This is a genomic window from Actinomyces slackii (assembly GCF_900637295.1).
Taxonomy (GTDB): Bacteria; Actinomycetota; Actinomycetes; order Actinomycetales; family Actinomycetaceae; genus Actinomyces; species Actinomyces slackii.
This window is the reverse complement of the sequence record NZ_LR134363.1, coordinates 1,668,683-1,726,353: the sequence shown is the minus strand read 5'-3', so window position 1 is coordinate 1,726,353 and position 57,671 is coordinate 1,668,683. Positions and strand designations below refer to the sequence as shown.

Below are 57,671 nucleotides of genomic sequence, written 5' to 3'. Positions count from 1 at the left end.
CGCCACCGGCCAGGGTGGTGGTGAAGGTGGCGGACTCGTCGGTCTTCAGGCCGCGCAGGGCGGTGTCCAGGCCCTTGAGCATGTTGCCCTTGCCGATCTCGTAGGAGACCCCGGAGACCGAGTCCACCTCCTCGCCGTCGATGACGGCGGTCAGGTCGATGGTCACGAAGTCACCGGTCTTGGCCTTGCGGCCCACGGACTTCAGCGAGCCGAAGCGGGCGCGCAGGCTGTCCAGCTCCTCGGTCAGCTCCTCGTCGGTGACCTCCACCGCGTCCACGGTGATCTCCGAGCCCTCCAGGTCCGGCAGCTCGATGGCCGGGCGGACGGTGACCTCGGCGGTGAAGCCGAGCTGACCGCCCTGGGGGCCCGTGACGTTGGGCAGCTCGGTGATCTCAACCTCGGGCTGGAGCATGGGGGCGCGGTCCGCCTCGACCAGGGCCTCGCGGTAGAGCTCGGGCAGACGGTCGTTGACGGCCTCCTGGATGACGGTGGCCCGCCCCACCCGCTGGTCGATGACCCGGTTGGGGACGTGGCCGGGACGGAAGCCCGGAACCTGGATCTGGGAGCCGATCTGCTTGTATGCGGCCTCGATACTGGTCTGGAGCTCCTCGTAGGGGACCTCCACGGTCAGCTTGATGCGGCTGGGGTCGAGATTCTCGACAGTGGTCTTCACGGGGGCTGCTCCCAGGGTCTTGAGTCGTCTTGAGTCATTGTCTGCGCCGAGTTCACGGCGGACGCCCGTTGCTCGGCGTCAATCCGTGTCATCTTAGGGCAACGGGCCGACTGGAGCGACAAGCCCTCAATGAGGCTGGCCACAGGCGAGATCCTCAGGCTCGCTCCTCAGCCCGGCACGCTGCCCTCAATACCGCGATCATGACGGCAGAAGTCGGTCCTCTCCTGCTCCCGGATGCGCACCAGATGGGCGTCTCAGGCGCCGCGCATCGGCTTCATGTCACGGCCTCCCGTCGGGCTGGCGGGATTTGAACCCGCGGCCCCCTGCTCCCAAAGCAGGTGCGCTACCAAACTGCGCCACAGCCCGTAAGAGCCGATTGGGGCCACCTCGACGGCGACCCCAATGGACTCGTGGAGCGGGTGACGGGAATCGAACCCGCGCAATCTGCTTGGAAGGCAGAGGCTCTACCATTGAGCTACACCCGCGTGGACGGAGGAGCGCCAGCCCTCCCGACCGGCCTCAGCGCTCGATGAGGCCTTCCTTGTAGGCGCGCACGAGGCGGCGGGGCACAGTGACCTCACGACCAGCGATGCGCACGGTGTTGAGCTCGGTGAGCTGAGCCTTCCACTGCGAGCGGCGGTTGCGGGTGTTGCTGCGGGACATCTTCCGCTTGGGGACTGCCATGAGCCCGCTCCTCTCGTTTCATCCGGGATCATTAGATCCCACGTCAAACTGGACCGAGGGACACCCTAACGACTTCTCGCCGATCACTGCCAGTCCGCACTCCCGGCCGAGCATGTGACATCGATCCCGTCGGGCCCCGCATCCCGCGCCCACGGAGGTCCTCCACGCGCTGCCCCGTGCCAGGATTCCCACATGACCGAGCCCCGCGACTCCCAGGCCGCACCGACGCCCCCGGCCCTGACCACCGCATCCCGGGGCGAGCAGCCGGTCATCGACCTGGAGGTCAAGCGCTCCCACTTCCTGGGGCGCGCCGCCCGTGCGGACTCCCAGGAGGAGGCGCGAGCCTTCATCGCCCAGGCGCGGGCCGCGCATCCCGACGCCCGCCACCACTGCTCCGCCTTCATCCTGGCTCCCCCGGGCATGCAGCCGGTGGAGCGCTCCAATGACGACGGCGAGCCCTCCGGGACTGCCGGGCAGCCGATGCTGGAGGCTCTGCGGGCAAGCGGGCTGGTCAACACCGTCGTGGTCGTGACCCGGTACTTCGGCGGGACGCTCCTGGGCACCGGCGGACTGGTGCGCGCCTACTCCGAGGCGGCCTGCCGGGCGCTGTCCGCCGCCTCCCGGGTGCGCCTGGTCACGCGTCACATGTGGGATGTGCGCGTGCCCGTGGCCCAGGCCGGGCGCCTGGAGGCCGAGCTCAGGGCCACCGGCCCCCGGGGAGGGCTGGAGGTGGTCGAGACGATCTGGGGCCCCACCCACGCCATCCTGGCCCTGTCCACGGATTCGGCCGACGACGGCGCTCTGGCCGAGCTCCTGGCGGCCCACTCCCAGGGGCTGGCGGTCCCCGAGCCCGCGGGCAGCCGCATCATCGAGACCCCTGTTGACTCCTGATCCCTGAGCGCCGACGCGATGGGGCGACGGTGCGCGCATCAGCCCGGGATTAGGGCGCCGGATCATGCCCACCGCGAACATGTCCCCAGATCACATCGATCCACGGTCGTCATTCGGCCTGGCGGCGGGTAATCTGCCGCCAGGTCGTCGGCCGCGGCATCTCAGGCCCAGTTGATGACCAGGCTCGACACCAGGACGATGAGCCGCTGACGATGAGCAGCGGCGCAGGAGAGGAGGACCCCGTGATGACGATGCCCGTCATGCGTGCGATGTCCCCCTTCTGCTGTCGGTGTCTCCAGGGCGCCAGGCCCTGACTCTGTGCGCGCGTCGCAGCGCGCATGCCCGGCGCTCTGCGAGCAGGCTTCCCGCCCTCGACCCCAGCGGCCGCGAACCGCATCCCTCACGAACCGCTCAGGCATGAGCACCGGCGGCCTGCGCCCGCGGGCCCCGCCGACCGCACACAAGCAAAGGAATCACCATGGCCTACGCGAACGACGTCACCGGCCTCGTCGGCAACACCCCCTTGGTCCGCATCAACCGCGTCTCCGACGGCGCCCCGGCCACCATCCTGGCCAAGGTCGAGGCCTTCGAGCCCGCATCCAGCGTCAAGGACCGCATCGCCCTGTCCATCGTGCGGGCCGCCGAGGAGTCCGGTGAGCTCAAGCCCGGGGGCACCATCATCGAGGCCACCTCGGGCAACACCGGCGTGGGCCTGGCCATGGTGGGCGCCGCGCTGGGCTACAAGGTGGTCATCACCATGCCCGAGACCTTCTCCAAGGAGCGCCGCGCCATCATGCGCGCCTTCGGCGCCGAGCTGGTCCTGACCACCGAGGGCGGCGTTGCCGGCGCCGTCAAGCGCGCCGAGGAGATCCAGGCAGCCACCCCCAACTCCATCCTGGCCTCCCAGTTCTCCAACCCCGCCAACCCCAAGGTCCACCGTGAGACCACGGCACGCGAGATCCTGGAGCAGACCGACGGCGAGTTCGACGCCTTCGTCTCCGGCATCGGCACCGGCGGCACCCTGACCGGTGTGGGGCAGGTCCTGCGCGCCGAGAAGCCCGAGGTCAAGGTCTTCGGTGTCGAGCCCGCCGAGTCCCCGCTGCTGAGCGAGGGCTCCTGGTCGCCCCACAAGATCCAGGGCATGGGCCCCAACATCGTGCCCGACGTCCTGGACCAGGGCATCTGGGACGAGCTGCTCCACGTCGAGTCCGAGCAGGCCATCGCCTACGCCCGCCGCGCCGCCGCCGAGGAGGGCCTGCTCGTGGGCATCTCCTCGGGCGCCGCCCTGGCCGCCGCCGTGCAGGTGGCCCAGCGCCCCGAGTTCGCCGGCAAGACCATCGTCACGGTCCTGCCCGACACCGGTGAGCGCTACCTGTCCACGGTCCTGTTCCAGGACCTGCTCAACTGAGTCACGGGGGCGGCGCGGAGGCATGCCCGCCGCAGCGCGACGGCGGCGCCCCGCATCCCGGGGCGCCGCCGTCCGCTCCCCCTCAGGAGCCCGACCCACCGCCGCCGGGCCGCCTCCACTGTCATCCCACTGATGAGGAAACACCATGCATGACCCCAAGCGCTCCCTGTTCGACCAGGCCCGCGAGGACCTGGCCACCGCCCGCCGGCGCGACCCCGCGGCGCGCTCCAGCGCGGAGGTCGCGCTGCTCTACCCCGGCGTCCACGCGCTGTGGGCCCACCGCGCCGCGCACAAGCTCTGGCATCGCGGCCACCGCTTCGCCGCGCGAGCCCTGGCCCAGATCGCCCGCAGCGCCACCGGCATCGAGATCCATCCAGCCGCCAAGATCGGCCAGCGCTTCTTCATCGACCACGGCATGGGCGTGGTCATCGGCGAGACGGCCGAGGTCGGCGATGACGTCCTCATGTTCCACGGCGTCACCCTGGGCGGAGTCTCCATGAACCCCGGCAAGCGCCACCCCACCATCGGCTCCGATGTGCAGATCGGCGCCGGGGCCAAGGTCCTGGGGCCCGTCACGGTCGAGGACGGGGCGAAGATCGGCGCCAACGCGGTCCTGGTCAAGAACCTGCCCCAGGGGCATGTGGCCGTGGGCGTGCCCAGCCGGGCCCGTGACCCGCGCACGGATCCCGAGCTCATGCTCGACCCCACCATCTACATCTGAGGCTCCCCCGGCCCGCGTCACCAGGGCGGAGGGCATCGCAGAAGATGTCAGTGCGCCTGGCAGGCCGGGCACCAGAAGAGCCTGCGCCCGGCCAGGTCCTGCTCTCGCACCGCGGTCCCGCAGCGCAGGCATGGCCGCCCGGTGCGGTGGTAGACGTACCAGCGCCGCGCCTCCTGGTCTCCCGGGACCGGCTGGTCGGGGACGTCACGAGGATCAACGGTGGTGATGAAGCCCGTGGCCACGCCGTAGTCCATCAGTGGGACCAGGTCCTCCCAGATGGCCCGCAGGCGCGCCTGCGAGATCCGGTTGCCCGGGCGCAGCGGCGCCACGCCCACGCGGAAGAGGACCTCGGCGCGGAAGATGTTACCGGCCCCGGCGATGACGGCCTGGTCCATGAGCAGCTCGGCGATGGCGCGCCGCCGGGAGCGGGCCGCCTCCACGAAGACCTGTGGATCGCCGTCGGCTCGCAGCGGGTCGGGGCCCAGACGACGGCGCACCGCAGCCACGCCCCGCCCATCCAGCACCTCGCATGCGGCCGGCCCGGTCAGATCCGCCACCCCATGCTCACCCTGGAGGCGCAGGCGCACCGCGCCGCGCGGGTCAGGAGGCTGCCAGTCATCGGGAGCCGGAGCCGTCGGGCGCCCATCGTGGTCCTGCCCGCCGCTCAGCCCGGCGAGCGCTGACCCTCCCCCACCGCTCAGGGCATGCTCGCCGCGCTCCCCCACCCGGCGCCGCGGTGCCCCGATGGCGTGGGGCGCGGTGAACTCCCGATCGCCGTCGAAGGTCCATGAGCCGTACAGGCCCAGGTGGATGCGCAACCAGGTGACGGCCTCCTCCTCCAGCGGCATCCCCGCCTCGGGGCCGAAGGGGAGGAAGAGGTGCTTGCCGTGGGCCTGAGCGCCAAGGAGCACCTGGCCGTCCACGCGCTGCGCGCCGGCGCTGAAGCGCCCCTGGGGCGAGGAGGCGCGCAGGCGCTGTCCGCCGTAGAGCTCGCCAAGGGCGGCCGCCAGGCGGTGGATCGTGTGGCCCTCGGGCACGGCGCGCGCCTCTCAGCCCAGAGTGCCCGGCTGGCCCTCATGGACGCGCAACTCGTAGTCGACGAGCTGGGCGATGCGCCTGACATGCCGCTCATCGCCGCTGAAGGGCTCGGCGATGAAGGCATCGATGATCTCCAGGCCCTGGGCCAGGGAGTGCATGCGCCCTCCCAGGGCCACGATATTGGCGTTGTTGTGCTGGCGGGCCAGTTGGGCGGTCTCCACCGACCAGGCCAGGGCCGCGCGCACGCCGTCGACCTTATTGGCGGCGATCTGCTCGCCATTGCCGCTGCCGCCCAGCACCACGCCCAGGCTGCCGGCATCGGCCACCACCGCCTCCCCGCACGCCAGGCAGAAAGCGGGATAGTCATCATCCGGGTCATAGGCGAAAGCGCCGTGGTCGACGACCTCGTGCCCGGAGTCGCTGAGATGGGCGGACAGCGCCGCCTTGAACTCGAAACCGGCGTGGTCGGAGGCGAGGTGGATGCGCATAAGCGGATTGTGCCTCACGCGAACACCTGTGCGCACCCCGGGGTGAAGGCGGCTCACCTGCGGGGACAGCGCTAGCGTGTTCGCATGACTACCGCCTCCCCCTCGGAGCCCGCACTGTCCGCCCCCACCCTTCTGGCCGGAGTCCTCGACACCGAGGCGCGCGACACCGACGTGCGCCCCCAGGACGACCTGTTCCGCCACGCCAACGGCACGTGGCTGGCCACCGCGGAGATCCCCGCCGACCGACCGGGGACCGGCTCATTCGTCGCGCTGCGCGACGCCGCCGAGGCCGCCTGCCACGAGCTCATCGAGGAGGCCTCCCAGGCCTGGGTGACGGCGCAGCAGCCGGTGCCATCCTCCAACCGGGACAAGATCGGCGCCCTGTACGCCGCCTTCATGGATGAGGATCACCTGGAGGAGCTCGGCGCCTCCCCCCTGGCCTGCGATCTCGCACCGATCCTGGGTGCCAGTGATAAGGACGCGCTGGCGCGCGCCCTGGGGGCGGCCGCCCCCGCCGGCTTCATGGGCCCCATCGAGGCCGATGTCGAGGTCGACCTCAACAACCCCGACCGCTACACGACGTGGATGGGCCAGGCCGGCATCGGCCTGCCCGACGAGTCCTACTACCGCGAGGAGTCCCGGGCCGAGCTGCGCGCCTCCTACACGGGGCACATCGGCCGGATCCTGGCGCTCGCGGATCTGCCCGCGGCCCTGGGCTCCCCCGCCTCCGAGCTGGCCGAGCGCATCATGGCCCTGGAGACGGCTCTGGCCAAGGGCCACTGGGACAGGGTCTCGTGCCGGGATGTGGAGAGGATGAACAACCCCTCCTCCTGGGATGAGGCCGTGGCCAGCGCGCCGGGGTTCCCCTGGGCTGCCTGGCGCGAGGGACTGCGCCAGGCAGCCGCGGGCTGCGGGGTCGAGTCCACGTCATTCCTGGACGAGGCCATCGTCACCCAGCCCGACTACCTGCCGCATATGGCCGGCGTGTGGCAGGCCACGGACCTGGAGGACCTGCGGGCCTGGGCGGCCTGGCACCTGGTCCACGCGCGCGCCTCCCTGCTCTCGCGCGCCTTCGTCGAGGAGAACTTCGACTTCTACCGGCGCACCCTCCAGGGAACCGACGAGCTGCGCGCCCGCTGGAAGCGCGGCGTGGGGCTGGTGGAGTCCTGCCTGGGCGAGGCACTGGGAGAGCTCTACGTCGAGCGCCACTTCCCCGCCTCCCACAAGGAGGCGATGGAGGCCCTGGTCGACCGGCTCATCGAGGCCTACCGGGACTCGATCACCTCCCTGGAGTGGATGTCGGCCGCCACGCGCCAGCGCGCCCTGGACAAGCTGGAGCTCTTCACCCCCAAGATCGGCTATCCGGTGCGCTGGCGGGACTACTCCGCCGTCGCGATCACCCCCGGGGACCTGCTGGCGAGCGTGCGCAGCGTCGAGGCCGCCGATCTGGCCCGCTCCCTGCGCAAGCTCGAGGGGCCGGTGGATCGCCAGGAGTGGCACATGACCCCCCAGACGGTCAACGCCTACTACAACCCGACCATGAATGAGATCGTCTTCCCCGCCGCGATCCTCCAGCCCCCCTTCTTCGACCCCGACCTCGATGACGCCGTCAACTACGCGGGCATCGGCGCGGTGATCGGCCACGAGATCGGCCATGGCTTCGATGACCAGGGCTCGACCTTCGACGGCACCGGGAAGGTCTCCGACTGGTGGACGCAGGCCGACCGGGAGGCCTTCACCCAGCGCACCACCGCCCTCATCGAGCAGTACGAGGCCTACACGCCCGCCGCGCTGGCGGCCAAGCACGAGGCGGCCGGAACCCCCGCCGAGGATGTGCCCCATGTCAACGGCGCCCTGACGATCGGGGAGAACATCGGCGACCTGGGCGGCCTGGGCATCGCCCTGAAGGCCTACCGCCTGGCCCTGGCCCACCGGGGCATCGCCGTGGAGCAGGCCCCCGTCATCGACGGACTGACCGCCCTGCAGCGCTTCTTCTACTCCTGGGCGCGGATCTGGCGGGCCAAGAACCGCGACGACTACGCCGAGCTGCTGCTGACCATCGACCCCCACTCGCCGGCCGAGTTCCGCTGCAACGGGATCGTGCGCAACATCGACGCCTTCTACGAGGCCTTCGATGTTAAACCCGGAGATGCTCTGTGGATGGCCCCTGACCAGCGCGTATGCATCTGGTGAACCCCGAGTCGGCCCGCAGGTGCCGTTGAAGATCACATTTTCGCAACGAAAACAGTTGGCAGAGGCCCCCTGGTTCGCGTTAGTCTCTATCTTGTCACATTGGCATCACGACGCCACCTTCCTACCCATCCCACCCTTGGAGGTCTCCAATGCGTCTCGGACGCCCCCTCGCCGCGCTTGGCGCTGGCACCGCTATGATCGGCGCTTCCCTGGTCGCCGTTCCCGCCCTGGCTGATGAGGCCACCAACGGCAACGGAGCCACCAGTTTCGCCATCGCCCAGCCCAATGACCCGGCCGTTGACCCGGCGAACACCGCCTACGCGGTCTCCGGAGTCGGATGCACCGGACAGGACGCGCAGGTCATCGTCGGCCTGGTCCCGCCCGGTGGGAACGATGCGGATCTGAGCCGGACCGTCACGGTCACCCCCAGCGCTGACGGCTCCTGGTCCACCACGCTCAACATCCCCGAGCAGGTCGCCGGCGGCGACACCGCGAAGGACGGCTGGAGCGTCGCAGCCGCCTGCGGCGCCTACAACCAGCAGACTGCCCTCGCCGGCTACCCGGTCTTCTTCGACAACACCGAGGTCACCGGCAACTTCACGATCACCTCTGAGAACGGTGCCACCACCTTCAACGTGGAGCTCTCCGGACTCTCCGCCGGCGAGACCGCCCGGCTCACCCTGAACTCCGAGCCGGACCAGGCTGAGGTCGCCGAGCTCGGCTCGATCACGATCAACGCCGACGGCACCGGCACCGGCTCCTTCCCCGCCCCCGCACTGCCCGACGGCACCTACCGACTGGTGATCGTCGGCAGCCGTTACGGGGAGGGCGCCTCGTCCACCAAGCTGATCCAGGTCTCCGGCGGCACCTACTCCACCGTGGATGACGCCAACCAGGACGGCGGTAGCGGCGACAGCAACAGTGGCGGCATGGGCGGCGGCACCACCACCAACACCGGTGACGCCGGCTCGACTGAGGCCGGAAGCACCGAGAAGGGCACCACGGTCTCGGTGACCGCTGGCGCGACCCACGCCGCCGGCGCCAAGACCGACGGCAAGGACCTGGCTCGCACGGGCACCAACGGCCTGCTCATCGGCGGTGGCGCCCTGGCGCTGCTGGCCGTGGGCGGTGGAGTGCTCGTCGCTCGTCGCCGCAAGGCCTGAGACAGACGCACAATGACAGGATGACCCGCTCGTCCTCATCATCCTCCGCCGGGGAGGGAGCACTGAGAAGCGCTCCCTCCCCGGCGGAGGCTTTGCCCGCGGACGCCGATCCACCGCGGCGCAGGCGGGGCAGGCGGGCCAGGGCCGCCTTCTCGCACTGGTCGCGTCGGCGCAGGGTCGCCGTCGTCTCCGGCCTGCTCGCCGTGGCGCTGGCCGGCGTCGCCTGCATCGATGCCGCTGTGCTGGCTCATCGCCCCCAGCGCGTCGAGGTCGCCATGCCCCATGCCGCCGACCCCTCGGCAGCGCCCCCGCAGACCTGGCTGATCCTGGGCGTCGACTCCCGCCAGACCGTCCCCGAGGGCCCCAATCACTATGGGACCACATCCGATGTGCAGGGCTCCCGCGCGGATATCATCGCCGTCGCACAGCCCACCGAGGCTGGACTGACAGTGCTGTCCATCCCCCGCGAGCTGACTCTGCGATCCAAGGATGGAGGCATCGAGCGCCTGGCCACCAGCCACCTCGCCGGCCCACAGGCCACCGTCGACCTCCTGTGCCACGGACTGGGCGTGACCACCACGCACCTGGTCACCATCGACATGGCCCAGTTCGCCGGGATCGTCGACTCCCTGGGCGGAGTCGAGGTTGAGATCCCCGAGCCCGTCCGGGACTCCTACTCGGGACTCTCCCTGCCCACAGCCGGCACGCATCGGCTCGACGGCGTCCAGGCCCTCGCCCTGGTGCGCTCGCGCCACCCAGAGGTCCTGCGCGAGGGCACCTGGACCGCTCTCGACGAGGCCGAGGGGCACCAGAGGCGGGCCGAATCGGTCTCATCCGTGATGCGCGCGCTCGTGGCCTCCCTGGCCAAGGACGCCTCCCGCCCCTGGAGCGCACATCAGCGCGCCCACAGCATCGCCGGCAACCTGACTCTCGATCACGGCACCGGCCTGATGGACCTGTACTCCTTCGCCAGATCGGCCACCGCCGCCCGCGATGGTGGCGCCCTCTCCCTGGTCAGCGTCCCCGCCCCCGCTCAGGGCAACGGCCTGATCGCCTTCAGCAGCGATGAGACCCGCGCGGTTCTCGCCGAGCACGGGTACTCCCCCGGCTCCTGCGAGCCTGCCGGGAGCTGACCTCGCCCGATCGAGGCGGCTGCGCATCGGCACGCAACCTTCCTGATTGGGCGAGTGCCGCGGCGCGGTGCGACAATCCTGGCACTGTGACCGAGCGCCCCGGCCTGGCCGATGAGGTCGCCGAGGCACGCACCCCCGTATTCCCGCAGACAGGAGCACCATGCCGGGTCAGAACCTCACGCGCGAGGAAGCGATCGCGCGCGCCGCCACCGTGACCACCTCCAGCTACGACGTCGTCCTGGATCTCACCCGTGGCGAGACCACCTTCAGGTCAACGACCACCGCCCGATTCACCGCGACGCCGGGGGCCGATACCTTCATCGACCTGGTCGCCCCCACCGTCCACTCCATCACCCTCAACGGACGCGAGCTCGATCCCGCCGCGGTCTACGCGGACTCCCGCATCATCCTGGAGGGCCTGGCCCAGGACAACGAGCTGGTTGTCGTGGCGGACTGCGCCTACATGCACACCGGTGAGGGCCTGCACCGCTTCACCGACCCCGCCGATGGACTGACCTACCTCTACTCGCAGTTCGAGGTCCCCGACTCCCGCCGCGTCTACGCCGTCTTCGAGCAGCCCGACCTCAAGGCTTCCTTCACCTTCACCGTCACAGCCCCCAGCTCCTGGACGGTCTTCTCCAACTCCCCCACCCCCGAGCCCTCGAGCGCCGGCGAGGACTCCCACACCTTCGCCTTCGCCCCCACCGAGCCCATGAGCTCCTACGTCACCGCGATCGTGGCCGGGCCCTACACGGGGGTCACCGATGCGTACACCGCTGCCGACGGCCGCACGGTGCCCCTGGGCGTCTACTGCCGCGCCTCCCTGGCCGATCACCTGGATGCCGAGGAGATCCTGGAGATCACCAAGAAGGGCTTCGCCTACTACGAGGATCTCTTCGACACCCCTTACGCCTTCTCCAAGTACGACCAGATCTTCGTGCCGGAGTTCAACGCCGGAGCCATGGAGAACGCCGGCTGCGTGACCCACCGCGACGACTACGTCTTCCGCTCCCGGCCCGTCCAGGCGCGGGTCGAGCGGCGGGCCGTGACCATCCTCCACGAGCTGGCGCACATGTGGTTCGGAGACCTGGTGACCATGACCTGGTGGAACGACCTGTGGCTCAACGAGTCCTTCGCCGAGTACATCTCCACCCTGGCCACCGCCGAGACCACCCGCTTCACCGACGCCTGGACCACCTTCCAGACCATCGAGAAGGCCTGGGCCTACAACCAGGACCAGCTCTCCTCGACCCACCCGGTGGCCGCCGAGATCAGGGACCTGCACGATGTCGAGGTCAACTTCGACGGCATCACCTACGCCAAGGGCGCCGCCGTGCTGACTGCCCTGGTGGGCTATGTGGGGCGGAAGAGCTTCTTCACCGGCATCGCCAACTACCTGGCGGCCCACGCCTACGCCAACGCCGAGCTCTCCGATCTTCTGTCCGAGCTCGAGGCGGTCTCCGGACGCGATCTGTCGACCTGGACGCGCCTGTGGCTCCAGGAGGCCGGGGTGACCACCCTGCGCACCGAGCTGGACCTCGATGAGGCCGGCACCATCACCCGCGCGGCTATCCGCCAGGAGATTCCCGCGGGCTCCCCGGCCTCACTGCGCCCCCACCGCGTGGCCGTGGGCTGCTACCGCCTGGAGGACTCCGGGCGCCTGGAGCGCACCGGCCTCATCGAACTCGACGTCGACGGCGAGCTGACCCCCATCCCCGACCTGGTGGGCCAGTCCCGCCCCGATGTCCTGATGCTCAACGACGAGGACCTCACCTACGCCAAGGTCCGCCTTGACCAGGCCTCCCTGGCCACCGGCCTGGAGCACGTCGGGGGCTTCACCGCCTCCCTGCCGCGCTCCCTGGTCCTGGCCTCGGCCTGGGACATGGTGCGCGACGGCGAGCTGGCATCCTCGCGCTTCCTTGGCGCCGCCCTTGAGGCCCTGGCCGTCGAGGAGCACTCCTCGGTCATCCAGGGGCTGCTGGGGCGCATCACCACCTGCCTGTCCTTCTACCTGCCCCCCGAGCTGCGTCGCGACAGCGCCACCCAGGTGGCCGAGTCGCTGTGGGGTCTGGCCCGCGCCGCGGCGCCCGGCAGTGACAAGCAGCTCCAGCTGGTGCGCGCCCTGGCGGCCCACGCCGTCACAGCCGACCAGCTCGACGCCGTCGAGGGTCTGCTGGAGGGCGGTCAGGCCCTCGAGGGGCTCGTCGTCGACCAGGATCTGCGCTGGGAGCTGCTGATCGGACTGGTGTCCGCCGGGCGCTGCGGCCAGGCGCGCATCGATGCCGAGCTGGAGCGCGATGTCACCACCACTGGCCGCGAGCGCGCCGGGGAGGCCCGGGCGGCCATCCCGACCCCGCAGGCCAAGGAGGCGGCATGGCGCGAGCTCGTCGACAGCGCCTCCATGCCCAATGAGACCCAGGTGCGGATGCTGCGCGGCCTGACCAATGTGGAGCGCGATCCCGAGCTGCTGGCGCCCTTCGTGGCCGAGTATGCCCGTGAGGCTGCCGGGATCTGGGAGTCGCGGACCTTCCACATGGCTGAGAACCTGCTGTCGGGCCTGTGGTCGGATGCCACGGTCGGCCTGGAGGGGCTTGACCCGATCGGCGCCCTGGAGGCCTGGCTGGCCGAGCACGCTGAGGCGCCCGCGGCTCTGCGCCGCATCGTCCAGGAGAACCTGGACACCGCGGTGCGGGTGGCTGGGGCCCAGGCCGCTGAGCGGGCCGCCCGCTGAATCGCTGACCCGCGTCCAGGCAACCATCGTGGCGCCTGGACGCGGGGCGGGCCACGGGTCAGGGCGAGTGCGGGCGAGCCGAGCCCCAGCCCATGAGGCCGGGCAGCATGGCGGCGGTGCGCCTCAGGTTCTCCTCGCCCTCATCCAGCGCCTCCGCCAGAGTGCAGGGTCCGGGCACGATGGGCAGGACCGCGCTGATGCCCGACTCCAGGAGCCGCTGCCAGCCCTGCCCCACCCGTCCGGCCAGGACGACGACGGGCACCCGGTGGGCGATGGCGATGCGGGCCACGCCCCAGGGGGTCTTGCCGGCCAGGGTCTGCTCATCGACGCTGCCCTCTCCGGTGATGACCAGGTCGGCACCGGCGATCATGCGCTCCAGGCCGACGAGCTCGGCCACCACCTCGACCCCTGGGCGCAGGCCCGCGCCCAGGAACTCCAGGCCCGCCCATCCCAGTCCCCCCGCGGCCCCCGCTCCTGGGGCGTTGCGCCTATCGGCGCCCAGGTGCTGCGCCGCACGGTCGGCGAAGCGGGCCAGCGCGGCATCCAACGCGGCCACGTCCTGGGCCCCTGCCCCCTTCTGGGGCCCGAAGACGGCGCTGGCCCCACGCTCGCCCAGGAGGGGGTTGTCGACATCGGTGGCCAGGAGGATCTCGGTGCCGGCGAGCCTGGGATCCAGCCCGGCAGTCTCGATGCTCTCCAGGTCCCGCAGCCCGGCGGGCCCCGGGGCGATGGGCTGGCCGGCGGCGTTGAGGAGCCGTGCGCCCAGGGCCCTGAGCATGCCCGCGCCGCCGTCATTGGTCGCGGATCCTCCCAGGCCCATCACCAGGCGCCTGGCCCCCAGGTCCAGTGCCCTGGTGATGAGCTCGCCCACGCCTGCGGAGTCGGCAGCCCAGATGTCGCGCTCATCGGGGGCGATGCGCTCCAGGCCCACGGCCTGGGCCGCCTCGAGGCAGGCCGTGGCGGTGGTGGGGTCCCAGGCCAGGGTCGCCTCGGTGGGGCGGCCCAGCGCATCGGCGACGCGCACCGCCACCTCCTGCCATCCCCCGGCACTGACGAGGGCGGCAGCGGTTCCCTCCCCGCCGTCGGCCATGGGGGCGTGCAGGCAGCGGATGGTGGGATCCGCCGCAGCGAGCCCGTGGGCGAGTGCGGCGCAGGCCTGTGAGGCGCTGAGGGACTCCTTGAAGGAGTCGGGGGCGAGAACCACGGTGGTCATCATCGTTCTCCTTGGTGCGACCGGTCCGGGCGTGCGCCGGATCCGTGGTTCCAGGCAAGCCGGAGACCCCCGGCCTGTCAAGCGCCGATCGCACCGCCCGATGCCGCCAGCCGGTCACCGTCCAAGCGGTGCGCCCCGCCGCTGCCCCGGGATGCGGGCCGGGACCGCATGCGGCGGGCCACAATGAGGCTGGCCAGTCGCCGCCCGTCCGACCAGACCCAGGAGGAGCCCATGCCCCAGTCGCCAGGAACCACCCGCCCCTTGAGCGCAGGAGGCTCGTGATGAGCCTGGAGGTCTGCGCGCCCGTGGCCGGCACCGTCATCGCGCTCGCCCAGGTCCCCGATCCGGTGTTCGCCGGCCGGGTCCTGGGCCCGGGCATCGCCCTGGATCCCGATCGCGCCGCGGGTCGCACCGCCGTGGCTGTGGCGCCCCTGACCGGGAGGGTGACCAAGGCTCATCCCCACGCCTTCATCGTCGCCGACGCGCAGGGCCGCGAGGTGCTGGTCCACCTGGGGATCGACACCGTGAGCCTGGAGGGCCGGGGCTTCACCGTCCATGCCGTCGCGGGCGCCTTCGTGCGGGCGGGCACACCGATCATCACCTGGAGCCCTTCCGCCGTTGAGGCCGGGGGCCTGAGCCCGATCGTCCCCGTCCTGGCCATGGGGGGCGATGAGGGCGCCCTGGCCCCGGTCCCCGCCGGCACGGCCCTGGCCGCAGGTGATCTGCTCATGACCTGGTCCTGAACCGGGCCGTGAATCGCCCAGGGCGGGTCAGGAGCCCTGGCCCATCTCCTCTCGGACCGCCTTGAGCAGACTGGCCAGGCGGACGTTGCCGGGCAGGTCCTCGACGAGGACCACCTCACCCGAGCCGTCGGCCAGGGGCATCTTCCAATTGGGGTACTCGGTGTCCGTGCCCGGCTGGTTCTGGGCCCTGCGCTCGCCGACGCCGTCGACCAGGGCCACGCCCACCAGCGCCGAGGGGGTGCGCACGATGTAGCGGTGCAGGGCCTCGACGATGGTGCGCTCAGTCGGCTGCTCCTCCAGCAGACCGTGATCGCGCAATCGCACGAGCATCCGCTCGCGCTCCAGGCGGGCCTCGGCGCGCACGTGATCCACCGAGTCGGTCAGCAGGCCCAGGCGCTCGCGCAGCTCGACATGCTCATCGGCCAGGTAGCCGGCCGTGGGCGGCAGATCGTGGGTCGAGACCGTGGACAGGGCCAGGCGCCGGTAGGCCTCGGGCTGCAGGGGCCAGCCGTCATCCTGCTTCTCGAACCACAGCACGCTGGTTCCCAGCACCCCGCGGCTGGCCAGGTAGTCGCGGGCCCAGGGCTCCACGGTGCCCAGGTCCTCGCCGATGATGACGGCACCGGCGCGATAGGCCTCCAGCAGCACGACGCCGACCATCGCCTCGTGGTCGTAGCGCACGTAGGCGCCCGAGGAGGCGCTCCTGCCCTCCGGGATCCACCACAGGCGGAACAGTCCGATGACGTGGTCCACGCGCAGAGCACCGCAGTGGCGCAGCACCATGCGCACCATGTCGCGCAGCGGGGCGTAGGCGGTCTCGGCCAGGCGCACCGGGCTCCACGGCGGCTGAGACCAGTTCTGGCCCTGCTGGTTGTACATGTCGGGCGGCGCGCCCACCGTCACCCCGGGGGCGAAGGCCTGGGGGTCGGACCACACGTCAGCGCCGCGGGGGTGGACGCCCACGGCCAGGTCAGCCATGATGCCCAGGGCCATGCCCGAGGCCAGGGCCTGGGCCTGGGCGCGGGCGAGCTGCTCGTCGATGATCCACTGCAGCCAGGCGTAGAAGTCGATGCGCTCGGCCAGGCTGTGGGCCTCATTGGCCACATAGGCGGATTCGGCGTCGTGAAGCGTGGACGGCCACTGCGCGAGCGGGCCGTACTTCTCGGTCAGGGCGCTCCACAGGGCGAAGCGCTCCAGGCCCTCGCCCTGCTCGGCGCGGAAGCGCTCGAAATCGCGCTGGCGGGAGTAGGACCTGCCTGCGGCGAAGACGACCTCGAGGGCCTCGCGCTTGGCCTTCCACACCGCGTCGCGGTCGATGGGCTCGGCGTTGAGGTTGGACTCCTGGACCTCCTCGGCGGCCCACTGCACCAGGGAGCGGCGCGGACCTGACAGGCGCGAAACCTCCAGGATGGCCTCTGGGCGGATGTATATCGGGTTGATGAAGCGGCGCGTGACCGGCAGGTAGGGCGAGGGCGTCATCTCCCCGGCCGGCTCGGCGGCGTGCAGGGGGTTGATGAGCAGGAAGTCCGCGCCCTGGTCGCCCAGGTAGCTGGCGATCTCGGTCAGGTCGTCGGCGTCGCCCACGCCCCAGGACTCTCGCGAGCGCACCGAGTAGAGCTGGGCCATGGCCCCCCAGCCGCGCTCCCCCATGGAGGCGGGCAGGTCGAGGTGGTTGGGCGTGATGATGAGCGAGGAGGTGGCACTGGAGGCCGGCTGGCCCTGAGCGGGGCCGATCTCAGCGACGAGCGTGTGCCACCCCAGGGGCAGGTCGGCGGGCAGGCCGAAGGAGGCGCGCCCGCGCAGCACGCCGTCGACCTCCCGCGGCAGGGTGAAGTCCTCGATCTGGGCCAGAGGGCGCTCCCCGCCCTCCTCCAGGACCACGCGCAGGCTCGCATCCGCGCCATCGGGAAGGTGAACGGTGACGGTTGAGGCCCCTCCTCCGCGGACCACCACGGTGGGGGGCAGGGTGGCTCGCCAGGGGGCGATGTCATGCTCGCGCAGGGCGGACTCGATCTCCTCCTCAGTGCGAGCCTGAACGCCCAGCGCGGCTAGGACCGCGACAAGGGTGGCCCTGTTGGGAGAGGCGAGTCTGCCGTGGAAGTCCCAGTACTCAGTGGAGACACCATGGGCCTCGGCGAGCTGCTTGAGTCGCTCGGATGCGGGTGCGTGGTCGTCATTGAGCTCAGTCATGTGGGTGGGTCAGCCTTGCGGTTTGCGGTGATGCGCGAGGATGCGCGGGACGCCCCGCCGGACGGGGCTGGCGGGTGCTGGAGCCAATTCTGCCCTGTTCACCACCGGGCGGGAGACCGCCCAGCGGAACGGCGCACCGTGCGGCTGCGCTCTGATCCCAGGCATTCGGCCTCAATGGCGCGGCTCGGGGGCGCTGCCTGACGGGGAGGGGCTCCGATGTGGAGTGCACCTCAGGCCGCCGGATCGCGGAGGCCGAGGCTCAGAGCCGGGCGATCTCCGATGCGATGTCATCGGCCGTGGGGCCGACGACGACCTGGACCACGCGGCCCGAGCGCACCACGCCGAAGGCCCCGGCGGCGCGCAGCGCCTCCTCATCGACCTTCTCCTGATCCGCGACCTCCACGCGCAGGCGCGTGATGCACGGCTCCAGGTCAGTGATGTTGTCCTGCCCGCCGAGTCCCTCGACGATCTTGGCCGCAGTGCTCATGAATCCTCCTTGTGATCAGGTCCCTGTCCGCGCCCCTCCACGATGACGGGGGACGACGGGGCCTGTGGGACGCTCGGGGTCTATCGTGCTCGGCCTCACTTTATCCCAGGATGAAGCGGCCCGGGGCTCTGCCACGCACGTCCCCAGATGGCGTCACCTCATTCTTCCCCTGGCGGAATGGCCCCCTAGATGCCGCAGGCAGGGCACAATGAGGAACGATTCCATATCGCCTCCGACGAGGAGCACCGCATGAGCTCGTCCACCATCCCCACCACACTCGCAGGCATTGGCGTGAGCCCCGGTCTGGTTGCCGGACCGGTCGCTCGGATGGCCCCTCCCATCCCAGAGCCGGAGATCGCCACCCTGGCCTCGGACGTCGACCTCGACCAGGAGTGTCAGCGCATCGCCGACGCCGCCCAGCGGGTCAAGAAGGGCCTGGAACTCTCCGCAGCCGAGGCCAAGGCAGAGGCGCGCACTCTTCTGGAGACCACCGCGCAGATGGCGGCTGACCCCACCCTGACCTCCTCGGCCCAGGCCATGGTGCGCGAGCGCCGCCTGGTCCCGGCGCGGGCCGTGTGGGAGGCGGCCGGCACGCTGGCCTCCATGCTGGAGTCCCTGGGCGGCTACATGGCCGAGCGCACCCGTGACGTCGCCGATGTCCGCGACCGCATCGTGGCGGTCCTGACCGACTCCCCCATGCCCGGCATCCCCACCCTCCCCGAGCCCTTCGTCCTCGTGGCCGCGGACCTGGCCCCGGCTGACACCGCCCTGCTGGATCCCGAGAAGGTCGTCGCCTTCATCACCTCCGAGGGCGGGCCCACCTCTCACACCGCGATCCTGGCCCGCGCCCTGGGCATGCCCGCCATCGTGGGCACGGGCGAGGAGGTCACCGACGCCCTGTCCGACGGCGACATCGTCCTGGTCGACGGCACCAAGGGCGCCATCACCCTCAACCCCTCCGAGGACGCCCTGCGCCGCGCCAAGGAGTTGGCCTCGCGCGTGCGGGTCTTCAACGGCGACGGCGCCACCAAGGACGGGCGGGAGGTCCAGCTGCTGGCCAACGTCGGCGACGCCGCCGGCGCCCGCACCGCCGCCGAGGCGGGCGCCATGGGCGTTGGCCTGTTCCGCACCGAGTTCTGCTTCCTCGACCAGCCCGATGAGCCCACCATCGAGGCCCAGGTGGAGGCCTACACCGGCGTGCTGGAGGCCTTCCCCGGCAAGAAGGTCGTGGTGCGCACCCTGGATGCCGGAGCGGACAAGCCCCTGCCCTTCCTCACCGACGCCACCGAGGCCAACCCCGCCCTGGGCGTGCGCGCCTATCGCACCACCCGCCGTGACCCGGATGTCCTGGACCACCAGCTCGAGGCGCTGGCCAAGGCGGAGGCCGCGACGCAGGCCAAGGTGTGGGTCATGGCCCCCATGATCTCCACCGCCGAGGAGGCCAAGGCCTTCACCGAGCAGGCGCGCTCCTACGGCCTTGCCACCGCCGGCATGATGATCGAGGTGCCCTCGGCCGCCCTCATGGCCGACAAGCTCTTCGAGCACGCCGAGTTCGCCTCGGTGGGCACCAACGACCTGACCCAGTACGTCATGGCCGCTGACCGCCTCCTGTCCTCACTGGCGGACCTGTCCACCGCATGGCAGCCGGCGGTGCTGCGCCTCATCCAGCAGGCCTGCCAGGGCGCGGAGCCCAAGGGCCGCCCGGTGGGCGTGTGCGGTGAGGCCGCCGCCGACCCGGCCCTGGCCACGGTCCTCGTGGGGCTGGGGGTCGCCTCCCTGTCCATGACCGCCCGTGCCCTGCCGGATGTCGACGCGGTGCTGAAGTCGGTGACCTTCGAGGAGTGCCAGGAGCTGGCCCGCATCGCCGTCGACTCCCCGACCGCCGAGGACGCCCGCGAGGCCGTGCGCTCCAAGCTGCCGATCCTGGAGGAGCTGGGCCTGTGACAAGGCCCTATCCCCTCCCCAGTGTTGACGAGGAGCCCCTGGGCTCGGTCGCCCGAGTGCTGGGCCTCGCCGCTGGGGAGGGGGAGGACTCCTTCATCGGCAGCAGCCTGCCCCAGCTCTCCGGGAGGGTCTACGGAGGCCAGGTGGTGGCCCAGGGACTGCTGGCCGCCGCGGCCACCGTCCCCGATGATGGGGACGGCGAGCGGCTGCCGCACTCGGTGCACGCCTACTTCATGCGGGGAGGGCGCCTGGAGGAGCCGATCGACTTCGCCGTTGAGCGCCTTCACGACGGCCGGTCCTTCTCCCAGAGGCGCACCACCGCCTCCCAAGGAGGCACTGCGATCCTGGCCATGATCTCCTCCTTCCAGGAGGAGCAGGACGGCGCCCAGGCGCAGTTGGAGGCTCCTGCCGTGCCCGGTCCTGAGGAGTTGACCAGCGCACTGGAGATCTTCAGGACGATCGACCACCCCGTGGCCAGGTTCCTGGGCCGCACGGCGGCCTTCGACATCAAGCACGTTGAGGGCAACATCTACCTGCGGCCGGGGCCGGAGCGGGTGGGGATCCAGCACCTGTGGATGCGGGCGCGCGGGCGCCTGCCGGAGGACACGCCGCAGACCGTGCATCGCGCCCTGCTGACCTATGTCTGCGACCAGGTCATGCTCGAGCCGGTTCTGCGCAGCCAGGGACTGAGCTGGCGCAGCAAGGGCCTGAGCCTGGCCACACTGGACCACGGCCAGTGGTTCCATCGCGATGTTGATGTCAACGACTGGCTGCTCTTCGTTCAGGACTCCCCCTCCTCTCAGGGGGGACGCGGCATGGCACGGGCCCAGGTCTTCGACTCCTCGGGTCGCCTGGTGAGCACCATCGCCCAGGAGGGGATGGTGCGCATGCCCGGGGCGCAGTCCCAGGGCTCGGGGCGCTGGGGCATTCGTGTGGATGGGGAGGACGATCCGACGTCCTAGACGTCGATCCTCCTGATGACGTGCACGCGCCAGGAGCTCCAAATCCCGACCGGCATGGCTGCCCGGCCCGGCAACGATGAATGGTGCCTGTGGTTGACGATCTACCAGGATCGTCAACCACAGGCACCATTCATGGATCGGCTCGGCTTCATTCGCCTCAGTCGCGCGTGAGCTTCCGGTAGGTGACTCGGTGGGGGCGGGCGGCCTCGGGGCCGAGGCGCTCGACCTTGTTGTCCTCGTAGGAGGCGAAGTTGCCCTCGAACCAGTACCAGTTCGCCGGGTTGTCCTCATTGCCCTCCCAAGCCAGGATGTGCGTGGCCACGCGGTCCAGGAACCAGCGGTCGTGGGTGATGACCACGGCGCAGCCCGGGAACTCCAGCAGGGCGTTCTCCAGGGAGGACAGGGTCTCGACGTCCAGGTCGTTGGTGGGCTCGTCCAGGAGGATGAGGTTGCCTCCCTGCTTGAGAGTCAGGGCCAGGTTGAGCCGGTTGCGCTCACCGCCGGAGAGCACGCCCGCGGGCTTCTGCTGGTCAGCACCCTTGAAGCCGAAGGAGGCCACATAGGCGCGCGAGGGCATCTCCACATTGCCGACCTTGATGTAGTCCAGGCCATCGGAGACGACCTCCCAGAGGGTCTTCTTCGGGTCGATCCCGGCGCGGGACTGGTCAACATAGGACAGCTTGACCGTCTGGCCGATCTTCAGCTCGCCGCCGTCGAGGGGCTCGAGCCCCACAATGGTCTTGAACAGGGTGGTCTTGCCGACCCCGTTGGGGCCCACGACGCCGACGATCCCATTGCGCGGCAGCGTGAAGGACAGGCCGTCGATGAGGGTGCGCCCCTCGAAGCCCTTGTTGAGATCGGTGGCCTCCAGGACCTGGTTGCCCAGGCGCGGGCCCGGCGGGATCTGGATCTCCTCGAAGTCGAGCTTGCGGGTGCGCTCGGCCTCGGCGGCCATCTCCTCGTAGCGGGCCAGACGGGCCTTGGACTTGGCCTGACGCCCCTTGGCCGAGGAGCGCACCCACTCCAGCTCCTCCTTGAGGCGCTTGGCCAGCTTGGCGTCCTTCTTGCCCTGGACCTCCAGTCGCTTCTCCTTGGTCTCCAGGTAGGTGGAGTAGTTGCCCTCATAGGGGTAGAGGTGGCCTCGATCGACCTCGGCGATCCACTGGGCCACGTGGTCCAGGAAGTAGCGGTCGTGGGTCACGGCGATGACGGCGCCCTTGTAGGCGGCCAGGTGCTGCTCCAGCCACAGGACCGACTCGGCGTCGAGGTGGTTGGTGGGCTCATCGAGCAGGAGGAGGTCGGGGGCCTCCAGGAGCAGCTTGCACAGGGCCACGCGGCGGCGCTCACCACCGGAGAGGTTCTTGACCGGCGCATCCGGGGGCGGGCAGCGCAGCGCATCCATGGCCTGCTCCAGCTGGGAGTCGAGGTCCCAGGCGTTCGCGGCGTCCAGGGCGTCCTGCAGCGTGCCCATCTCCGCCATGAGGGCGTCGAAATCGGCATCCGGGTCCGCCATGAGGGCGCTGATCTCGTTGAAGCGGTCGAGCTTGCCCTTGATCTCGGCCACGCCCTCCTCAACGTTGCCCAGGACGGTCTTGTCCTCGTTGAGCGGCGGCTCCTGCAGGAGGATGCCCACGGAGAACCCTGGGGTCAGGCGGGCCTCGCCGTTGGAGGGCTGGTCGATGCCGGCCATGATCTTGAGGATGGAGGACTTGCCGGCGCCGTTGGGGCCGACCATGCCGATCTTGGCACCGGGGAAGAATGCCATGGTGACGTCATCGAGAATGACCTTGTCCCCGTGCGCCTTGCGCGCCTTGATCATCTGGTAGATGTACTCAGCCACAGGTCTGTACGCCTTTCGTCAGGGTGCGGGCTGGACGTGACTGCGCGCCGCCCCGCGACTGGACGCCGGGTCGTGATGCGCGCACTGCACCCAAGCCTACGACCCCACCGCCCCCGGGGCGACGACACCTCCCCATGAGACCGGGCACGCCGGACCAAGCTCACGACGGTTAGGAGACACCATGGCCAACTGAGGTGGGTGGTGATTCCGGTTCTGATGTAGCCCTTGTCGGCGATGCAGTCGCTGGGCTGACCTCCTCCAGGATCCCAGAGGTGGTGATGACCCTGGAGTCGTGGATGGACCCCGGCATGGGGTGCCAGGCCCAGATCAGGCGCCCGCCGGAGGCCATCACCTGGAGGTTAATGCCGGTGCGCTTGCGCTTGCCCGACTACAGGTCGTGCTGGTCCTTCCAGGACCAGCACGATAGGAGGGTGCCATCGATGATGTAGGCATCCGTGAGGGGATCTGCTCGGCGGTGGCCAGCAGGGGTCCCAGGGGCCTGGCGATGATCCGGGTGATTACCGTGATCGCTCGCGAGATCGTGGGCTGGGACACGCCCAGGACATCGACGATCCCGGTCTGGGAGGTATTGGTGCCAGGTACATCGATGTGGTCCGCACCGCTGTCAAGGGGCTGAGGATTCTTGATGCCAGGGCGATCTTGTCATCGCCCACGATCAGTTCCACCAATGCGCTCATCTGGGCCCCGCTCAGGCCTGTGATAGCCTTGATCATGACGGCTCGTTCCTGAAAGGTTTTATGTTGCAACTTGATTCTCTCAGACCAACGAGCCGTCACCCAGTCAACACGCCGAACCCCTCATCCCCTAAATAACCTTCCGATATAACATATCCTGAAAAATATTCAGCACCCCAAAAGGAGAAAACGTCATGAAGCATGCTATTTTGCGAGTACGCAACTGGTGCCTTGACCATCCCTGGCCTTGGCTGCGAAACTGCTGGGAATGGCTGACCACGCGCTCATTGTTCACAACCATCGGGCTGTGGATCGCTCTGATGCTTTGGGTCTATGGCCAGAATTAAACAAGATCGTGTGCTGGCGTGATGTTTGGGAGGTGTTCGAAGTCGTAGTCGAAGGTGCGGGTGTTGATGTAGCCCATGAATGCGGTGTAGGTCTCCTCGGGGGTGTCTCTCTGGATGTTCGCGATTGTGCCTTTGGCGGTGTTCCAGACGTGCTCGACCGGATTGTGGTCGGGTGCGTAGGGCGGCAGGTAGATGAGCTTGAGGCTCTCGAGCCGGCCTCCGGGCTGAAGCTGCTCTCTTAGCGCTTTGGCGTGGTGGAACCCGGCATTGTCGAGAACCACGGCGATCTTGTCGTTATCGGTCTCGCGCACCAGGCGAGTCAGGCAGGAGAGGATCTTCTCGGTGTTCTGGTTGCCCTCGATGGGGTAGACCTTGACCTTCTTGGATCTCAGGGACAGTGCGCCGAAGAAGGAGCAGGCGTTGCGGGTGCGGTCCACGTAGATCTTCGTTCGTTTACCCTGGGGCAACCACATGCGGCGGGTCTCAGCCTCGTGCTCCACGCGCACCTCATCGGCCGCGTACACCTCCCACCCGTCGCTCAGGAGGTCTGCGACCTCGTCTTGGATCTGGGCCATCCGCTTGGTGATGGCCTCCTCGTCGCGGCGCTTGTCAAAGGGGTCGGGCAGCTTGAAGCTCATGCCCGCAAAGTGCATGAGCAGCCGGTAGGAGGAGTCCGACTCGTACTCCACGTCGAATCTGGTCCTCACCACGTCAGCCAGGGCGGGAACATCCCAGAAGTCCGCCTTGATGCCGGACTGTGACGGTGGCCGGCTCAGAACCTCTTTGAGCTGCTCCTTCTGCTCGCGGGTGAGCTTGGCCGCATTCTGATTTCCCTTATGACCGGTGACCACCGAATGCAGACGGCTGACACGCCAAGACGCCAACCACTCCTTAACAGTCCTCACCGTGCGCCCCACCATCTCCGCAATGAAATCCAGGTCAACGCCGTGCGAGGCGTAGAGAATAGCCTCAGCTTTCAACCGGATGAGAATGAGGGAGTCACCTCGCTTCTTCCACCTGATAAGGACCTGCTGCTCCTCGTCTGTCACAACCACGTGCATGAAGAAATTCTACAACGAAAGGTGCCGTCATATCCAGCCCAGAAAGCCCCGGAATACGGTTTTGTTTAATTTCGGCCATATACGCTGCTTGGTTGGATCTGGAGCCCCAGACACTATTTCCTCGCGAACTGGACACTCGGCGCAGAAACATCCCCACTCGAACAGGTCAAGGTGACGCTCACGGCGCTGGGCGGCATCAGCGCTATCGGCTACCTGGTCATCAAGTTCCGGGAACGATCGTCGCTTGAACGAGGCGAAGCCGACGAAAAACTTTCGGCTGCGGTCGAGCAACTTGGCTCAGAATCACCTCAGGTGCGGATTGCCGGCGTACATGCTTTAACGAATGTAGCCGACACCTACGGCGGCAGTTACAATCAGCGCGTAGTCGACATCCTCTGCGGTTACCTCCGCACCGACCGTCTCCTCAAGGACAAGGATGGCAACACACGTTACGCCAATGACGAAGCCGGAGTCCCTGACCCCAACAAGCCCCTAAGCGCCGATGGAGCTGTCGAGTCCACTATCCTCAACGTCATAGCTGAGCATCTACGATCAAAGCAGAACGAAAATAAACACAAATTCCCCGTAACCACCCCTGGACCATGGAGCAATTGTCTCATAGACATTCATGGCGCAAAAATTACCGAAAATCTTAAGTTTCGCCGCACCTACTGGCACTCTCTCGACTCGACCAACACGACATTCGCTGAGGCAATAGACATTAGCGGCGCCGAATTCATGGGGGAATGCAACTTCAAGGGGACACGTTTCTATAGCGACCTAAATGCTCACGATGCAACCTTCAGGGGGATGTCTATTTTTGATTCTTGTCAATTTCAAGGAGAGACAAACTTCGCCAGAGCAGAATTTTGCGATTATGCCGGTTTTGCGGGTAGTAATTTCGACAGAGAGGTGTACTTCAATCGCAGTAAGTTCTACGCTAACTCTGTATTTATCTCGTCGTACTTCCACCAAGAGACTCAATTCGGTGAGTGCGAATTCACCGAAGAGACCGAATTCGAATCTGCCATGTTCTACGGTGCAGCCCTATTTGCGCGCTCATCATTCCAAGGCAAGGCGTTTTTCTATCGCACCCATTTTGCGAAAAGCTCGCATTTTGATGGAACAATTTTCACCCGAGACGCGAGGTTCACCGAATCAGTGTTCACCGGTGAATGTGTTTTCAGGGACGCCACATTCTACCGCCATGCATTTTTTGGAAATGTTAAATTTCTGCATGACTGCAGTTTCGATAACGTCACTTTCGCCCGTTCATGTCGCTTCGATTCGAGCACTTTTATGGGAGTAACTCGATTTGATGGTAGCATTTTTTATGGCGACACTAGCTTCGAAGAAATCGGCGCACCGGAATCTCCGACATTCTTCAATGCAACCTTCAGCGAGAAACGATTCAGTCAATCCACATTTCCTCCAGGGACACCTCTGTGCAATGGGCTGCCGCCAGGGGCGATCAAAAACAATTCTGACAAGTGATTTAGTCTATCTCAGCTCTTCGTGTTCTTGGTGTCAAGCGGTGAAGGGCGGTGTCATAGGGTCTAGCAACGATTCTGGTCAGAGGGGTGGGAGGTTGTGTGAAGCGTCCTGGGTTTCGCTCCATGGTCAGGATGCAACGGGTGTTGGGTCCTGCTGGTGAGTGTACTGAAGCGCCCTGGGTTTCGTTCCGGGCTACTTCCTCAAGGAGGATCGGAACATGCCCCAGAAGTACACCCCGGAGTTCAAGGCCCGGGCCCTGCAGCTCATCGAGGAGACAATCCAGTCCGAGCAGTGCTCGGGCTGGGCGGCCTGCACCGCGGTGGGCCAGGCCCTGGGCGGGATTTCGCCCCACACTCTGCGCAACTGGTGGAAGCAGCGCAGCATAGATCGCGGTCAGGCCCCTGGGCCGGCTACTGAGGAGTCAGTAGGGAGCTGCGCCGGTTGCGCAGGGAGAACCTCGAGCTGCGCCGCGCCAACGAGATCCTGCGGAAGGCTTCGGCGTTTTTCGCAGCGGAGCTCGACCGCCCCACGACGAAATGATCCGGTTCATCGACGAGCATCGTGATCAGTTCGGGGTCGAGGCCATCTGCCGCACCCTGCGTGCGACAGAGTGTGGGTTCATCACCTCCCGCGGCTACCGGGCCGCGAAGTCCCGTCCGGCCTCGACCGGCCCTGCGCGATGAGGCCTTGTTGCCCAAGATCAAGCGGATCCATGCGCAGAACTACTCGGTCTACGGGGTGCGGAAGATGCACCAGGCGATGCTCCGCGCTGGCTGGCAGATCGGTCGTGACCAAACAGCTCGGCTCATGCGCGTCGCCGGGCTGCAGGGGGTGCGTCGTGGTCGCAAGCCGGTCACTACCCGCCCAGCCGGTGACCCCGATACTCGCCCTGACCTGGTCCAGCGGCAGTTCACCCCAGAGCGTCCTCATCAGCTGTGGGTCGCTGACATCACCTATGTCAGGACGCTGTCGGGGTTCTGCTACACCGCGTTCATCACCGATGCCTGCTGCTCCCGGCGTATCGTGGGGTGGGCGGTCTCAGGGTCCCTGCACACTGCCGGGCTGCCGCTGCTGGCCCTGGAGCATGCTCTGGCCTCCACCGGCGCCGCCGCAAGCCGACAGGGCCTGGTTCATCACAGCGACCGCGGGGCTCAGTACGTCTCTCTGGCCTACTCGGATGCGCTGGTCACCGCCGGTGACCGCCTCGCCAGGCTTCCGTGGGCGACTCTTACGACAACGCCTTGGCCGAGACAGTCAACGGGCTCTACAAGACCGAGCTCATCGGCTCCCAGCGCCTCTGGGAGTCCACCCAGGCCGTCGAGCTGGCCACCATGGGCTGGGTCCACTGGTGGAACACACGGCCCGGTTGCATGAGGCGCTTTGCTACACCACCCCGGCCGAAGTCGAAGCCCAGTACACTCACCAGCAGGACCCAGCGCCCGTTGCGTCCTGACCACGGAACGAAACCCAGGGCGCTTCACTCCCGGAATCTCAACGAGAACAGGACCCCCGAAAACCAACCCAGGTGTCATGAGTCAGGCCCGAGGGCGTTTTCCGCCCCCACACACGCGACGGCAGGTCCGTATCCGTCCAACTCCCCGCTGACCGAGTTGCCAGCGAGCACTCTGGTGACGATCACCACTTCGGGAACGAGCACTGCCGCATGGACGGCCGCGCCGCGTCTGGCGAGGCGGTATCGAGGCCCAGGAGATGCCACCACACTGCTGGTTGCGATGGCTCAACCGCTGACACTCGAGACCTCCCCGGCAGACATCTGGGAAAAAAACCCAAGGATTCCGAGCACCGCAAAGATGATACCGATGAGGAAAGCAGCCTGCGCCACGCCGCCGTTCGTCGCACGACCCTGCTCGGCCGCCTGCTTGCCCTGGTACCCCATGATGGCGCCGGCAATCGCCGTGGGGAAGCAGCAGATCCCGAAGATCGCCAGACCCAACGCCCAGTTATTGAAAGTGTTCTTCTCGGTCGCGTTGCGGCCAAAACCTCCATAGGGACGCACTCCCCCAGGACTACGCCCGTTCGGGTGGGGCTTAAAGTTATATGACGCGGCACTTGCTCGAGCACGGGCACGAACGAAGGCGACCGCATGGTGATTCACCGCACACATTCGCCCATCGAGGTCATAGGTAAACAGGAGGACACCAGTCATATTCGCATATTCGATCGCGTTGCGAGTGTAGGTGCTGGAGGTAAAGAAAAAAATCTGTCGCCGCATACCCGCGATCGCAGCCCCCACAAGCTGCTGAACCTCTGGTCGACCAACGGGTTTGGAATTCAAATAAAACTTAACTTGGGCGACTGCCTGCGAACTGACAACATCCAAGCCACCATCCGCTCCATCTTTAGTTAACGCTGCGTCAATATAACCCCACCCTCGCATCCATCGGAGCGCATTAAATTCAGCCTCCTGCCATGTTGTAATTATTCTGTGATAAAATGGGGGCATCGCCATGAAGTTACTTTACGCGAAGACTCCGCATACTTCAAACCTGCGACGAGACTCATCTGGACTACTTACGAAAATGCTCTCATATCTCAAGTAGCGGTGTGGAGTACAGGAAGAGATCTCATACGAACCCTGCTTCTTACGCCCCCAGGAGCGCCAGGGGGACGACGGCCACCCCGTCGGGTCGCCGGTAGGCGGTGGTTCCGGCGGTCACCACCACCAGGTCGACGACGCGATCCGGCATCTGCTCGCGCAGCCACAGCACATGGCGGACATCAGCGTCGGAGACGGCCGCGGCGAGTTTGGCCTCGATCGCCAGGATCTGCCCCTCAACTCCCTGAACGATCAGATCAATCTCATGGTTGCCATTGCCAGTCCGGAGGTGGCTGACCGTGGCCTCGGCTGCCTGCGCCGCGACTCGGACGCCGAGCGCGACCAGGGACTCGAACAGAGGGCCCATCATGTGCGCGCCGGCAGGACCGAGCAACGCCCGGTCAGACAGGTCGAGAACGCGCGCGGCCAGCGCAGGATCCGCCAGGTGATGCTTGGGCGCCTGCTGGAGGCGACGAATCTGGTTGTTCGCGGGCACCCAGCCCGGCACGGGGTCGAGCAGCCACAACCTGGTCAGGTGGTCCCGGTAGGCGATCGTCGTCGACTTTGCCGGCTGCGATCCGTCGCCTGCGGTCGTCGCATCCAGGAGACGTGAGTAGGCGGTCGTGGTTGACGTGGCAGCTGCGTATGCCGCAAGCCAGCGGCGCAGCACCTCGGGGCGCCGGACGGTGAAGCCCTGGTCGGGAAGGTCTCTGTCAATGATCCGTTGCAGGAAAGCGTCAAGCATTCCCCTCTGGAGGCGAGGCGGAGCAGACATGATGCCAGGCATGCCACTGGAGGTGATGGCCCGGGCGTAGTCCACCACGGTGAACGTGGTATCCCCCCTGATCTCACCCTGAGTCCCGGCGAGCAGATCGGCGATGGAGACCGTGGGCACGGCGGCGCCGCGCTCATGCAAGGCCATGGGCCTCATCCGCAGGGAGAGGATCCTGCCCGCCCCGCTGTGCGTCCCGCCAGCGCTGGCCGGCGTCGCTGAGCCAGTGAGGAGGAATCGTCCCGGTGCTGCTCCACGATCGACGTCGCGCCGGACGGAGTCCCACACCTGCGGAAGGAGCTGCCACTCATCGATGAGAAGAGTGCCGGTGGGCGCCGATGTCAGATCGAAGTCCGCCTCGATGATGCTCCGCTGCGCGGGATTGTCGAGGTACCAGGCGGTGTCGGACCGACGCAGAGCGGTCTCTGTCTTGCCGACGCCCTTGAGCCCATCAATGGCGATGGCGGACGTCAGGGGAAGCAACTCGTCGAGCTCGCGATCAAGGGTTCTGACCAGGTACGCCATCTACCTACACTACCTCCAACATGACTTCTACCCTACCTCTAACCTGGTCTCTACGCTACCGTTAGCACGGTTTCTACACTACCTTTAGCACACCACTCCAGTGACGCCGCTGCGGAGGCGGCATCGGATACCGGAAGGTCGCAGCCAGGCTCGCAGCGCAGATTGGGCCGTGACCCCCATGGGGATCACGGCCCATGCCGATGCGGACAGCGACGGCGTGCGGCCCCGTCCCGCCGGCTCAGTCCTCGCCCTGCTCCTGCTGCTTACGCCACCGGATTCCGGCGTCGATGAAGCCGTCGATATCGCCGTCGAACACCGAGTCGGGGTTGCCGACCTCGTGGTTGGTGCGCAGGTCCTTGACCATCTGGTAGGGGTTGAGGACGTAGGAGCGCATCTGGTCCCCCCACGAGGCCTTGATGTCCCCGGCCAGTTCCTTCTTCTTGGCGTCCTCCTCCTGCTGCTTGAGCAGGAGCAGGCGGGACTGGAGCACGCGCATGGCCGCGGCCCGGTTCTGGATCTGGGACTTCTCGTCCTGCATGGAGACCACCAGGCCCGTGGGCAGGTGGGTGATGCGCACGGCGGAGTCCGTGGTGTTGACGGACTGGCCGCCGGGCCCCGAGGAGCGGAAGACGTCGATGCGGATATCGGTCTCGGGGACCTCGATGTGGTCGGTGGACTCGATGAGCGGGATGACCTCGACGGCGGCGAAGGAGGTCTGGCGCCTTCCCTGGTTGTCGAAGGGGCTGATGCGCACCAGGCGGTGCGTGCCGCCCTCCACGGACAGGGTCCCGTAGGCGTAGGGGGCGTGGACCTCGAAGGTCACCGACTTCAGTCCCGCCTCCTCGGCGTAGGAGGTGTTGAGGACCTTGACGGCGTAGTCGTGGCGCTCGGCCCACCGGGTGTACATGCGCAGCAGCATCTCGGCGAAGTCGGCGGCGTCCACTCCCCCGGCGCCCGAGCGGATGGTGACCACGGCGTCGCGCTGGTCGTACTCGCCGGACAGCAGGGTTCGGATCTCCAGGTCGGCCAGGTCCTTGCCGATCACCGTCAGGTCCGACTCCGCCTCGGCCAGGATCTCGGCGGCGTCCTCGCCCTCCTCCTCGGCGGCCAGCTCGACCATGGCCTCCAGGTCCTCGATGCGCCCGGCCAGGGACTCGACTCGTTTGAGGTCGGCCTGGGCATGGGACAGGGCGGAGGTGACCGCCTGGGCGGCGTCGGGGTCATCCCACAGGTCCGGCGCTGAGGCCTGCTCGGAGAGTTCGGCGATGCGCGCACGCAGCGCCTCAGGGTCCGTCACCGCCGCGATGGAGGCGTAGGTGTGTCGAAGTCGTTCAATCTGCGCGGGAAAGTCAGTGGCCACGCCTGGAGTCTACGGCAGGGTCGCTGCCGCATCCTCCCACCGGGCTGTTCAGCCCAGCTCCAGGCTCTGGGCCTGCTGGAGCAGCGCCTCAAGGACGGCGCGCGTGGCGGGCCCGGGCTCGGTGCGCGTGGAGCGGTGGCGCACCACGAGCTGGCGAGTGCCCAGGCCCGGCAGGCGCGCCACCCCCACCCCCTCGGGAACGTCACCGGCGTAGACGGCCAGCTCGGGCAGCAGCGCGCATCCCAGGCCCTGGTTGACCATGGCCAGCACCACGTCGTAGTCGTAGGCCACATGCCGGGTGGTCAGGGGCGTTCCGAGATGCCTCTCCAGGCGATCCAGGGCGAAGGCCCCGGCCGTGGAGGGGGCCATGTCGATCCAGGTGGCGCGGACCAGATCGGCCAAGGTGGTGGGCGCGGGCTGCTCGGGGGGAACGACGACGAGCCAGGCCTCGTCCAGCATCGGCGCATCGGCCATGCCCCGGGGGGCGCGGGGCAGGGTGTGCTCGTCGCGCTCCAGGAGCACCAGGTCCAGCTCCCCGCGGCGCAGCCGGGGCAGGGCCGCCGCCTCCTCGGCCTCCTCGACGACCAGCTCCAGGCCGGGCCGGGTCTCCTCCAGGACGGTGAGCAGGGGCAGGAGCAGGGCGCGCACGGCCGAGGCGAAGGAGCCCACGCGCACCACGCCGGAGGGCACGGTTTCATCAAGATCAGCGAGCTCTCGTCTCGCTGTGGTCAACTCCGCCTCGATGCGCTCCGCGGTCTCGGCCAGGATGCGGCCGGCCTGCGTCAGCGTGGCCCCGGTGGGGAATCTGTGGAGCATCCGAGAGCCGCATTCCCGCTCCAATTGGCGGATCTGCTGGGAGACGGCCGAGGGGCTGACTTGGAGGGTCTCGGCAGCCGCCACCACTCCCCCTGCTCGATGGACGGCCAGGAGGATCGAGAGACGATTCGGTGAAATATCCATCACGGATGAGTGTACTTCAGTTCTACTACATGCCCCATGCTCATACCTGCGATTGATCTTCAGTGGCGAAGGGTCCACGATCCTCTCATGCACGATCTGCTCCCCCACCTCATCAGCGTCGGCGCCTGGGCCGGCGCCGCCGCCCTGCTCTACGCCTACGTCCTGGTCTCCCGCGGCAACCTGGCCGGCGACTCGCTGAAGTATCAGGCCCTGAACATCTCCGGCTCGGTGCTGCTCATGATCAACTGCGCCTTCACGGGCGCCTGGCCCAGCGTCATCGCGAACTTCTTCTACCTGGTGGTGGGCATCAACATCCTCCTGACCGTCAAGCGCAGCTACATCACCCGGCTCCTGCGCCGCAGGGCCGCGGGCATGCACCTCCGCCTGCGCCGCCCCGGCACCGCCCCCATCCCTGCGATGGCCCCTGCCGAGACCGTCTGAGAGTCCTGAACCCGGGGAGCGCGGGGCCGGCGGAGATCCGCCGGCCCCGCCGTCGTTCCCCGGGGCGATCGCCCGGGGTTGGCCGCACTGGGCCCCTCAGTTCACCGTGGTCACCCGGGCGCTTCCGGTGGCGGTGATCGTGATCCCCTCGGCGGGCAGGATCCCCCAGGGAAGGAACGGCGGGCGGGAGTAGGCCTGCAGCGTCACCATGGCGGTCGTGCTGTCCGAGGCCTCTGCCCTCACGATCCGCAGCCCCTCCATCTCCACGGCCCGGGCCTGGTGGGTGAGGTCCTGGACCGCGGCCTCCTGAACGGACTCGTCGGTCAGGACGCCGAGCAAAGGCCCGGCCTCGCCGTCGAAGTACTCCTCCTCCCCCACCCCATTGGCGCCGGCGGCCGCCGCCGAGTCCGCCAAGGAGGTCAGGGTCTTGACATCCAGGTAGACGGCGGTCGCCGAGGCGGTGACCAGGATCAGGGCGAGGACCACCGCGATCGTGCCGATCCCGAGGATCAGGGTCTGGCCCTCCTCGCGACGCACCCAGGCCAGGGCGCTGCTCATCGCGCGCCTCATCACCCCTCCTCCGGGAAGTCCACGGCGCGCTGGGCGTGAACGACGACGGCCTGGCGCCCTGCCCCGATCGCCCCCAGCCCCGGCAGATCCACGCCGACCTCCACCCGCAGAACCGCCCCCTGGGCGCAGGTTCCCGCGCATTCGAGGGACACGGCGCTTGCCGGGTCGACGTCGATGCCCTGGTCTGACAGGGCCAGGCCGGCTGCGGCATGGGCCCGGACCACGGCCTGATCGGAGGTGTCGACCTCCAGGACCCGGGTGGCGGCATCGGCGGCTGAGACCACCGCGAAGGAGGCCGCCTGGATCTGGGACAGTGCCACGATCAGGTAGAGGACCGGGACCACCAGCATGACTGTCCAGCCGATGAACTCCACCGAGGCGTTGCCCCGCTCCTCGGCCAGTGCCTCCGCTCGCGCCCAGGAGCGCAGCCGCGGGCTCACGGCAGCCCCTCGACGCCGACCAGCGAGGTCTCATCGACAGCATGTCCGGTCACGCTCAGGGCCCCGCCCGGCCCCAGGAGCCCGAGGACCGGGAAGGGCGCGGTGACCCGGACCTCGACGACGCCGATGCCCTGGGCCCTGGTGCGCGTGACGGAGACGGTGTCCACATAGCCCTCAGCCAGGGCGGCGTCCGCCAGGGCCCGCACGCGCGCCTCGGCCTCGGCCTCGGTTCCCCCGACCAGGGCCGCCCGCCGCGCCCCCTCCCCGGCGGCATCGATGAGGACATTGCGGGCATGCAGTCCCAGGGCCACCTGGAGCAGGGCGATGACGACGGCCAGGATGAGCGTGCCCACCAGCACGAAGTCCACAACCGCCGAGCCCTGCTCGCCGTGGTCCTCAGATCGCACCGGTGACCTTGCCGATGGCATCGAGGAAGACCTGGGTCAGGGTGGTGCCGGCCACCGCCCACAGGGCGACGACGAGTCCGGCCGTCATAAGAGTGACAAGGACCCAGCCGGGGACGTCGCCCCGCTCCTGGGCCCTCAGCCTCCGGGCAGCGCCGACCAGGCGAGTCCGGGTGGTGCATGGGATGAGGGCTTTCATCGGTGTCTCCTTGGATAGTGGGAACTGTTGCGGCTTGTCATGCTGCGGTGTGCCCCGGGATCGGCGTCCGGCGCCTATAGGCCCAGGCGCAGGACGAATAGCCCGGGGAAGAGGGCGAAGACCACGGTGATGGGCAGGACGAGGAAGACCACCGGCACCATCTGGGCGATCTCCCGGCGGCCTCCCTCCTCCATGAGGTCGCGGCGCGCGGCCTCGCGCACGTCGGCCGCCTGGGAGCGCAGCACCTCCGCCAGTGGCGTGCCGCGCTCCAGGGCCACGGCGATGGCCTCGGCCAGGCGGGTGACGTGCAGGCAGTCCACCCGCGCCTCGAGATGGTCCAGGGCCGTGGTCAGGACGGTGCCCGAGCGGATGTCGGTCAGGGTGATGGCGAGCTCGTCGATCAGGTCTCCCTGGCCCAGGTCCACCACCCTCTCGATCGCGGCCACGGGCCCCTGCCCGGCGCCCACCGCCAGGGCGAGCAGCTCGACGACGTCTGGCAGCTGGGACTCGATGCGCGCGCGGCGCTGGGTGACGGCGCGGGTGAGCCACCAGTCCCGGGCGGCTGCCCCGCCGACCGCCGCCACCACCGCGAGGATCACCAGGGCGGGGATCCGGGCCGATCCCGCCCATGCGGCCAGGGCGCCGACGGCGGTGGCGGCCAGGAAGGCGACCGCGCCCCACAGGAGCTGCTGGAGCCGGAACTGCTCCAGGCTCACCGTCGTGCCGGAGCGCTGCAGGCGGCTGCGCACCGAGGCCGAGGAGGAGCCCAGGGTCTCCAGAACCCCTCCCAGGCTGAGGACGGAGGCCGCGAGCATGTCGGTCATGGAGCGCCCGTCGGCATCGGCGGCCCTCAGCAGCCCGGAGCCGGTGGAGTGCTGATGGACATAGGGCTCCAGGCGCGCCACGAGGGTGGGGCGGCGCCGTCGCACCGCCGAGACGATCGCCAAGACCCCCAGGGCGCCCATCAGACCTGCCAGGCAGCCGGCGAGAAGATGGCTCATCGCAGGGTCCTCTCCTCCTCGGGAAGCCGGCCCAGGCGCAGCATGAGCCGGTAGGCGATCACAGAGACCACACCGCCGACCGCCAAAACCAGGGCGCCCGCTGACGTGGCATAGGCGGTGGCCGCCTGGGGGCGGGTGGACAGCAGGGCCAGGACCAGCCAGGGGGCCGCCACGGCGACCTTGGCCCCGTTGACGGTCCAGGACTGGCGGGCCTGGAGCTCGCCGCGAGTGCGCATGTCCTCGCGCAGCATCCGCGACAGCGCTCGAAGCAGGCTGCCCAGGTCGGTGCCTCCAACCTCGTGGGCCAGTCGCAGGGCCTCAACGATGCGGTCGGCCACGGGGTCGGCGAAGCGCGCCTTGAGCCGGTCCAGGCAGTGATCGAATCGGGCGGTGGCCGCATAGTCGGCGGCGAAGGCGCGGAACTGGGGGCGCACCGCCTCGGGGCCGCGCTCGCCCAGGTTGGCCAGCGCCTCGGGCAGGCTCATCCCCGCGCGCACCCCGGAGACCAGGGTGTCGACCGCCTCGGGCCAGATCTCGCGCAGCCGCGTGCGCCTGCTCCTGGCTCGCGAGGAGACGAGCAGGTAGGGGGCGCCGGAGAAGATGACGGCGAAGGCGGCCGCCACCGGCCAGGCCCTGGAGACTCCGAGGAAGGCCAGGCCCACGACCAGGCCCAGGGCGGCGCTGCCCGCCACGAACATGGCGGGGCTGGTGCGTCCGGCCCCGGCCTGGATGAGCAGGTCGGCGAGCTGAGCGGAGCGCTTCGAGCGCCACTGGGGAGGGTCGGAGGTGCATGCCAGCCAGATGAGCAGGAGGCCCACACCGCCCACGAGCCCCGCGATGGCGCCCATCAGGTGAGCTCCTGCCCACCGTGGGACCCGGCCAGCAGGGCGGCCAGGTCGTGGCCGGCGCGGCGGAAGCGCTCAGCCCCGGAGGGGAATCCCGCGCCGCGCACCAGGTGACCGGTGGCGTCCCGGCGGTAGACATCGGCCAGCTCGATGATCCCGGACTCCACGCGCCCCGACAGCGCGGCGATCTCGCGCACGCCGCGCCGCCCTCGAGCGTCCAGGTCCAGGTGGACCACCAGGTCCACGGCGGCGGCCACCGTGGGGACCACGAAGTCGCTGGAGACGTTCTCCCCTGCCAGGAGCGGCAGGGTGCAGATCTTGACCACGGCCTCGCGGGCGGAGTTCGCGTGGATGGTGCACATGGCGGGCAGGCCCGAGTTCATGGCGATGAGCAGGTCGAGGGCCTCGGCCTCGCGGACCTCGCCGATGAGAAGGCGGTCCGGGCGCATGCGCAGGGCCTCCTTGACCAGGCGGCGCAGCGTGATCTCCCCGGTTCCCTCCAGGCTGGCCGGGCGGGTCTGCATGGCCACGCAGTCGCGGTTGCGCAGGGCCAGCTCGAAGACCTCCTCGCAGGTGATGACGCGCTGGCCCCCGGGGATGGCGCCGGCCAGGGCCCGGACCATCGTGGTCTTACCGGCCTGGGTCGCGCCCGAGACCAGGATGTTCAGGCCCGCCTGGACCGAGGCGTCCAGGAAGGCGGCGGCGCTGCTGGTCAGGGAGCCCATGCGCACCAGGTCCGAGGTGCGCGAGGCCCTGGCCGAGTGCTTGCGGATGTTGAGGGCCCAGTGCTGGGAGGTGATCGGCGGGATGACGACGTGAAGGCGCTCCCCTCCGGGCAGCTGGGCGTCCACGAAGGGGCTGGCCAGGTCCAGGCGGCGCCCCGAGGCCCGCAGCATCCGCTCGACCAGGACCTCCAGGTCCTCGTGCTCCAGGATGGTGGTGGTCAGCTCCGGCCTGCCGTTCCTGGCCACGAAGACCCGCCCGGGGTCGTTGATCCAGATCTCCTCGATGGTCTCGTCATCCAGGAAGGCCTGGAGGGGGCCCAGGCCCACCAGGGCGTCCAGGGCGTGGGCGCCGGCGGCCTCAGGGTCGGCCAGCGGTGGGACCAGTCCGGCGTCGGCGCGCCGCAGGTAGTCGTTGGAGGCCTCGGCAACCAGGGAGGTCAGGGCGGGACCGTCCTTGAGCGGGTCGATGCTGCGGGCGCGCACGAGCTCGCGCACCTCGGCCAGCAGGAGGTCTGGGGCATCCATGGGCTTCGTTGCCTCTCGGGATGGCGGGGGCGGATGAGGACTGGGTGAGCCTGGTGTCGATCAGCGTCGATCGGCGTCGATCGGCGCTGACCTGCGACGACGACCGGCTCGTGATCACCGTCACGAGCAGACCCTAGATCACAACCGGGTCACGGCGCCAGAGGCAATCACCGCCCTGTGGATAACTCCTGCTGTAGTGGTATCGGCACATCCTTCCGTGGGGCGCCGATACATCAGTGACTGGCGCGGCTGACCGCGATGGGGCGGCCATTCACCTACGGTTGGAGCATGTCACAGTCTCCGCAGTCCCCGGACGCCCCCGACGCCGTCGAATCCGCCGATCCGGCCGGGCCCGCGCAACCGGGCACCCCGGAGACGACCCCGGATGACTCGGCGTCGCCGGACGCCGGGCCGGCGGCGCCCAGCGGCCCGGCCGAGCCCCATTCGGCGCTGGCGCTGGCGGCCCTGGCCACGGTGGCTGTGCCCGGTCTCAACGCGGCGCGCCTGGCCCTGCCGCAGAGGCGCACCGAGCGGCTGAGCATCATCGGAGTGGTGGACACCCAGGGACGCCACTGGGAGGTCCTGGAGGCCTTCGATGAGGCCACCGGGGCGGAGCTGGATGCCGAGGCCGAGGTCCTCAGGCGGATCGGACGGGTGGTGGATGCGGGGCATGTGTCCTTCGGGGTCTCCCAGTCGGGCGGCTCCCTGCGCAGCGGCGGGAGCCACATCCAGGTGCGCTCCTACATCGAGGGCCGGCCCATCGCCGTGGAGTCGCTGCGCCCGGGCCCCGGGCTCTCAGCGGGTCTGGGCAAGGCCCTGGGCGAGCTCCATGAGATGCCGACCTCGGTGATCTCGGAGTCGGGCCTGGCGGTCTACTCCGCGGAGGAGGTGCGCCAGCGCTGGCTGGCCCTGCTCGACGACGCGGCCCCCACCGGCCACGTGCCGCCGACGCTGCTCAACCGCTGGGAGGGCGCCCTGGAGGACACGGCGCTGTGGCGCTTCAGGCCGACGGTGGTCCACGGGGATCTGGCTGAGGAGAACGTGCTGACGGCCGGCGGCTCCGTGGTGGCGGTCAAGGGCTGGGCCCAGGCGCATGTGGGCGATCCCGCCGAGGACATGGCGTGGATCTACTCCTCGGTGCCGGTGGACTGCCTGGACTCCATCGAGGACGCCTATGAGGTGGCCCGCTCCGAGGGCGTGGACAGGCATCTGCGGGACCGGGCCGAGCTGGTCAGCGAGCTGAGCCTGGCGCGCTGGCTCATGCATGGCGTGCGCGCCCAGAGCCGCTCGGTGATCAGCGATGCGGTGGCGATGCTGAAGGACCTGGCCTCCCAGGTGGGCGAGGAGCCGCTCGTGGCCCCGGCCACCCCGCGGCTGGCCCCGGTCCCCGGGGAGCGGGTCAGCGCCGACCCGGATGCCTCGACCAGTGAGGTCACCATGGTCCCTGTCGAGGACGACGAGGACGACTGAGGCCCGGCCGGAACAACCGCCACCGACCACAATGGAGGCGATTGGGCCTCCCCCTCCATCAATATCCGTAAGGAACCATGCTGCGACCTGCGCCAGCGCAGCACGGGTCTGTGATGGCAGCGGCTAATCCCCTCCACATCGGTCACTCGTGCAGCCCTGGGGCCAGGCAGAGCAGCGCGATGGCCCAGACGAGGTTGACGATATTGAACAGGGCACCGTTCAGGAGGGGCTTGCCCGGGTAGGGCAACCGAGGCAGCAGCGACCATGGGAGCATCTGGACCAGCGGCGTGAACAGCACCGCCCACCGGGGCAGGGCCGTCCAGCCCGCTGCCAGCGGGACGCAGATGATCAGCCAGCCCAGGCAGATCGCGCCGATCGACGGCACCCATGCCAGGGCGAGGAAGCGCTCGGCCCTGCGCACATGCGGCGCGCAGGCGGTCACCTCCGGACTGTGGGCCGCAGGATCGCCGGCATCGGGCTCCCATTCCGCCGTGCCGCTGCGGTCCAGGGCCTCCTGCAGGCGCGCTGAGGCCAGGGCCAGCGGATAGAAGCCGGCGTGAGCCAGGGGCGAGTAGATGATGCCGATGGCGAGCAGTGCCAGGCCGGTCAGGCCGACCTCCGGGTGCGCCGCGTCACGCAGGATCACCCAGTGCGCCCACAGGCCGGCCAGGAACAGCGGGGCCGTGTACTGACCGATGAGCGCGCCGGCCGCCAGCCTCCTGTTGTTGATGCGGGTGTAGAAGGCGCCATTGTCCGACCCTGCCAGGGCGATGAAGCGCGCGTGCTCAGTCTTATCGGGCCGGTGGAAGCCCACGATGAGGGCGTCGCCCACGATCCAGGCGATGGAGGCGACGAGAAAGGCGAGGATGGAGACTGTGGTCAGCATGGGGCTCCCAGTCCGCGGGGACACGTGCGCGACAGCGCGATGGCTCAAGCGATGAGGGTGGCGGGGGCGCCCAGGAGTTGGAAGTCAGCACCATTGCCTCATTGCTAAGGCTTACCTTAGTCGCGTGAACTCCCTGTCACCACCTGCGCCGGCACATCGGCCGCACCTGGCGCCAGGAGCTGGGCCACGGCCTCCAGGGGCAGAAGGTCGGCGGGGGCGAGCTCCTCGACCTCCCCGCGGTCCACATAGGCGTAGGCGGCGCGCACCTGCCCGGTGGGCACGCCCTGGCTGGCGGCCCAGGCGTGGACGTAGACGCTGAGTTGGTCCACGGGGACGCGCCCGCGGCCGGTCTTCCAGTCGACGATGAGCCAGCCCCCGCCGGGGGCCTGGAAGACGGCGTCGATCCGGCAGCGCAGGGTTGTGCCCCCCACGGTGAGCTCGCGCTCCACCTCCGTGGCGTGCAGGGCATGGCCCTCCAGCAGGGGAAGGCTCTCCGCTGTGGTCAGCCACTGCTCCACGCGCCGCCTGTCCGCGGGGGCAAGCGAGTCGGGCACGCCCGCGTCACTGAGCGGGATCAGGGCGGCCCGCCCGGCCAGGCGCTGGGCGATGGCCTCGTGGAACACGGTGCCCAGGCGTCCGGCGGTGCGCGGCTCGGGGGGCAGGGGCCGGCGCAGGTCCAGGGCGAAGGCCGCCGGATCGCTGCGCAGGTCATCGAGCCTCGTGGCCGCGAGGTGGGTGGGGATGCGCACGCCGGGCGCCTGAGACTCCTGGTCCTGCCTCTCGGCCAGGAGCAGGGCGGCCTCGGTCCACCAGCGCTGCACCACAGGATCGCCGCCCGCGGCGCCCGGCGCCGGCCCCACCATCTCATGGGCCCGCCGGCCGGCCTCGGCAACGGCACGGGCGGCCTGGTCACGCGCCCGCCTCAGCGCGTGGCGCTCTGCCTCGGCGGCAGGGGCGCCGGCATCGGCGCTGTCCAGAGGCTCGGGCCACCAACCGGTGCGCACCTGTGTGGTCATCGGGTTGAGCGCGCCCTCCTCGTGCTCCACCCAGCCCTGCCCCCAGGGGGTGACCAGGTCGCGGCGCCGCAGCTCCTGGAGGAACCGGGAGGCGGGCTTGGCCTTGGAGGCCTCCCTGGCCAGGTGGGAGCCGGTCAGCAGCACGTCGTGGCGGGCACGGGTGATGGCCACGTAGGCCAGGCGGCGCTCCTCGGCCAGGCCGTGGCGCCCCAGGGCCAGGGCGTAGCGCCCCCACATCTCCTTGACCGTGTCCTTGTCATCCTGGCCGGCGCTGCCCGGCTCCAGCTCGCCCAGCTCGAAGGGCGGCAGGGTCTGGGCGTCAGCTCGCAGGGGGTGGGGGAACTCGTCCCGGGAGGTCATCCAGCCGGTGGTGGACACCGTCAGGTCCGGCTTGGGGGTGGGGCGGTAGGAGGGGAAGACGCCCTCGGTCATGCCGGCCACGGCCACGGTGTCCCACTCCAGCCCCTTGGAGGCGTGGATGGTCAGGAGCTGGACGGCGCCGGGCTCGGGCTCGACCTCGGGGGCCTCCATCCCGTTCTCCCGCTCCTGGGCGGTGTCCAGCCACCTGAGGAAGCCCGCCAGGGTCGGGGCCTCGATTTCATCGGCGTACTGCTGGGCGGTGGCGTGGAAGGCGTCCAGGGCGCGCCGCCCCATGGACTGGTCGGTCCGGGCGGCGAGGTCGATGTCCAGCCCCAGGGCCTGCTCGGCCAGGCCCAGGAGCTCGGGCAGCGGCAGGTGCAGGCCGGCGCGCACTCGGCGCAGCACGGCGCCCAGGCGCAGGGCGATGGTCCTGCCCATGGGGCTGAGTGCCGGCTCCTCGCCCGCCGCGCTCCCGTGTCTGTTGCTCCAGCCGCTCCGACCGACCTGGTCTGCTTGGTCCGGCTCAGCGGGCGCCTGGGCCTGCCGGGCGTCCTCGGCCCTGACGATGGCCTCCAGGGCCTCGCAGAGCTGGGGCGCATCGGCCTCCGCAGCGCCGGCTCCGGGGCTGCGGCTCAGACCGCGGGCGATGTCATGCAGGGCGGCCAGATCGGTGGGGGCGATGCCCGCACCGGTGAGCAGGCGCATGAGGCGGTCCCCGCGCTCGGGGTCCGCGGCCACCGTGATGAGGGCGCGCAGGTCGGCCACCTCGGGGACGGTGAGCATGCCGCCCAGTCCCACGATGCTCACCGGCAGCCCGCTGCGCTCCAGGGCCGCGGCGATGGGCTCGAAGAGGCCGCGCGCCCGGCACAGGACGGCCATCTGGGCCTGAGGGCTCCAGCGCTCGGCGAGGAAGGCGGCGATGGTCTCCGCCTCCTGAAGGGGGTCCTGAAGGTAGGCCCCGGCCACGAGCCCCCGGGCCAGGCCGGTCTGCGCCGGCCGGGGCTGGAGGGGCTCAACGGGGATGTGCTCGACGACGGCGTCGCCGGGCTCGGGCTGGTGGTTGCGCAGGGGCGCGGAGACGGCGTTGGCGGCCTGGAGGATCGCGGTGTCGTTGCGCCAGGCGGTGGACAGCGGCAGCACCGGTGCGCCGGGGCCACCGGCCCCGGGGTTGAACCGCGCGTGGAAGGCGTCCAACGCTCCAGCGCTGGCCCCGCGCCACCCGTAGATGGCCTGGTGGGGGTCGCCGACGGCGGTCACCCCTGAGCCGGCGAACAGCGCCGACAGGAGGCGGACCTGAGCCACGGAGGTGTCCTGGAACTCATCGAGCAGGACCGCGGGGTACTGGGCGCGCAGGTGCTCGCGCACCTCCTGACTGCCCTCGGCGATGCGGCAGGCCAGGGCGATCTGGTCGCCGAAATCCAGCAGCCCGTGGCGGCGCTTGTGCTCACGGTAGTCGACGGCGGCCTCCAGCAGCCCGTGCCACTGGCTCATGGTCTGGGGGGCCTTGCCCACCATGGACTTGCAGCCGCGGATGGAGGCCAGGGACTCGAAGAGATCGGCCAGATCGCTGAGACCGGCGGCGGCGTCCTCGACGCTGAGCAGGTTCTCGGACAGGGCCCCATCCAGGCGCAGCACCGCCTGAGTGGCCTGGCCGAGGCTGTCCACGGGCAGGGGCTCGGTGCGGGCCTCGATGAGGCCGGAGGCGATCTGCCAGGCACGGGCCTCGGTGATGAGGGTGGCCTCCGGGTCCACGCCGATGCGCAGCCCGTGCTCGCGCACGATGGTGCCGGCGAAGGAGTTGTAGGTGGCGATGGTGGGCTCGGGAGCATCCGGGGACAGGTCGGTCAGGCCCGATGCGGCGAGCTGGGCCAGGCGCGTGGAGACCCGCTGGGCGAGCTCGGCGGTGGCCTTGCGGGTGAAGGTCAGGCCCAGGACCTGGTCGGGGCGCACGGCACCGGTGGCCACGAGGTGGACGACCCTCTGACTCATGGTGGCGGTCTTGCCCGAGCCCGCGCCGGCGACGACGAGCAGGGGGCTCAAGGGGTGGGCGATCACGCGGGCCTGCTCCGAAGTGGGGGCATGAAGGCCCAGGACTCGGGCGAGCTCCACCGGCGTCAGGCCGTCCGAGGCCACGGGGCCTCGGCCCGCCTGCCCAGCGATGATGCGAGCCGAGGCGCCAGGACCCGTGTGCTGCGGATCAGGCGCTGGAGCGGTGGGGGCGCTCATGCGAGCACTCGCCTCCCTTCGGGCTGGACGGGGCAGGAGTCCGCCACTGGGCAGGTGCGGCAGTGCTTGCCGCTGCGTGCCTGAAGCGCCGTGCCCGAGGCGTCCAGGGCCGCGGTGCGCACCAGCTCGCGCGCCCAGTCCTGGCCGGTGTCAGGATCCGGGCTGGGAGCCAGAGCCGCGCCCTTGGGGCTGATGATGGTCGCCCCGTCCCTGCCTGGCTCCTTGCCCAGCAGGACCAGGGCGCCGCCGATCACCTCATGCCCCTGGGCCTCAAGGGCCAGACGGTAGGCGGCCAGCTGCGGGTGGTGCTCGGGATCGGCGTGGGGGGTCCTGCCGGTCTTGATGTCGATGAGGCGCGCCTTGCGCGGCTCATCGGGGCCATCGATCAGTTCGAGGCGGTCGATCCTGCCGGCCAGGATCACCGGGAGCCCGGGCCCCTGCTTGCCGTGGGCGCCCTCGCCTGGCGCGCTGGCGGGGCAGGCGCCTGCCGGGACGGTCGGCGCATGCAGGAGGAGGTCGGCCTGGATGGGGACCTCGACCTGCGCGGGACCGGGGACGGCGGCCAGGTAGGAGTCCAGGCGCTCCACCATGGCGCGGGCGCGCTCGGCCTCCTGCCTGCCCAGCCAGGTCGGCGGGTAGCCCAGGCGGGGCAGCTCGGCCTCGAAGGCCTCCATGAGGGCCGGTCCGCGCAGCTCCTCGCGCTGGGCCCGCTCGGCCAGGGCGTGGATGACGATGCCCAGGCTCTGGGCCGCCGAGGCGGGGGTGCTGCCGCCCTTGCGCTGGAGGAACCACCGCAGGGGGCAGTCGGTGATGGCCTCGACGTCGGAGGGGCTGATGCGGATGGGCCGCCCGGGCCCGACCAGCGGTGCCGTGGCCGAGGCCTGCCCGCCCGCCCAGGTGGCGGGGTCGGCGCCGGGGACGTGGGCGCGCTGGAGGCGGGCCAGGATCAGGGCCGCCTGCCCCGCGCGCCGGCGCTGGAGCTGCGTGGCCTGGGGCAGGTGCCCCAGGACGACGGCCTGCCGCAGCTCGCCGACCAGCCCGCGCAGGGTCAGGTCCCCGACGTCCTGGGCGGGCCTGACCACACCCTCCTCGTCGCGGACCAGGCCGGTGGTCCTCTCGGCGATCTCGGTGAAGAAGGTGGACGGGGCGTGCTCGGCATCAACGGAGGCGGTGACCAGGAGGCGACGAGTAGCGCGGGTCAGGGCCGCCACCAGCATGCGTCGCTCATCGGCTCGGACATGCGCGCGGGCCACGACCGGATCGACCTGCGCCACGGGCATGCCCTGGGCCCCGCGCGGCAGGCGCCCTGTGGCCGCATCCACCAGCAGGCCGGCACGGGTGATCGAGTCGCGCAGGCGCAGATCGGGCCAGGAGTCACGGTTGAGCCCCATCACGGCCACCACCTCCCACTGGCGACCGGCCGCCGCCGCAGGGGTCAGGATGGTCACCCCCGCGGGGCGGGCGCCATGGGGGGCCACCGAGTCCGAGGGCAGGGCCTCGGCGGCGAGCTCATCGAGGAATGCGGAGGCCGGGGCTCCGGGCCGGCGCTCGGCCCAGACCTCGGCGCGCTTGAACAGGGCGGTGACCACGTCCAGATCCCGCTCCGCGGCCTGGGCCAGGACCGACTGCGCTCCCCCAGCGCCCTCAGGCGCGCTCAGGGCGGTCTCGCGCCAGGCCTCGGCCCGCCCCGAGGCGGCCCATGCGGCCCACAGCAGGGATTCGGCGTCATGCCGTCCCTCGGCGAGCGCCTGGAGGACCGCTGCGATCACCTCGGCGCCCCGGCACAGCGCCTGGGCCTGGGCGGCCAGGGATTCGCCGGCCACCACCTGGTGGAAGGCGCGGGCCGCCTCCGGGGAGGAGACCGTGGCCAGCAGCGCATCGTCGGCACTGGCCACGGGGCGCTCTCCCACCCCCGGCTCGATCGCCGCCGGAGCAGTCTGCTCGGCGCGCAGCCGACGCCGCAGGCGGCGCAGGTCCAGGGCGCTCAGGCCGATCAGGGGGCTGGAGAGCAGCTCCAGGGCGCTGGCCCGCTCGGGGGGCTCCCGCCCCACCCGCCCCAGGCGGCCCTCAACACCGGCGCGCACCAGGTTGACAAGGGCGGCTGCGGCGGGCTCGGCGCGCAGGAGGACGGCGGGGCTTCCCGGGGCAACGGGCAGGCCGCGGCGCCTCAGTTCCCGAGCGGTGGCACTGGCCTGGGCCGATGAGCGGACGATCACGGCCATCTCCTGCCAGGCGGTGCCGTGGTGGATGCGCTCGGCCCGCAGTGCCCGGGCCACATGGGCGGCCTCCTGGGCGGGCGAGCTGGCCACGATCGCCTCGACCCCCTGCGGGGCACCGGGCGGCACGGCCCTCGGGGCGCCCGCCGCCGTGCCCGGCACGGGCGGCGCATCGCCACCGGCCAGTCGCGGGCGGCGGTGGGAGGCGGTTCCGGTGATGGGGATCCGCTCGGCCTGGTCCCTCCACAGCTCTGCCAGCGCAGGGCCGCCGCGGTGCCGAGTGCTCAGGACCAGGCGCTCGGCCGCCAGGCCGGAGCGGTCCTCCGCGGCAACCAGGAGGCTGGGGGTGCCGCCGCGGAAGGTCTCCACCGCGGCATCGGGATCCCCCAGAACCACCACCTGGGCGCGGTGCCCCGCGCCGTCGGGCGTGGCCAGGGTGGTCAGGAGACGGGCGGTGGCGGCGGTGCAGTCCTGGTAGTCATCCACGATGACCAGGTCGGGCACCGGACGGGGGGCGGCCACGGCGTCGGCCTGCCAGGTCTCCAGGGCCTCACGGGCGCGGTCCTGAAGACGGGCGGTGTCCATCTTGCGGGTCTGGGATCGCAGCTCCGGGCTGGGCCGGCCCTGGGCGTCCCAGGTGCGCAGGAGCTGGGAGGCCGGGCCCCAGATGGGCACATCCAGGGCCCTGCCCCACTGGGCGAGCTCCTCGGCGCTGATGCCCATCTCCGCGGCGCGGGCCAGAAGGTTGCGCAACTGGGAGCGGAAGGCGCGCGAGCCGACGGCCTCGGCGGGCAGATCCGGCCAGGAGATGGCGCCGACCATGGCGGCGAGGGCCGCGTCCTCCTCGGCTCCCGCCAGCAGGACCGGGGCGGGCAGAGGATCGGGCCGCTCGGTCAGAGAGGTGGTGAGGATCGTCAGGGCCAGTGAGGCCGGGGTGCGCACGCGCACACGCCCATCACCATGGCCCTGCCCCAGCAGATGGGCGGCCCGGGCGCGAAGCAGATCGGCGCGCGCCCGCGTGGGGGCCAGGAGGATGGCGTCCCGGCCCGCGGCCACGGAGCCTGTCAGCAGGCGCAGCGCCGTCGTCGTCTTGCCGGTTCCCGGGGCGCCGAGCACCACGACATTGGCATGCCCGGCGACCCGCTCCGCAACGGCCTGCGCACTGGGGTCAGCGGCGGGAAGCCCCGGCTGCTCCAGGGCAGGCAGGAGGCGGATCGGCTCGGCAGCGGCGGACATGGGGCCATCTCATCATGGGCCGCTGACATGGATGAGAAGGCCTTGCCCGGGCCGTCGGATCGCCACCGGATCGCGACCCGCCCCACCTCGGCGCGCCGTCCCGGTCACGTCCTGGGCGCTCGTCCGCGTGAGGCGAAAACCGGGAGATCCTCAGGTCCCGGGTGCGAGGCGGGGGGAGGGCTCCACGTATGATGACGGCAGTTGCACCCCGGCCCCGGCACGGCGGCCCCACCCTGAAGGAGCACCCATGCAGGTCACCATTGGCATCAAGCACTCGGGCCGCGAGCTGTCCCTGGAGACCTCCGCCTCGCATGACGAGGTGCTGGCCGCCGTCAAGGATGCGGACACCCGGGCCGTGACGCTCCGCGACGACAAGGGCCGCAGGGTCTTCGTGCCGGCCGGCTCACTGGCCTACGTCGAGCTCGGCGAGACCGAGCCCCGCCGCGTGGGCTTCGGCGTCTGAGCCCTTTGACGCACGCCACCCCACAACTGCATAGGCCCGAGACCCCAGGAGACGACATGACGTCCATCGGTCCTGCCGCCCCCGCCCCGCCATCGGACCAGCCGCCACTGCCCATGCGTGAGGGGCTGCGCGTCCTCTACCCCTATGCCCGCCCCCATCTGCCGGCCATCGGGGCCGGCATCGTCCTGGGCCTGCTGGCCACCGCCACCTCCCTGGCCACGCCCCTGGCCACCAAGCGGGTCCTGGACATCCTGGGCGGCGAGGGCTCCTTGATCGTTCCGGTCCTCATCCTGGTGGCCCTGCTCATCGCGGGCACGCTCGCCGGAGGCGCGCAGGCCTTCGTCCTGGGCAGGGTCGCCGAGCATGTGGTGCTCAGCGCCCGCACCACGCTCATCGAGCGCTTCTTCCGCGCCAGACTCATGGCTGTCCAGCGCTTCCGCACCGGCGAGCTCATCACCCGGGTCACCTCCGACACGGTCCTTCTGCGCAGCGCCGTCACCTCCTCCGTGGTCGATCTGGTCAACGGCATGGTGGCCCTGGTGGGAACCATCGTCCTCATGGGCGTCCTGGACTGGCCCATGCTGCTCATCGCCCTGGTGGCCGTTGCCGGGGTAACCGCCATGATCGGCATTCTCCTGCCACGAATCAGCCATGCCGAGGAGCGCGCCCAGGATGCCCTGGGAGACCTGGGCGCCACGCTGGAGGGCAGCCTGCGCGCACTGCGCACCATCAAGGCCTCGCGGGCCGAGGGCCGCGAGATCGCCCGGATCTCCGGTCAGGCGGAGCACTCCACCAAGCACTCGGTGCGCGCCGTGGTCTATGAGGCACTGGTGTGGAGCATCGCCGACGGCGGCATGCAACTGGCGATGATCGCGATCCTGGGGGTGGGTGCCTGGCGCGTGAGCACCGGCGATATGGCGACCTCCACGCTGGTGGCCTTCCTCCTGTACGCCTTCAACCTCGTCAACCCCATCACCGTGCTGTCCACGGTCCTGGCCGACCTCCAGTCCGGCCTGGCCGCCGCGGCGCGCATCCGCCAGACCGAGTCGCTGACCGCCGAGGAGGATGCCGAGCCCGCGAGCCGCCAGGCGCCGCCGTCGGCCCACGCCCCGGTCCTGTCCCTGAGGGGAGTCAGCGCCGCCTACGACGGCACCCCTGCCCTGGAGGCGGTGAGCCTGGACATCCCCCGCACCGGGCACACCGCCCTGGTGGGCCCCTCCGGCGCCGGCAAGACCACGGTGTTCTCCCTGCTGCTGCGCTTCCTGGACCCCACCGAGGGCACCATCGCGCTTGACGGCACGCCCTACAGTGAGCTGAGCATCGACCAGGTGCGATCCCGGATCGCCTATGTTGAGCAGGAGACCCCGATCATCCCCGGAACCGTTCGGGACAACGTGCTCCTGCGCTCCCCCACGTCCGACGACGCCGCCGCCTGGCGGGCCCTGGCCGCGGCCCGTCTCGATGAGCGGATCCGGTCCATGCCCCTGGGGCTGGACACCGTGGTGGCCGACACCCGCCTGTCGGGAGGCGAGCGCCAGCGCCTGGCAGTCGCGCGGGCCCTGGTGGGAAGCCCCGAGATCCTCCTGCTCGACGAGGCCACGGCCCAACTCGACGCGGGAACCGAGGCCGCCATCGCCGAGGTCATTGCCCAGGCCTCGCGCTCGGGGGCCGTGATCACCATCGCCCACCGGCTGTCCACCGTGCTGGACGCCGATCAGATCATCGTCATGGACGGAGGGCGCCTGCGCGACCGCGGCACCCACGCCGAGCTCATGGCCCGGGACTCCCTGTACCGGGAATCCGTCCAGGCACTGAGGATCCACTCCGCCCCGCCCGAGGCGGGCACCCAGACCGTCTCCCCGCACTGAGCCCAAGACCCCTTAAGCCGGGTCAACCATTAGAATAACCGCCTGCCCCCGCCGACTTGCCAGGAGTGGTGATGAGCCCGCACGAGATCGTCAATGACCACCTGCGCAGGCGCCGTCGTCGCCGCATGGTCCTGCACAACGAGACCTATGCCGCCGTCGCGCTCGCCCTGACCACCGTCATCGCCCTGGTGTGGGCGAATGTCGGGCACAGCTACCACGACTTCTGGGAGACCCCGGCCTCGCTGAACGTGGGGCCCCTGAGCCTGGAGCTGACCCTGCACGGCTGGGTCGACGAGGGCCTCATGGCGATCTTCTTCTTCATGGTGGGGCTCGATGTGCGTCGAGACCTCACACTGGGCGATCTGCATCTTCCCGGGCGAGCGCTGCTCCCCGCGGCTACCGCCGTCGGCGGGCTGGTGGTGCCCGTGGGCCTCTTCCTGCTCGTGACCGGCTCCGGCCCCGGGGCCCAGGCCTGGGGAACCGTCATCTCAACCGATACGGCCTTCGCCCTGGGCATGCTGGCGCTGATCGGCCCCAAGCGCGCTCCTCGCCTGCGGCTCTTCCTCCTGGCCTTCGCCGTCATCGACGATATTGGGGCGCTGCTGGTCATCGCCGTGTTCTACACCGACTCCCTCAACCTGGTCGCCCTGGCCTTCGCGGGAGCCGGACTGGTGGGCGTGTGGTGCCTCCAGCGCGCCGGGGTATGGCGGATCCTGCCCTATCTGGCCCTGGGGATCGTCACCTGGTACGCCGTCTACCTCTCCGGGGTCCACGCCACCATCGCCGGGGTGCTCATCGCCCTGCTCATGCCGGTCTACAACCTGCGCAGCCGCGACCTGGAGGGGGCCAACGAGATCTTCCGCCTCTTCCGCCAGGCACCCGCCCCCGGCACCGCCATGGCGGTGCGCGAGGCCCTGGCCTACTCCATGCCCCTCAACCAGCGCCTGTCATTCGCCTTGCCCCCGTATGTCAACTACCTGGTGGTGCCACTGTTCGCCCTGGCCAATGCCGGCGTGGAGCTCAACGGCGCGGCTCTGGCCACGGCCGTGTCCTCGCCCCTGACCTGGGGGGTCATCGTGGGCCTGGTCCTGGGCAAGTTCATCGGCGCCATACTGGGTGCCGGCATCGTCATGCGCCTGGTCCCCTCCTCCCACCTGCCCGGTCTGGACCTGCCCCGCGTGGCGGGGATCGGCGCCCTGTCCGGGATGGGCTTCACCATCTCCCTGCTGGTGGCGGGCCTGGCCCTGAGTGACGAGGCCCTGCGCGACCAGGCCCGGATCGGAGTGCTCAGCGCCTCCCTGCTGGCACTGGCGCTGGCGGCCGTCATCTTCAGGATCGGCGACCGGCTGTGGCCCCTTCCGCCCCCCGAGGACGAGTCCCTGCGCCGGCCCATCGATGACCACACCGACCACATCGTCGGCGATGTCAATGCGCCGGTGACCCTCATCAACTACGCGGATATGACCTTCGAGGGCCGCTGGCGACTCATGGAGGCCCTCAAGGGGATGCGCCCCATGATCGAGGACGGCCGGGTGCGCGTGGTGCTCCGCCACATGGCCTACACCCCGGAGGCCATCAATGCTGCCCTGGCCCTGGAGGCCGCCTATCTGCAGGACAAGATCTGGCCCATGCACGATGCCCTGGCCGAGTTGCGCGGCGACGTCGACGACCACACGATCTCCCAGGCCGCGGAGTCCGTGGGGCTCGACGTCGACTCCCTGTGGTCGCGCATCACCAGCGGCGCTGACGAGGCCAAGGTGACCGACGACGGCCTGGATGTCGAGGGCCTTCAGGAGGACGGCAGCCCCGTGGTCTACATCAACGGGCGCCGGCTGCACGGCCTGCTCCATCGGTGGACGCTCACCGAGGCCGCCAACGAGGCGCTGGCGGAGGTGAAGAGCTGAGGCCCTCAGCACCCCCGGGCCAGGCTCCCGGACAGCCGGGCGCCGAAGCGGCCCAAGTCCGTGACGTGAGGCGACAGCCACGGTCCACGACCCTCGCGGGCACGTCCTGAGCCTGGTCGGCGTGTTGCAGGTACTGCCCTGACGCGATATCGTTACCTCATTCTGCCCCGCCATCCTCCGGGATTGGCGGGGTTTTTTTGCCCGAATGAGGTACCCATGGATCGCGTCGCCGTTTTCTTCGACTACCAGAATGTCAGCGGCTGGGCGAGGCGCTGCTTCGCGACCAGCGACGGACACATCTGGCCCAAGGCCACAGCCGACCTCCTTGTCAACCGTCGCCTGCGTCCCAGCATGCTTGTCGAGACCCTCGTCTACCGCGGCCGCCCAAACCCGACGCGACAGTCAGTCTCCGCCCGGGCCAACGACCGCCAAACAGCCGAATGGGAGGCGACGGGAGCGACCGTGGTGCGACGCAACCTCCAGTACCCGCCCCAGTGGCCCAGCGTCCCCGCATCGGAGAAGGGGATCGACGTCGCTCTCGCCGTCGACCTGGTCAAATACGCTATCAGGGGCGACATCGACGCCGCGATCGTCTTCACCAGCGACAAGGACATCCTCCCAGCCATCGAGTTCGTCTACCAGAAGACCAGTTGCCACATCGAACTCGCCTGCTGGAGCGGAGGCCGTCGCCTTCGTGTCGGCAACACCCAGATCCCCTGGTGCCAGTTCCTCAACGAGGGCGATTTCCTCAGCGTCCAGGACCTGACTGACTATGCGGGACTCAACTGAAGACGGGGCTCAGGGTCACCCAGTGGCCAGAAAAGGACCCGATACGATCGAATCCCTGTACACGGTGCGATCGGAAGGAGGACGCCATGCCGTATAAGGGCCCACGCCTGAGCATCGCCAGCCTCCTGGAACAAGCCCAGGCTGCGCCACCACCAAGCCCTGACCAGCACGCTGGCATCGGCCTGCGCCACACCGCCGCTGGCAATGCAGCCCAGTGCACAAGGCTCCTCGCGCTGGGTGACGGGCCCGACGCACTGTGGCGCTACATCGTCCTGCAATCACTGGACGACTACACGTCAACCCTGCGCCGAGGCGGCCTCCTGCTGGCGGCGAGGTTCTTCGAAGAGGAGCCCCGCCCACCGGCAGCCCCCAGATCGACGCCGCCCTTGCCGCCTTGGCGGACCACTTGGCAGCCCGAGACGGCTGGCAATCACCCGCCTGGGCCCACAGCCCCACCCGGACCACGGACGCCTGGTATCCCGACATCCCCGCCTCAGCTCGGTCCAAGGCTCGCGTCGAGAGCCCCGAGGCCTTCCGGCGCAGGGGCATCTACCTCACCTCCCGCTCCCTGGAACGGGTATGAAGCGCTGGCCGCGCCCACCGTGCACTCTACGCAAAACGACCCATCGGAAATCGTTATATGACAGGCCTTCAGAGAAAGCGCCCCATCGCGGAGTACAACGCCGCACTGACAGCGGTGGAGACCTGAGGCCCTCGGCACGCCCGGGCCAGGCTCCCGGCCAGCCGGCCACTCATGTGGCCGACGCCATGCCCGCCACGGTCCACGATCCTCGCGAGCATCCACGATGAGTCTCGTCGAGGGATTGCGTGGCCAGCATCGGACGCGTACGGTAGGACCATAACTCCCCGCCGTCCTCCGGGACTGGCGGGGTCTAAATTTTCTCCGGAGAGGTTCCCGTGGCTCTCACAATGGCCGTCGTCATCGACTACCAGAACGTGCACCTCACCGGCGCGTCGCTCTTTCTCCCGGGCAGACCGTATGAGGAGGGCCTGATCGACCCCTACCGTTTCGCCTGCCAGTTGGCGCTTGCACGCAACGCCAAGGTGGACGATGCAGGCCGGCATGCGTCCGTGGAACGGGTTGAGGTCTTCCGAGGTCTTCCGATCCCAGAGGATGACCCCGATGCGTACCGACGCAACCAGGCTCAGAAGTCGCAGTGGGAGCGAGGACATCACGGTGTCGTCGATGTGACCCTACGGCCGCTGAAGTACACCTGGGAGTACCGCGACGGGGTCAAGACCCCGGTGCGCAGCTCCCGCCGGGAGAAGGGCGTCGATGTCCTGTGCGCGCTGGCCCTCGTCGACCTCGCGCGCTCGGGCCACTATGACGTCGTTGTTCTGGCCTCCCGTGACACCGACCTGGCTCCGGCGCTCGACGCCGCCGCACGCATCGGAAGGAGCAAGGTTGAGGCCGCCAAGTGGTTCGACCCCGCCTCGAGCTGGACCATGGGCAGGATCCGGACCGAGAAGAGGATCCGGGGTGCCTCATGTCAAGGTGCCCGCGAAATCTTCTCCGTGCCTCATGTAGGAATGCCCGCAAAACGGGTGGGGTGTCGGGAGGCTTTCTTGACGCGGATGCTGTGGTGGACGTCGGGCAGGGCGCTGGGGATCTGGGCGGCGTAGAGCTCGTCGGTCTTGGTCTTGGCCTGCATGATCAGGGAGGCCTGAAGGTCGTGGATGCGCCTGGCGATCTTGGCGGGGTTGAGGCTGTCGCGGTAGGCGATCAGCTCATCCTTGTGCTGGCCGGTCAGGGCATCAGTGGACAGGAGCCGCTCCAGCGGGGTGGCGGGGGCGTCGTAGAGGCGCTTGCGCCGCCCGGCCTTGTCGGTGCCCCACCCGACGGGCTTGCGGGTGGGTGTCAGGAAGTTGAGGCGGTCGTCGACCAGGGACCACAGGCGGTTCAGGGTGGCGCGCTCGGTGTCGGTGTCGTACCGGTAGTAGAAGCCGTAGCGGCGCACGAGATGGTTGTTCTTGGACTCGATGGTCGCCTGGTCGTTCTTGCGGTAGGGCCGGGCCCTGGTGAAGTAGATGCCCAGGTTGCCGGCCCATGCCACGACCCCGTGGTTGATGAACTCGCTGCCGTTGTCGAAGTCCATGCCCAGCAGCGGGAACGGGACGGCGTCGATGGCTGCGTCCAGGGCGGCAATGATGTGCTTCTCCGCGTTGTTGCGCATCGTGCGGGTGAACACCCACCCGGTGAGCACGTCGGTCATGTTCAGGGTCCGGGCGAACTCGCCCTTGAGGACCGGGCCGCAGTGGGCGACGGTGTCGACCTCGAAGAACCCCGGGGCGGCCTCGATCTCGTCACCGGCCTTGCGGATGGTGATCGAGTTGCGCAGCAGCGGCCCGGCCTTGGTGGTGCTGATCCCCCGGACGGGGTCCTTGGCGCGTACTGGGGCCAGGTACCGGTCGATGGTCGCCGCACTCATGGCCTCCAGCTCTGCCCGCACCTGGGGCGTGTATCGGGGCTCGTCATCCAGCTCCCCGTGGGACTGGAGCAGGTCGAGCAGCAGCGGCATGGACGCCGCCAGGTACTTGCCGCACTGCCCGCCACTGGCCGCCCACACCTTTTGCAGGACCTTCAGGGCGTCATAGGAGTACTTGCGGCCCCTGGGCCTGGGCGCCTCCTTCTTGGCCCCGCCAGGGCGCTTGGCGGCCTGGGTCAGGCGCCTGCGCGCGTTGTCCCGGCTCCAGCCAGTCACCGCGCACACCTCGTCGAGCATCCGCCCCTTATCGCCCTTGGACGCCCTGGCATACGCCGTGGCGTACTTCCTGGTGATCTCAGCCCTAGCCCCCATCGACAACTCGCTTCCCATGCCCACCACGGTCCGCGGATTTCGCGGGCACTTCCACATGAGGCACGGGACCTCCTTCGCGGGCATCCACGATGAGTCTCGTCGCGACGTGGACACGGCACCACAGATCATCCATAATGTGAGGGAGCCACCCAGTTGCAGCTGGATGGCTCCCGAGGGGCTCAGGCCCTGAGGTACTGAAGCAAGCAGATCAGGACCCCGGCAATGGCTGCGAGTGAGTTGACCACTTCGCACCATGTCGGGGTTCTATCATGCCTGAGGTCCCTAAGCACCCCCCCGCCGCCGTCATCCCCACAGGCCGGCCACTCACCTGAGCACTGCCATCACCGCATACTCTTCAAACACTTGCAACACTTAGAACCACTGCAATGCAAGCGTTCCTGGCGTGCCTCCGGGTTCGTGTCGCACCCCGGGGGCACGCTGGCGGCCAGGCTCTGACAACCGGCCCAGACCATCGATGAACAGTGGAATCGGTACAATGGGCGCCATGCAGACGCCCGGCGACGCCAGGAGGAGCCCGTGAGTACCAGCCAGCACGCCCCCTTCACCCCCGACCTGTGGTGGCCCGACCTGTTCGCCACGCTCACCCCGGCTGACAAGGACATCTTCATCCAGAGCCTCGCCGCCAACTGGCACGAGGGATGGGTCCCCAGCCGCGAAGATGTCGCCGACCTCATCGCCGTCCACCACGGCGACCTCACACCCCTCCAGGCCGCCCGCAGATCAGCTGACAGAGCCACCATCCTCACCACCGCACGTGCCGTCTAGCACCCAGCGCCAGCGCTGGCTCGCCTACCTCTACCCCGACACCGTCGTCACCCACCCCGACGGCACCATCGACGGCACCCTGCGCAACCTCCTTGACGAGCACGACGACAACCGCCTGACCGCAGCCGAGTACACCCTGACCTTCAACCGGGCCACCGAGCTCGCCCACAACCCCGACCTCATCGCCCCAACCCTCGACGACGCCGAGGTCCGCGCCGTCCACCACCACCTCTTCCAGGACATCTACCCCTGGGCCGGCCAGTACCGCACCGTCAACATGGGCAAGGAGGCCTCACTGTTCGCCACCGCCCCCGACGGCATCACCCGGGCCCTGGCCGCCATGACCCGCCATAACATCCGCGTCCCCTGGGCCCGCCTCGACCGCGACGACACCATCACCTGCACCGCCTGGACCATCGCCCTACTCAACTACGCCCACCCCTTCCGGGAGGGCAACGGCCGTACTACCAAGGCCTTCATCGACCGCATCCTGATCCCCACCCGCTATCAGGTCAACTGGGCCTCCATCGACCCCGACACCTGGAACCGGGCCAGCCAGGACGCCATGCCCCAACCCGGCACCACCAGGCCCCGACCACAGGTCCTGGCTGTAGTTCTCACCCACGCCCTCCAGCACCGCCCCACCACCGTCGCCGACGCGGCCCTGGAACGTGCCCGGCACATCTACCAGATGCTCCAACCCCCATCCCAGGCCACCACCCAGACACCCAGCAGCACCAGCCAGTCGACGCCTCCACCAGCCCCCGAACCGCACCAGACCCGCTACCAGAGGCCCAGGCTCTAGCGACGCCCGCACCAAGTCCTGGACTGCTGGGTGTTTTTCGGACTGTGTGTTGTGTTGGTCAGGCTGCCTTCTTGTGGTCCAGGAGCTCGCGCTCCACCTCGTTAGGAGTGCGATATCCCAGAGAAGAATGCAGCCGGGTGTGATTGTAGACCAGCTCGATCCATGAGGCAATATCATTCATGGCCTTGCCCCGTGTGGGATACACCATCCGGTGCACCCTCTCATTCTTGAGCGTGGCATTGAAGGACTCCGCCCACGCATTGTCCCAGCACACCCCGGTCCTGCCCACCGACAAGCGAATACCATAGGCGCCCAGGTGCTCAGCGAATTTCTGACAGGTGTACTGCGACCCCCGGTCGGAGTGAAAGATCGTCGTTCCTGTCACCGGCGGGCAGTTGCGCACCGCCATATCAATAGCCTGGCAGACAAGCTCAGTGCGCATGTGATCAGCCATCGCATAGCCCACGACCTTCTTCGTGGCGCAGTCCAGGACGGTGGCCAGGTAGACGAATCCCACCCAGGTGCGGATATAGGTGATGTCCCCGACCCACTTGGTTCCTGGCGCCGTGGCGGTGAAGTCGCGCTCCACCAGGTCTGGCCACTCCTTCAGGTCGGCCGCCGGGGTGGTGGTGCGAGTCCTTCGGCGAGGCTGAGCGGCCACCAGGCCGCGCTCGCGCATGATGGAGCGCACGGTGTCATGGTGCGCCACCACGCCTCTGCGCCCCAGACGGGCGGTAATCCTGCGGTACCCGTAGGTGCCGTCCGAGGCCTCGAACTCGGCCTTGATCAGGGCCGTCAGCTCTTCCCTTCTCATTGAGGTCGCCGATTGTGGCCGGTCCCGCCAGGAGTAGTAGCCCGAACGGGAGACCTTCGACCACCGGCACATCGAGACGATCGGGTAGTTGCCTTCCTCGCGATTGATGAGCGCATACTTGTGACTCACCGCTGTTCCTTCGCGAAGAAGGCCGCCGCTTTTTTCAGGAACTCGTTCTCCTGCTGCAGCTCGCGGACCTGTTTCCTCAGGCGGGCTACCTCCTCGGCTTCGGCAACCGCTTCTCTTTCCTCAGCGCTGCCGTGCTCCTTCCTGTGCTTCGCGACCCAGTTGCCCACCGTCTGGGGCACCAACTCGTAGGAAGCGGCCACCGACGCGATCGACCGTTCCTTCTCGATCACCTCGCGCACCACTTGTTCCTTGAACTCATCAGAGTACTTTGCCCTTGACATGGCTCCATCCTATCGAATCAAAGGAGGATGAAAATCCTCCCCTGTCCGAGAAACACCACTCACCCCATCCCGGGCAGCAGGTGGGGAGAGGCCTGCCGGGACCTCCCCCACCCGGCCACAGCGCCGCCAATGTCGCACCCCGATGAAGCAGAGGCAGACCGCCTGCCCCACTCCAGAACA

Annotated in this window: 47 protein-coding genes, 2 tRNA genes and 1 other annotated feature (1 of these 50 cut by a window edge); of the genes, 21 read left to right on the top strand and 28 right to left on the bottom strand. The window is 69.3% G+C overall.

The features are described from left to right. The 4 genes from tig to rpmF all read right to left on the bottom strand — a co-directional run. Nucleotides 1-673, bottom strand: the 5' portion of a protein-coding gene (tig, locus tag EL266_RS07130; RefSeq protein WP_026427151.1) for a trigger factor. The gene continues 746 nt to the left of window position 1, outside the view; only the first 673 of its 1,419 coding nucleotides appear in the window; it begins with the start codon at nt 671-673; its stop codon lies beyond the left edge, outside the window. A gap of 292 nt (nt 674-965) precedes the next feature. Next, nucleotides 966-1,039 (bottom strand) — tRNA-Pro (locus EL266_RS07125). Nucleotides 1,040-1,084: 45 nt separating this feature from the next. Then, nucleotides 1,085-1,158 (bottom strand) — tRNA-Gly (locus EL266_RS07120). A 34-nt stretch (nt 1,159-1,192) separates the two neighbouring features. Continuing rightward, nucleotides 1,193-1,357, bottom strand: coding sequence for a 50S ribosomal protein L32 (rpmF, locus tag EL266_RS07115; RefSeq protein ID WP_026427150.1), 165 nt, complete (start codon nt 1,355-1,357; stop codon nt 1,193-1,195). Between the two features lie 192 nt (nt 1,358-1,549). On the opposite strand from rpmF, the gene EL266_RS07110 reads away from it, so the two are divergent. The 3 genes from EL266_RS07110 to cysE all read left to right on the top strand — a co-directional run bounded on the left by EL266_RS07110 (nt 1,550) and on the right by cysE (nt 4,377). Then, nucleotides 1,550-2,248: an IMPACT family protein gene (locus EL266_RS07110; RefSeq protein WP_051281256.1), complete on the top strand. Its 699-nt coding sequence runs from the start codon at nt 1,550-1,552 to the stop codon at nt 2,246-2,248. A 478-nt stretch (nt 2,249-2,726) separates the two neighbouring features. Further along, nucleotides 2,727-3,656 (top strand): cysteine synthase A, encoded by a 930-nt coding sequence (gene cysK, locus EL266_RS07105; RefSeq protein WP_026427149.1) that lies wholly within the window; start codon nt 2,727-2,729, stop codon nt 3,654-3,656. Between the two features lie 145 nt (nt 3,657-3,801). After that, a complete protein-coding gene (gene cysE / locus EL266_RS07100; RefSeq protein ID WP_026427148.1) occupies nt 3,802-4,377 on the top strand; it encodes a serine O-acetyltransferase in 576 nt (191 codons plus the stop codon). A 47-nt stretch (nt 4,378-4,424) separates the two neighbouring features. Here cysE and EL266_RS07095 read toward each other — a convergent pair whose 3' ends face one another. Both EL266_RS07095 and EL266_RS07090 read right to left on the bottom strand, forming a co-directional pair. Next, nucleotides 4,425-5,414 carry an Fpg/Nei family DNA glycosylase gene (locus tag EL266_RS07095; RefSeq protein ID WP_026427147.1) on the bottom strand — a complete coding sequence of 330 codons (990 nt, stop codon included), beginning with the start codon at nt 5,412-5,414 and terminating at the stop codon, nt 4,425-4,427. A gap of 12 nt (nt 5,415-5,426) precedes the next feature. Further along, nucleotides 5,427-5,903: a ribose-5-phosphate isomerase gene (locus EL266_RS07090; protein ID WP_026427146.1), complete on the bottom strand. Its 477-nt coding sequence runs from the start codon at nt 5,901-5,903 to the stop codon at nt 5,427-5,429. A gap of 84 nt (nt 5,904-5,987) precedes the next feature. Between EL266_RS07090 and EL266_RS07085 the strand changes: the two genes are divergently transcribed. The 4 genes from EL266_RS07085 (at nt 5,988) to pepN (ending at nt 13,123) form a co-directional block, all read left to right on the top strand. After that, the gene (locus tag EL266_RS07085) at nt 5,988-8,096 is read left to right on the top strand and encodes a M13 family metallopeptidase (RefSeq protein ID WP_026427145.1); all 2,109 of its coding nucleotides are present in this window, start codon (nt 5,988-5,990) and stop codon (nt 8,094-8,096) included. A gap of 194 nt (nt 8,097-8,290) precedes the next feature. Beyond that, nucleotides 8,291-9,259, top strand: a complete 969-nt coding sequence (locus EL266_RS07080; protein ID WP_051281254.1) for a hypothetical protein — start codon at nt 8,291-8,293, stop codon at nt 9,257-9,259. Nucleotides 9,260-9,279: 20 nt separating this feature from the next. After that, complete coding sequence (locus EL266_RS07075) at nt 9,280-10,392, top strand: LCP family protein (protein WP_051281252.1); 1,113 nt, start codon at nt 9,280-9,282, stop codon at nt 10,390-10,392. Nucleotides 10,393-10,552: 160 nt separating this feature from the next. Continuing rightward, nucleotides 10,553-13,123, top strand: coding sequence for an aminopeptidase N (gene pepN, locus EL266_RS07070; protein ID WP_026427142.1), 2,571 nt, complete (start codon nt 10,553-10,555; stop codon nt 13,121-13,123). Between the two features lie 58 nt (nt 13,124-13,181). Here pepN and EL266_RS07065 read toward each other — a convergent pair whose 3' ends face one another. Beyond that, entirely contained in the window at nt 13,182-14,339 is a 1,158-nt protein-coding gene (locus EL266_RS07065) for a glycerate kinase (RefSeq protein ID WP_026427141.1), read from the bottom strand. A 278-nt stretch (nt 14,340-14,617) separates the two neighbouring features. Between EL266_RS07065 and EL266_RS07060 the strand changes: the two genes are divergently transcribed. Next, the gene (locus EL266_RS07060) at nt 14,618-15,079 is read left to right on the top strand and encodes a PTS sugar transporter subunit IIA (RefSeq protein ID WP_026427140.1); all 462 of its coding nucleotides are present in this window, start codon (nt 14,618-14,620) and stop codon (nt 15,077-15,079) included. A 27-nt stretch (nt 15,080-15,106) separates the two neighbouring features. Here EL266_RS07060 and malQ read toward each other — a convergent pair whose 3' ends face one another. Then, nucleotides 15,107-17,269 carry a 4-alpha-glucanotransferase gene (malQ, locus tag EL266_RS07055; RefSeq protein WP_026427139.1) on the bottom strand — a complete coding sequence of 721 codons (2,163 nt, stop codon included), beginning with the start codon at nt 17,267-17,269 and terminating at the stop codon, nt 15,107-15,109. Nucleotides 17,270-17,528: 259 nt separating this feature from the next. Then, nucleotides 17,529-17,756, bottom strand: a complete 228-nt coding sequence (locus EL266_RS07050; protein WP_026427138.1) for a glucose PTS transporter subunit EIIB — start codon at nt 17,754-17,756, stop codon at nt 17,529-17,531. A 249-nt stretch (nt 17,757-18,005) separates the two neighbouring features. Between EL266_RS07050 and ptsP the strand changes: the two genes are divergently transcribed. After that, nucleotides 18,006-19,700 (top strand): phosphoenolpyruvate--protein phosphotransferase, encoded by a 1,695-nt coding sequence (gene ptsP / locus EL266_RS07045; protein ID WP_026427137.1) that lies wholly within the window; start codon nt 18,006-18,008, stop codon nt 19,698-19,700. Further along, nucleotides 19,697-20,662 (top strand): acyl-CoA thioesterase, encoded by a 966-nt coding sequence (locus tag EL266_RS07040; RefSeq protein ID WP_026427136.1) that lies wholly within the window; start codon nt 19,697-19,699, stop codon nt 20,660-20,662. Before ptsP ends, EL266_RS07040 begins: the two co-directional genes overlap by 4 nt. Nucleotides 20,663-20,819: 157 nt before the next feature. Here EL266_RS07040 and ettA read toward each other — a convergent pair whose 3' ends face one another. Continuing rightward, on the bottom strand, nt 20,820-22,502 hold the full coding sequence (gene ettA, locus EL266_RS07035) for an energy-dependent translational throttle protein EttA (RefSeq protein ID WP_026427135.1): 1,683 nt from the start codon (nt 22,500-22,502) through the stop codon (nt 20,820-20,822). Nucleotides 22,503-23,540: 1,038 nt separating this feature from the next. Then, nucleotides 23,541-24,605, bottom strand: coding sequence for an IS630 family transposase (locus EL266_RS07030; protein ID WP_126412021.1), 1,065 nt, complete (start codon nt 24,603-24,605; stop codon nt 23,541-23,543). Between the two features lie 171 nt (nt 24,606-24,776). Between EL266_RS07030 and EL266_RS07025 the strand changes: the two genes are divergently transcribed. Next, a complete protein-coding gene (locus EL266_RS07025) occupies nt 24,777-26,099 on the top strand; it encodes a pentapeptide repeat-containing protein (protein WP_126412255.1) in 1,323 nt (440 codons plus the stop codon). Between the two features lie 497 nt (nt 26,100-26,596). Further along, nucleotides 26,597-26,698: a sequence feature (AL1L pseudoknot), on the top strand. Then, nucleotides 26,661-27,473 carry an IS3 family transposase gene (locus EL266_RS07020; protein WP_408608458.1) on the top strand — a complete coding sequence of 271 codons (813 nt, stop codon included), beginning with the start codon at nt 26,661-26,663 and terminating at the stop codon, nt 27,471-27,473. It overlaps the preceding feature by 38 nt. Before the next feature lie 364 nt (nt 27,474-27,837). On the opposite strand, the gene EL266_RS07015 is transcribed toward EL266_RS07020, so the two are convergent. The 4 genes from EL266_RS07015 to EL266_RS07000 all read right to left on the bottom strand — a co-directional run bounded on the left by EL266_RS07015 (nt 27,838) and on the right by EL266_RS07000 (nt 32,273). Next, on the bottom strand, nt 27,838-28,569 hold the full coding sequence (locus tag EL266_RS07015; protein WP_084500899.1) for a restriction endonuclease: 732 nt from the start codon (nt 28,567-28,569) through the stop codon (nt 27,838-27,840). 133 nt (nt 28,570-28,702) lie between these two features. Next, nucleotides 28,703-29,953 (bottom strand): ATP-binding protein, encoded by a 1,251-nt coding sequence (locus EL266_RS07010; RefSeq protein WP_026427327.1) that lies wholly within the window; start codon nt 29,951-29,953, stop codon nt 28,703-28,705. A 238-nt stretch (nt 29,954-30,191) separates the two neighbouring features. Beyond that, entirely contained in the window at nt 30,192-31,313 is a 1,122-nt protein-coding gene (prfB, locus tag EL266_RS07005) for a peptide chain release factor 2 (RefSeq protein ID WP_026427326.1), read from the bottom strand. Nucleotides 31,314-31,361: 48 nt separating this feature from the next. Continuing rightward, entirely contained in the window at nt 31,362-32,273 is a 912-nt protein-coding gene (locus tag EL266_RS07000; protein ID WP_026427325.1) for a LysR family transcriptional regulator, read from the bottom strand. An 87-nt stretch (nt 32,274-32,360) separates the two neighbouring features. Between EL266_RS07000 and EL266_RS06995 the strand changes: the two genes are divergently transcribed. After that, entirely contained in the window at nt 32,361-32,714 is a 354-nt protein-coding gene (locus EL266_RS06995) for a CBU_0592 family membrane protein (RefSeq protein WP_026427324.1), read from the top strand. A gap of 96 nt (nt 32,715-32,810) precedes the next feature. On the opposite strand, the gene EL266_RS06990 is transcribed toward EL266_RS06995, so the two are convergent. From EL266_RS06990 to EL266_RS06960, 7 genes are all read right to left on the bottom strand, one after another. Continuing rightward, nucleotides 32,811-33,284, bottom strand: coding sequence for a hypothetical protein (locus EL266_RS06990; RefSeq protein WP_026427323.1), 474 nt, complete (start codon nt 33,282-33,284; stop codon nt 32,811-32,813). Then, nucleotides 33,284-33,724, bottom strand: a complete 441-nt coding sequence (locus tag EL266_RS06985) for a hypothetical protein (RefSeq protein ID WP_232011976.1) — start codon at nt 33,722-33,724, stop codon at nt 33,284-33,286. Before EL266_RS06985 ends, EL266_RS06990 begins: the two co-directional genes overlap by 1 nt. Continuing rightward, nucleotides 33,721-34,131 (bottom strand): TadE/TadG family type IV pilus assembly protein, encoded by a 411-nt coding sequence (locus tag EL266_RS06980; protein ID WP_026427321.1) that lies wholly within the window; start codon nt 34,129-34,131, stop codon nt 33,721-33,723. Before EL266_RS06980 ends, EL266_RS06985 begins: the two co-directional genes overlap by 4 nt. Further along, entirely contained in the window at nt 34,121-34,327 is a 207-nt protein-coding gene (locus tag EL266_RS06975) for a hypothetical protein (RefSeq protein WP_026427320.1), read from the bottom strand. The genes EL266_RS06980 and EL266_RS06975 overlap by 11 nt, the downstream gene beginning before the upstream one ends. Before the next feature lie 74 nt (nt 34,328-34,401). Continuing rightward, entirely contained in the window at nt 34,402-35,328 is a 927-nt protein-coding gene (locus EL266_RS06970) for a type II secretion system F family protein (RefSeq protein WP_026427319.1), read from the bottom strand. Beyond that, complete coding sequence (locus EL266_RS06965) at nt 35,325-36,176, bottom strand: type II secretion system F family protein (protein ID WP_026427318.1); 852 nt, start codon at nt 36,174-36,176, stop codon at nt 35,325-35,327. The genes EL266_RS06970 and EL266_RS06965 overlap by 4 nt, the downstream gene beginning before the upstream one ends. Beyond that, nucleotides 36,176-37,423, bottom strand: coding sequence for a CpaF family protein (locus EL266_RS06960; RefSeq protein WP_026427317.1), 1,248 nt, complete (start codon nt 37,421-37,423; stop codon nt 36,176-36,178). The genes EL266_RS06965 and EL266_RS06960 overlap by 1 nt, the downstream gene beginning before the upstream one ends. 288 nt (nt 37,424-37,711) lie before the next feature. On the opposite strand from EL266_RS06960, the gene EL266_RS06955 reads away from it, so the two are divergent. Then, nucleotides 37,712-38,893: a phosphotransferase gene (locus tag EL266_RS06955; RefSeq protein WP_084500898.1), complete on the top strand. Its 1,182-nt coding sequence runs from the start codon at nt 37,712-37,714 to the stop codon at nt 38,891-38,893. Nucleotides 38,894-39,035: 142 nt separating this feature from the next. Here the strand turns inward: EL266_RS06955 and EL266_RS06950 are convergent, their stop codons facing one another. From EL266_RS06950 to EL266_RS06940, 3 genes are all read right to left on the bottom strand, one after another. Next, a complete protein-coding gene (locus EL266_RS06950) occupies nt 39,036-39,779 on the bottom strand; it encodes a hypothetical protein (protein WP_026427315.1) in 744 nt (247 codons plus the stop codon). Nucleotides 39,780-39,895: 116 nt separating this feature from the next. Then, complete coding sequence (locus EL266_RS06945; RefSeq protein ID WP_084500896.1) at nt 39,896-43,381, bottom strand: ATP-dependent helicase; 3,486 nt, start codon at nt 43,379-43,381, stop codon at nt 39,896-39,898. Then, complete coding sequence (locus EL266_RS06940; protein WP_026427314.1) at nt 43,378-46,833, bottom strand: UrvD/REP family ATP-dependent DNA helicase; 3,456 nt, start codon at nt 46,831-46,833, stop codon at nt 43,378-43,380. Before EL266_RS06940 ends, EL266_RS06945 begins: the two co-directional genes overlap by 4 nt. 247 nt (nt 46,834-47,080) lie before the next feature. Between EL266_RS06940 and EL266_RS06935 the strand changes: the two genes are divergently transcribed. From EL266_RS06935 to EL266_RS06910, 5 genes are all read left to right on the top strand, one after another. Then, a complete protein-coding gene (locus EL266_RS06935; protein WP_026427313.1) occupies nt 47,081-47,296 on the top strand; it encodes a DUF3107 domain-containing protein in 216 nt (71 codons plus the stop codon). Between the two features lie 56 nt (nt 47,297-47,352). Then, nucleotides 47,353-49,164 carry an ABC transporter ATP-binding protein gene (locus tag EL266_RS06930; protein WP_126412253.1) on the top strand — a complete coding sequence of 604 codons (1,812 nt, stop codon included), beginning with the start codon at nt 47,353-47,355 and terminating at the stop codon, nt 49,162-49,164. A gap of 71 nt (nt 49,165-49,235) precedes the next feature. Beyond that, nucleotides 49,236-51,068 carry a Na+/H+ antiporter NhaA gene (gene nhaA, locus EL266_RS06925; protein ID WP_034515089.1) on the top strand — a complete coding sequence of 611 codons (1,833 nt, stop codon included), beginning with the start codon at nt 49,236-49,238 and terminating at the stop codon, nt 51,066-51,068. Nucleotides 51,069-51,284: 216 nt separating this feature from the next. Continuing rightward, nucleotides 51,285-51,857, top strand: coding sequence for an NYN domain-containing protein (locus tag EL266_RS06920; RefSeq protein WP_026427312.1), 573 nt, complete (start codon nt 51,285-51,287; stop codon nt 51,855-51,857). A 930-nt stretch (nt 51,858-52,787) separates the two neighbouring features. Continuing rightward, the gene (locus tag EL266_RS06910) at nt 52,788-53,501 is read left to right on the top strand and encodes an NYN domain-containing protein (protein ID WP_084500894.1); all 714 of its coding nucleotides are present in this window, start codon (nt 52,788-52,790) and stop codon (nt 53,499-53,501) included. Here the strand turns inward: EL266_RS06910 and EL266_RS06905 are convergent. Next, entirely contained in the window at nt 53,399-54,694 is a 1,296-nt protein-coding gene (locus EL266_RS06905) for an integrase catalytic domain-containing protein (RefSeq protein ID WP_232011975.1), read from the bottom strand. The genes EL266_RS06910 and EL266_RS06905 overlap by 103 nt on opposite strands. Before the next feature lie 519 nt (nt 54,695-55,213). On the opposite strand from EL266_RS06905, the gene EL266_RS13410 reads away from it, so the two are divergent. Continuing rightward, nucleotides 55,214-55,462, top strand: coding sequence for an antitoxin VbhA family protein (locus EL266_RS13410; protein WP_051281314.1), 249 nt, complete (start codon nt 55,214-55,216; stop codon nt 55,460-55,462). Further along, the gene (locus EL266_RS06895) at nt 55,452-56,267 is read left to right on the top strand and encodes a Fic/DOC family protein (protein WP_051281313.1); all 816 of its coding nucleotides are present in this window, start codon (nt 55,452-55,454) and stop codon (nt 56,265-56,267) included. Before EL266_RS13410 ends, EL266_RS06895 begins: the two co-directional genes overlap by 11 nt. A 58-nt stretch (nt 56,268-56,325) precedes the next feature. On the opposite strand, the gene EL266_RS06890 is transcribed toward EL266_RS06895, so the two are convergent. Both EL266_RS06890 and EL266_RS06885 read right to left on the bottom strand, forming a co-directional pair. Beyond that, nucleotides 56,326-57,210, bottom strand: coding sequence for an IS3 family transposase (locus tag EL266_RS06890; RefSeq protein ID WP_026427392.1), 885 nt, complete (start codon nt 57,208-57,210; stop codon nt 56,326-56,328). After that, nucleotides 57,207-57,491, bottom strand: coding sequence for a transposase (locus EL266_RS06885; RefSeq protein WP_026427393.1), 285 nt, complete (start codon nt 57,489-57,491; stop codon nt 57,207-57,209). The genes EL266_RS06890 and EL266_RS06885 overlap by 4 nt, the downstream gene beginning before the upstream one ends. Nucleotides 57,492-57,671 lie beyond the last annotated feature (180 nt).

What these genes read in the sequence shown, in the direction of transcription:
- rpmF (WP_026427150.1), bottom strand. Translation starts at nt 1,357, where the DNA reads ATGGCAGTCCCCAAGCGGAAGATGTCCCGCAGCAACACCCGCAACCGC.
- EL266_RS07110 (WP_051281256.1), top strand. Translation starts at nt 1,550, where the DNA reads ATGACCGAGCCCCGCGACTCCCAGGCCGCACCGACGCCCCCGGCCCTG.
- cysK (WP_026427149.1), top strand. Translation starts at nt 2,727, where the DNA reads ATGGCCTACGCGAACGACGTCACCGGCCTCGTCGGCAACACCCCCTTG.
- cysE (WP_026427148.1), top strand. Translation starts at nt 3,802, where the DNA reads ATGCATGACCCCAAGCGCTCCCTGTTCGACCAGGCCCGCGAGGACCTG.
- EL266_RS07090 (WP_026427146.1), bottom strand. Translation starts at nt 5,903, where the DNA reads ATGCGCATCCACCTCGCCTCCGACCACGCCGGTTTCGAGTTCAAGGCG.
- EL266_RS07085 (WP_026427145.1), top strand. Translation starts at nt 5,988, where the DNA reads ATGACTACCGCCTCCCCCTCGGAGCCCGCACTGTCCGCCCCCACCCTT.
- EL266_RS07080 (WP_051281254.1), top strand. Translation starts at nt 8,291, where the DNA reads ATGATCGGCGCTTCCCTGGTCGCCGTTCCCGCCCTGGCTGATGAGGCC.
- EL266_RS07075 (WP_051281252.1), top strand. Translation starts at nt 9,280, where the DNA reads ATGACCCGCTCGTCCTCATCATCCTCCGCCGGGGAGGGAGCACTGAGA.
- pepN (WP_026427142.1), top strand. Translation starts at nt 10,553, where the DNA reads ATGCCGGGTCAGAACCTCACGCGCGAGGAAGCGATCGCGCGCGCCGCC.
- EL266_RS07065 (WP_026427141.1), bottom strand. Translation starts at nt 14,339, where the DNA reads ATGATGACCACCGTGGTTCTCGCCCCCGACTCCTTCAAGGAGTCCCTC.
- EL266_RS07060 (WP_026427140.1), top strand. Translation starts at nt 14,618, where the DNA reads ATGAGCCTGGAGGTCTGCGCGCCCGTGGCCGGCACCGTCATCGCGCTC.
- malQ (WP_026427139.1), bottom strand. Translation starts at nt 17,269, where the DNA reads ATGACTGAGCTCAATGACGACCACGCACCCGCATCCGAGCGACTCAAG.
- EL266_RS07050 (WP_026427138.1), bottom strand. Translation starts at nt 17,756, where the DNA reads ATGAGCACTGCGGCCAAGATCGTCGAGGGACTCGGCGGGCAGGACAAC.
- ptsP (WP_026427137.1), top strand. Translation starts at nt 18,006, where the DNA reads ATGAGCTCGTCCACCATCCCCACCACACTCGCAGGCATTGGCGTGAGC.
- EL266_RS07030 (WP_126412021.1), bottom strand. Translation starts at nt 24,605, where the DNA reads ATGCACGTGGTTGTGACAGACGAGGAGCAGCAGGTCCTTATCAGGTGG.
- EL266_RS07015 (WP_084500899.1), bottom strand. Translation starts at nt 28,569, where the DNA reads ATGGCGATGCCCCCATTTTATCACAGAATAATTACAACATGGCAGGAG.
- EL266_RS07010 (WP_026427327.1), bottom strand. Translation starts at nt 29,953, where the DNA reads ATGGCGTACCTGGTCAGAACCCTTGATCGCGAGCTCGACGAGTTGCTT.
- EL266_RS07000 (WP_026427325.1), bottom strand. Translation starts at nt 32,273, where the DNA reads ATGGATATTTCACCGAATCGTCTCTCGATCCTCCTGGCCGTCCATCGA.
- EL266_RS06995 (WP_026427324.1), top strand. Translation starts at nt 32,361, where the DNA reads ATGCACGATCTGCTCCCCCACCTCATCAGCGTCGGCGCCTGGGCCGGC.
- EL266_RS06990 (WP_026427323.1), bottom strand. Translation starts at nt 33,284, where the DNA reads ATGAGGCGCGCGATGAGCAGCGCCCTGGCCTGGGTGCGTCGCGAGGAG.
- EL266_RS06975 (WP_026427320.1), bottom strand. Translation starts at nt 34,327, where the DNA reads ATGAAAGCCCTCATCCCATGCACCACCCGGACTCGCCTGGTCGGCGCT.
- EL266_RS06970 (WP_026427319.1), bottom strand. Translation starts at nt 35,328, where the DNA reads ATGAGCCATCTTCTCGCCGGCTGCCTGGCAGGTCTGATGGGCGCCCTG.
- EL266_RS06965 (WP_026427318.1), bottom strand. Translation starts at nt 36,176, where the DNA reads ATGGGCGCCATCGCGGGGCTCGTGGGCGGTGTGGGCCTCCTGCTCATC.
- EL266_RS06960 (WP_026427317.1), bottom strand. Translation starts at nt 37,423, where the DNA reads ATGGATGCCCCAGACCTCCTGCTGGCCGAGGTGCGCGAGCTCGTGCGC.
- EL266_RS06955 (WP_084500898.1), top strand. Translation starts at nt 37,712, where the DNA reads ATGTCACAGTCTCCGCAGTCCCCGGACGCCCCCGACGCCGTCGAATCC.
- EL266_RS06950 (WP_026427315.1), bottom strand. Translation starts at nt 39,779, where the DNA reads ATGCTGACCACAGTCTCCATCCTCGCCTTTCTCGTCGCCTCCATCGCC.
- EL266_RS06945 (WP_084500896.1), bottom strand. Translation starts at nt 43,381, where the DNA reads ATGAGCGCCCCCACCGCTCCAGCGCCTGATCCGCAGCACACGGGTCCT.
- EL266_RS06940 (WP_026427314.1), bottom strand. Translation starts at nt 46,833, where the DNA reads ATGTCCGCCGCTGCCGAGCCGATCCGCCTCCTGCCTGCCCTGGAGCAG.
- EL266_RS06935 (WP_026427313.1), top strand. Translation starts at nt 47,081, where the DNA reads ATGCAGGTCACCATTGGCATCAAGCACTCGGGCCGCGAGCTGTCCCTG.
- EL266_RS06930 (WP_126412253.1), top strand. Translation starts at nt 47,353, where the DNA reads ATGACGTCCATCGGTCCTGCCGCCCCCGCCCCGCCATCGGACCAGCCG.
- nhaA (WP_034515089.1), top strand. Translation starts at nt 49,236, where the DNA reads ATGAGCCCGCACGAGATCGTCAATGACCACCTGCGCAGGCGCCGTCGT.
- EL266_RS06920 (WP_026427312.1), top strand. Translation starts at nt 51,285, where the DNA reads ATGGATCGCGTCGCCGTTTTCTTCGACTACCAGAATGTCAGCGGCTGG.
- EL266_RS06910 (WP_084500894.1), top strand. Translation starts at nt 52,788, where the DNA reads ATGGCCGTCGTCATCGACTACCAGAACGTGCACCTCACCGGCGCGTCG.
- EL266_RS06905 (WP_232011975.1), bottom strand. Translation starts at nt 54,694, where the DNA reads ATGGGAAGCGAGTTGTCGATGGGGGCTAGGGCTGAGATCACCAGGAAG.
- EL266_RS06885 (WP_026427393.1), bottom strand. Translation starts at nt 57,491, where the DNA reads ATGTCAAGGGCAAAGTACTCTGATGAGTTCAAGGAACAAGTGGTGCGC.